The sequence below is a fragment of the Leifsonia sp. C5G2 genome (genome assembly GCF_013359685.1).
In the GTDB taxonomy this organism is placed as follows: domain Bacteria; phylum Actinomycetota; class Actinomycetes; order Actinomycetales; family Microbacteriaceae; genus Leifsonia.
Map to the genome: position 1 here is coordinate 57672 of NZ_JABFMV010000001.1, position 55772 is coordinate 113443.

Genomic DNA, 55772 nt, shown 5'->3' on the forward strand with positions numbered 1-55772 from the left:
GCAGCCGCTGGGTCGCGAGGACGTTGGCGTGCGTGTACGCACCGAACTGCTCTCCCCACGAGCCGCGGACGCCCGGCTGGCCCGCGAGGTGCAGCACCGCGCGGACATCGAGACCGACGAGCGTCTCCGCGTCCAGGTCGGCGAGATCCCCCTCGATGAACCGGTACCGCGGGGAGGCGAGACGCTCGACGTTGGCGCGCTTGATCGCGGGATCGTAGTAGTCGGTGAGCGCGTCGAGCCCGACGACCTCGTCGCCGCGCTGCAGCAGGCTCTCCACGAGGTTGCTTCCGATGAAACCGGCGGCGCCGGTGACGAGAACCCTAATCGGTCCGCCCTCCAGACTTGATGCGGCGCACGCCCGTGCCGACGACCCGGACGGGCCGGGACAGGCGCCAGGAGAAGCTGGACGCCATCGCGGCGACCTGCCGCTCGGCGTGGGCGGCACGCTCCTCGGCCCGCGCTGCGCGCTCCTCCGCCTGGGCGAGGACCTGCTCGGCCTCCGACGCGCGCCGGACCGCGTCGTCCGCCGTCCGTTCGCACTCATCCACCCGGCTCTGCTGAGCGGACAGCTCGCGCTCGAGGCGCGCGACCTCCGCCAGCAGTGGACCCGTACGCCGGCCCGTGGCCGTGCTCATCGTGGCGCGGCGCTTGACGTCGACCGGCCAGCGGTGCCAGGGGGAGACGTTGTTGTCCTGCGCGATCGGCTTCACCGTGGCCGGCCCGATGGAGAACGCCACGTTCGCGGACAGCTGGTCCCGGCGCGAGTACCGCAGGACGTGCTCGAACCAGATCCGCATGGTCTCCGCGACCTCGGGGGTCCGGCGCCGCGCGAGCATCCCGTTCCAGAACGGGTGCTCGTGCAGGACGTCCGGGTAGGCCTCCGCGTAGTGGAGCAGCTGCTCGTTCACCCGTCCCGCGTCGTCGTAGTTGAGGCGGATGATCTCGTCGAACTCATCGATGACGCGGTCGCGCCAGCTGTGCTGCGAGACGGCGAAATCGGCGCCTTCCAGCCACTCGTCGAGGATGGCGTCCGGTGTGGCCTCCAAGAGCACCGAGTTGTCGATGTACAGCGTCTCGTCGAACTCGTCCAGCATCGGGTGGCCCTGGATCTTGTAGTGGCGCTGGCTGCGCACCAGGTCGAACGGGAAGGGGATGTCGACCTTGACGATGGTCCACGTGTCGCTGACGAGATCGTCGCGGTCGGTGAAGCAGATGAACGGGATGTCGGTCTCTCGGGCGACCGGCTGCTCGCTGATGTCCTCGTAGCGGCCGAGGAGGGCGGTGTATACCGCTCGGCGCGGGGTCATGGGGCCTCTTTCTTCGGGTGGGTGCCGGGAGGACGTCCTTGTCGGCCGGCAGAGAAATTCCCACCAACTCTACCGGGCTAGACTCGACGCCATGTTCAGACGCGTGCGCCGGATCCACTTCGTGTACGCCGAGGAATTCAAGGCAGCGGGTTCGACCGTGATGCGCGGCGAGCAGCTCTCCCGGCTGGCGGCCGACGCCCTCGGCCGCAGCGCAGAGGTGTCCTATGGCCCGCTCGACGACGGGGTCCGCAACGCGACCCTGTTCCTGACCAAAGGCGCCCTCAAGGTCGCCACCGCGGAGCGCCTCGCGGGACTGAAGGCCGCAGGCAACCGGCTGCTCTTCGACGTGGTCGACGAAGCCCCTCCGCCGACGACGGGATACGCCGACGCCCTCGTCGCCGCGTCGATCACGGCGTTCCTCGACCTCCAGCGCGATCACCCCGCCACCGAGGTGCTGCTCGTGAACCATCACGTCGATCCACGGCTGGATGCGGCCGCCGCCGGCGACCGGCCGACCGACCGGCTGCGCGCGGGGTACTTCGGCGAACTCGTCAACGCCGTCCTCACGCCCGCCATCGAGAAGACGGTCACGCCGGTGCTGGTCGACACGTCTCGTCAGGACCCGGCCTGGCTCGCACGCGTGCCGGAGTTCAACCTCCACTACGCTGTCCGCCGCTTCCGCGGAGCCGACCTGCACAAGCCGTTCCTCAAGGGCTTCACGGCCGCGCACGCGGGGTGCAACATCCTGATCCAGCGCAGTCAGGCCGAGGCGGTGCACTGGCTGGGCGACGATTACCCGTACCTGATCGACGGCGAGCCCGACGAGGCCGCGATCACCGCCGAGCTGGAGCGGGTGCGCGCCGATTTCGGCTCGCCGGCGTGGTCGGCGGGCCTCGAGACGATGCGCGGGATCCGCGAGCGCACGAGCCGGCAGCGGATCGCCGCGGAGGTCGCGCGCGCCCTCGCCTGACCGGCTTACGCCGCGGTCTTGCGGGAGTGCTCGAGCGACCCGGCGCGGACGGCTTCCTCGTCGTTCACGTCGATCAGAGTCGAGTCGCGATAGCTCTGCCACTTGGCGATCTGATAGGACGGGTTCAGCACCAGCCAGTACAGCTTCCGGCGCCACGAGAAGTCGGGATCGCGGAGGATCCGCAGCGTGTCCCCCACGATCCCCCGCGCCGTGAGCCGCAGCTGGGCGGACCGGGTCATGGGCGGGATGGGGAAGCCGATCTGGCGGAGGCCCACGGTCTCGTCGAACACCCGGAGCCGGTACTCGGCCCGGGTCAGGTCGTTGGAGTGCTCGACCGCCGCTCGGCCCGCATACGCCTTGCGGTACCCGGCCTCGAGCAGGTCGCGGCCGAACAGCTGGTCCTCGGCGTAGCGCACGTCACGGTACGGGACGACGTCCCGCAGGAAGTCGCGGCGGGCCGCAGAGTTGACGTCGGAGTAGAAGCTGATCGCCCCCATGACCCCCTCGTCGCGCACGAAGTCGTCCTTGTAGAACACCGACGTGCCGAAGTCGGGACCGAATCCGGCGAAGACGCCTTTGATCTCGTACTTCAGGAGAGGGAAGCAGCCGGGACGCGGGATCTGCTTGCCCATCACGCCGACGATCTTCTCGTCGAGCTCGAACGGGGCGAGGAGCTCGCGCAGCCACGAGTCCGAGGCCGGGATCGCGTCGTGCGTCAGGTACGCGACGAAGCGGCCGTTCGCCAGCTGCGCGGCCAGATTGCGGGTGCGGCCGTGGCCGAACTCCGAGTTCGGGATCTCGTGGAGCCTCACCTCCGGGAACGAGCGGACGATGCCGAGCGTCCGGTCGGTCGACCCGGAGTCGATGACCAGCACCTCCACCGAACCGGTGTAGTCCTGTCGCCGGATCATCTCGAGGATGCGGGCGAGGTACTCCTCACCGTTGTAGGTGAGGATGGCGATGGTCACGTCCACGGGCTCGGCGTCAGACACGCTGGCTCCTGATCTCTTCGTAGGTTCGCTCGATCCCGGCATGCAGTCCCAGCGGGTGCTCCAGAGGACCGAACTCGTCGTTGTAGCGGGCGGTGTCGAGCACCACCCGCTGCACGAAGGTCGGCGGGGTGGGCCGCACCTCCACAGCGAAGTCGATGCCGGTCACCTCGCGGAGGGTCGACAGGATCTCGCCGACCGTCGAGCCGTGCCCGCTCCCGATGTTGTACAGGCGGTGGCGCGTCGGCCCGTCGACCAGCGGGAGGATCATCCGCACCAGGTCCTCGACGTAGATGTAGTCGCGGACCATGCTCCCGTCGCCGAACTGCACCACCGGTTCGCCGTTCGCGATGCGGCGCAGTGCGATCGGGATGATCCCCTGCTTGCGGTTCGGGTGCTGCCTGGTCCCATAGGGGTTCGAGATGCGCAGGATGGTGTAGTCGAGGCCGTGGGACAGGCGGAAGTACTCCAGGTAGTGCTCGATGGTGAGCTTGCCGATGCCGTAGGGCGAGACGGGGAGCGCCCGGTCGGCTTCGGAGTACTCCGGCTTGCCCTGGTCGCCGTAGATCGCGCCGCCGGTCGACGCGTAGAAGACGCGCTCGACTCCCGCGTTCACGCAGCTCTCGAGCAGTTCCACCGTCTGGGCGACGTTGGTGCGGATGTCGAGCGTGGGGTCGCCGGCGGCGGTGGCGGGAGTCGTCGTGGAGAGGAAGTGGAAGACATAGCGCTGCCCGGCCACCGCCTCCTCCAGATCCGAGCGGCTGAGGAAGTCGCCCGTCACCGTGCGGGCCTCCGCCTGGAACGATGGCCGGGCCGAGAAGCGGTCGAACGCGGTGACGTCGAAGCCCTCGCGCGCGAGCGCGTCGACGAGGTGGGAGCCGAGGAACCCGTTCGCCCCGATGACCGCTGCCCTATCCACGCATCGCCCTCTCGAACGCGGTCACGAACGTCTTCCCGGAGTCCGCCCACGTGGTGCCGGCAACCGACTCGGAGATGCGGCGGGCGTGCTCCGGCGCGTCCGGCCGGTCGATCACTTCGGCGAGCTTTCGGGCGATCGCGACGGGAGAGGCGGGGACGTACTCGATGAAGGGGTTGTCGGACACCATCCGGTTGTTGGGCCCGTCGTTGACGACCGGCACCACACCGCTCGCGAGCAGTTCGAGCGGGAGCAGCGACATGTTCGACAGCGACAGCACCAGACCGGCCGCGCACCGGTTGTACACCGCGTTGAGCTCGCTCAGCTGCAGGCTCGAGAGGTTGGTGTACTCGAACGGGATCTCCCAGTTGGAGACGTCCCAGCCGGCGAGGTTGATCGTCACGTCCGGACGCATCCGCGCGAAGTCCTCCAGGGCGACCAGACCGAACTCGAACGCACGACGCGGGGTCACCGGGCGCGCGTAGAAGAAGATCTCGTTGCGCCGCTCGGTGTTCTCGAACCGGTACAGGCTGCGGTCCACCGAGAAGTCGAAGGAATCGGCCTTCATGCCGAACTCGCTGCTGAGCTTGTGCGCCAGCCAGCCGCCCGCGGTGATCCCGTGGAAACCGAAGCGGTAGGTGTTCTCGGCGAGGAGCGCCTCGGAACCGAGCGGGTAGAACAGGGGCTCGTAGTCCTGCACGAAGTAGAACCGGCGGGCGTTGCCCGGGTCGAGGAAGGCCGGGTACGCCGTCTCCCAGCCGGTGGCGAAGATCGCGTCGGTACCGTCGGCCACACCGGTGGTCCGGTCCCAGACCCGGATCTCGCCCTCGAGATGCGGATACGCCTCGGAGGACTCCAGCATCCCGCGGACGACCTGCAGATCGACCGCGACCTCCCCCGCGTGGTACAGGTACACATCGCAGCGGTGACCCGCCTCCTCCGCGAACTTGATGAAGCGGAAGAGGTTCTGGTGTCCGCCGCTCTCCTTGCCGGGGGGAGACATGATCCAGGCGATGCGCGAGGGGCGATCGACGACAGTGACGGGATCGGTGATGCGGCCGGGCAGCTCGGTCCAGTCGACGGCGGCGGCGTCGCGGAGGTCGACGAGCAGGCGGGGCTTCTGGCTGCCGGTGACCGCATTGACCTTGCCGCGGAGGTAGCCGAGCGTCGCCCGGAGGCCGTGGTTCTTCAGCATCAGCGAGCCGGTCCGGGCCTTCCGCACGATGACACGGGGCCCCCGCTCGACCGCGCGCGTGAAGAGTTTGCCTACAGATGCCACGTCGTTCGTCTTCCTGAGTTTCGCTCTACATCACTGGTACTGGTCGCTGCCGTCCGTAATCTTCCCATACCCGTGTGGGAGCGTCCTTCAGGAGGCATGAAGTACGCTGTCATGGTGCTCCGATCTGTTGAAGCGACGGCCGTCGTGACCGTCAGCTACAACTCGAGCAGCCAGCTGGACTCGTTCCTCTCCTCGCTCGACGAGGAGCTGCGGGCCGGCGTTGCGGTCGTCATCGCGGACAACGCGTCGTCCGATGTCCGGTCGTCCGAGGCGATCGCCCAAGCGCACGGAGCCCGTGTCCTCCCGCTCGCCGACAACCTCGGCTACGGCGGCGCCGTCAACCGCGCGGTCGCATCGCTGCCCGAGACGGTGGATGCGGTGCTGATCTGCAACCCCGACGTCCTGGTCGGCGAGGACGCACTCGACGCGCTCCGCGCGCGGCTCGACGCGGAGCCCACGATCGGCGCGGTCGGGCCGCGGATCCTGAACGAGGACGGGACCCTGTACCCGTCCGCCCGCCGCATTCCGTCGCTGCGCACCGGCATCGGGCACGCCCTGTTCGTGCGGGTCTGGCCCGGCAACCCCTGGACGAAGGCCTACCGCTCGGAGAACCAGGTGAGCGCCCGCGACGTCGGCTGGCTGTCCGGGGCCTGCCTGCTCGTGCGCCGCTCGGTGTTCGAGGAGCTCGGCGGGTTCGACGAGGGCTACTTCATGTACTTCGAGGATGTCGACCTCGGCTACCGGATCGGGCGGGCCGGATTCCGCAACCGGTACGAGCCCGCCGCGTCCGTCGTCCACGTGGGCGGACTGTCGACCCAGGCGGAGTCGCGCCGCATGGTGCGCGTGCACCACGCGAGCGCGTACCGCTTCCTTGCCAACAAGTACCCCGGTCCGCTGCTCGCCCCGGTCCGCACCGTGCTGCGCGCCGCACTGGCGGCGCGCGCGTGGCTGCTGACCCGCCGGCCTTAGCGCCGCGCCCTCACCCCTCGACGAGGCGCATCAGGTAACGCCCGTAGCCGCTCTTGACGAGCGGCTTCGCCAGCTCGGTCATCGCGGCGTCGTCGATCCACCCGGCGCGCCAGGCGATCTCCTCGATGCAGCCGACCTTGAAGCCCTGACGGTCCTCGATCACGCGCACGTACTCCGAGGCCTGCATCATCGACTCGAACGTTCCGGTGTCGAGCCAGGCGGTACCGCGGTCGAGCACCTGCACCTGCAGCGTGCCCGCCTCCAGGTAGCGCTCGTTGACGGTGGAGATCTCCAGCTCGCCCCGGGCGCTCGGCTCGATCGTCTTCGCGATCTCCACGACCGAGTTGTCGTAGAAGTACAGGCCGGGGACGGCATAGGTGCTCTTCGGCTGCGCCGGCTTCTCCTCGATCGAGATCGCCTTGAAGTCGTCGTCGAACTCCACCACGCCGTACGCCTTCGGGTCGCTCACCTGGTACGCGAAGATCAGGGCGCCGTCGATGTCGGTGTGGTTGCGCAGCGCCGAGCCCAGGCCGGTGCCGTGGAAGATGTTGTCGCCGAGCACCAGCGCCACCGACTCGTCGCCGATGAACTCCTCACCGATGATGAACGCCTGCGCGAGGCCATCGGGCGAGGGCTGCACCGCGTACTCGATCCGGATGCCGAGGTGCGAGCCGTCGCCGAGGAGTGCCCGGAACTGCTCGTTGTACTCCGGCGTCGTGATGATGAGGATCTCGTTGATCCCCGCCATCATGAGCGTGGACAGCGGGTAGTAGACCATCGGCTTGTCGTAGATGGGCATCAGCTGCTTCGAGATGCCCTTGGTGATGGGCCACAGCCGGCTGCCGGATCCGCCGGCGAGGATGATTCCGCGCATGTGTGGAACGATTCCTTACTTCTTGTCGAGGGACGCGTAGAAGGCTCGCGCCGCATCCCAGGTGGGGAGAAGACCGCTCTCGGCCGCCTCGGCGAGGCCCGGCGCGTCGGTGTCCTTCGGGGACAGGAGCAGCTCGTCGGCCGGGATCGGGAACTCCAGCCCGATGTCGCCGTCGAGCGGGTCGATGCCGTGCTCGCGGGTGGGGTTGTAGACGTCGGTGACGAGGTAGCTGACGGTCGCGTCGTCGGTGAGCGCCACGAAGCAGTGGCCGACGCCCTCTGCGACGTAGACCGCCCGGCGGTCCTTGTCGTCGAGGAGCACGGAGTCCCACTGCCCGTACGTCGGCGAGCCGACCCGGATGTCGATCACGAAGTCGAGCACGGCGCCGTGCGGAGCCATGACGTACTTGGCCTGGCTCGGCGGGATGTCGGCGAAGTGGATGCCGCGCACGGACCCGCGCCGGGAGACCGAGGTGTTGCCCTGCTTCAGGTCGAGCGGATGGCCGACCGCCTCCTCGAGCCGGTCGAACCGGTAGAACTCGAAGAACAGCCCGCGGTCGTCCGGATGCTGTCGAGGGGTGATCTCGTAGGTGTCGGGGATCGAGAGCTCGCGGATCTGCACCACGGGAGTCTACCAATCGGCGACCTGTAGACTCTCAGGCGGTTTCCCGACAGAAAAGAGCCTGGACTCCTTATGAAGATTCTCGTCACTGGCGGGGCCGGATTCATCGGCTCCAACTTCGTCCGCCGCACCCTGCAGGACGCCTACCCCGGACTCGAGGGCGCAGAGGTCGTCGTGCTCGACGCGCTGACCTACTCCGGCAACCTGGCGAACCTCGCCCCGGTCGCCGACTCGCCGCGGTACACGTTCGTCAAGGGCGACATCCGCGACGGCGGCCTGCTCGACGAGCTCTTCCCGACGGTGGACGCGGTGGTCCACTTCGCCGCGGAGTCGCACGTCGACCGCTCGGTGCGCGACGCGTCGATCTTCGTCGAGACGAACGTGCTCGGCACGCAGCAGCTGCTCGACGCGGCGCTGCGCAACAACCTGAAGCGCTTCGTCCACGTGTCGACCGACGAGGTCTACGGCTCCATCGCCGAGGGCTCCTGGGCGGAGGACCGCCCGCTCGAGCCGAACTCCCCGTACTCTGCGTCGAAGGCCGGGAGCGACCTGCTCGCCCGCAGCTACTTCCGCACGCACGGCCTGAACCTCTCGATCACGCGCTGCTCGAACAACTACGGCCCGTACCACTTCCCCGAGAAGGTCATCCCGCTGTTCGTCACCAACCTGATCGACGACAAGCACGTGCCGCTGTACGGCGAGGGAAACAACATCCGCGACTGGCTGCACGTGGACGACCACACCCGCGGCATCGCCATGGTGCTGGTCAACGGCCGCGCCGGCGAGATCTACAACATCGGCGGCGGCACAGAGCTGACCAACAAGGAGCTCACCCAGCTGCTGCTCGACGCCACCGGCAAGGACTGGTCGTACGTCGACCGCGTCGCCGACCGGCTCGGCCACGACCTGCGCTACTCGGTCGACATCTCCAAGATCCGGTCGGAGCTCGGCTACGAGCCGCTCGTCCCGTTCCAGCAGGGCCTGGCCGACGTGGTGCAGTGGTACCGCGACAACCGCGCCTGGTGGGAGCCGCTGAAGGCCCGCGCGGCGCTCGACAACTGATGACGCGTTACCTGATCGCCGGTGCGGCGGGACAACTCGGCACGGATCTGCGGAAGGCCCTGGCCGGACGCGACGTGACCGCGCTGACCCGCGCCGACCTCGACGTGACCGACCGGGACGCGGTGCTCGCCGCCGTCGCCGGTCACGACGCCGTGATCAACGCCTCCGCCTACACGAAGGTGGACGATGCGGAGACGCACGAGGACGAGGCGTACGCGATCAACGCGCTCGGCACCGAGAACCTCGCCGTGGCGGCCGCCCGCAACGAAGCCCGGTTCGTGACGTTGTCGACGGACTACGTCTTCGACGGCCACGCGACGACCCCGTACGCCGAGGACACCCCGCGCGACCCGATCAACGCCTACGGGCGCACGAAGGCCGCGGGCGAGGAGCTCGCGCTCGCGGCGCACCCGGACGGCACCTACGTCGTGCGCACCGCCTGGCTGTACGGCGCGGGCGGCGCGAACTTCGCCAAGACCATGGTGAAGCTCGCCGCGAGCCACGAGACCGTGAGCGTCGTCGACGACCAGCTCGGCCAGCCGACGTGGACGGGCGACCTCGCCGCCCAGATCGTCGCACTGCTCGACGCCGACGCCCCCGCGGGCGTCTATCACGGCACGAACGCCGGCGAGACATCGTGGTACGGCTTCGCGCGCGCGGTGTTCGCGCAGGCGGGGCTCGATCCCGAGCGGGTGAAGCCGACCGACAGCGCGACCTTCGTGCGGCCCGCACCGCGTCCCTCCTACTCGGTGCTCGGGCACGACGGCTGGTCGCGTGCCGGCCTCTCCCCCATGCGACCGTGGGAGGACGCCCTGGCGGCGGCGGCCGCGGAGGGGCTCTTCGCGGAATGATCACCCTGCGCGTTGTCGTCGACGAACTCGTCTCCGACGAGCCGGGCGGCGCGCGCCGGTACACCGAGGAGCTGACCCGGCAGCTGATCGCGACGGCCCCGCGCGGCTGCGAGGTCGAGGGGATCCTCTCGAACGTGTCCGACGAGCAGCTGGAGGAGGTGCGCAGGCGTCTCCCCGGCATCGCGACCCTCACCCGCCTGCCGCTCGCCCGCCGGGAGCTCTCGCTGGCGTGGCAGTCGGGCCTCGCCGTCGGCGGCGCCTCCGGGATGCTGCACGCACCCACCCTGCTCGCCCCGCTGCGCAAGCACGACCGGCTCGAGCACCAGCAGGTCGCGGTCACCATCCACGACACCCTGGCCTGGACGCACCCGGAGTCTCTCGGCACGGGCGCCACCCTCTGGACCAAGACGATGGCGAAGCGTGCGCGCAGACACGCGGACGCGGTCGTCGTCCCGACGCACGCGGTGGCCGACCGGCTCGCGGAGTTCATCGACTTCGGCGACCGCATCCGGGTCATCGGCGGTGCTCCGGCCACGACGTTGCGCCTTCCCGCGGACGCCGACGAGCGGGCGGAGCGCCTCGGCCTCCCCGAGCGCTACGCCTTCACCCTCGGCACCGTCGAACCGCGCAAGGGGCTCGCTCCCCTGATCCGCGCGATGGCGCGGCCCGAGGTGCAGGAGCTCCCGCTGCTCATCGCCGGGCCCGACCGCGTCGGCGAGCGCTCGGCCACCGGGGTCGCGGCGGCTGCGGGCCTCCCGGAGGACCGCGTCCGCCCGCTCGGCCGGCTGGAGGACGCCGACCTCGCGGTCGCGCTCGACCGTGCGACCCTCTTCGTGTACCCGAGCCTCGCGGAAGGCTTCGGCCTGCCGATCGTGGAAGCTTTCAAGTTCGGGCTGCCCGTCGTCCACTCCGACGACCCAGCGCTGGTCGAGGTGGCCGCCGGGGCGGGCGTCGTCGTGCAGCGTCCGGAGACGGCCGGCGACGACGCCGCCTACACGGAGCGTCTGGCGACGGCCATTGGCCGGGTGCTCTCCGACGGCGAGCTGCGCTCGCATCTGAGCGTGCTGGCGTCAGACCGGGCGAGGGCGTTCAGCTGGCGCGACTCCGCCGAGCGGGTCTGGCAGCTTCACGCCGACCTCTGAGCGGTCTCCCGGGTCCGGGTCTCGCGCTCGGCCTCCGCGGTCTGCTCCTCCTCGCGGCCGAACCAGGTGCGGTAGCGCTCCGACGCCCAGGCGCCCACCGACTTCGACCACAGGTGGCTGCGCTTCTCGATGAGCCAGGTGAAGCCCACGGCGACCAGCACGGCGACCGGGATTCCGAAGAGGAACGGGCCGACGAACCAGGGCTGGTCAGCGAAGAGGTACGTGCTGAAGATCAGGATCGGCACGTGCACCAGGTAGAGGCTGAACGAGATCGTCCCGGAGAACTGCACCGGGCGGCTCTCGAACAGGGCGCGCAGCGGCTTCCAGCCGAGGACGACCACCACCAGGCCCGCGGCCGCGAGCGGCACCATGCCCTTGAGGATCGGCTCCACCTCGGTGAGGTCGCCGACGCCGGGGCCGACCAGCCACGGGGCGATCAGGAGCAGGAGGCTTCCGACGGTGAGGCCGGCCCACAGTGGGTGCCGGTACCAGTGCGAGTTGATGCGGTCGGCGACGTTGCGCACGGCGTCGAGCCGGACCGCGAGCACCGCGCCGACGAAGAACGCGGGCAGGTACTGCAGCTCGCCGGAGCCGGCGTGCACGCCGAGGTAGGTGAGGGCGCAGGCGGCGAGCAGTCCGCCGATCCACCACTTGCGGACCGCGAGGGCGAGCACGGCGAAGATCGGCAGCGCGAGCGAGAAGACGAGCTCCCAGCGCAGCGACCACAGCGGGTTGTTGATCTGCCCGTCGCCGCCGAGCAGATCCCACGCCTTCACGATGTACTCCCAGCCGAAGTTCGGCGTCGAGGAGTTGCTCAGCCACGTCCCCTTCGGCTGGGTGGAGACCTGCGGGATCGCCATGACCCAGACCGCGGCGAGCAGCACCGAGGCCATCACCGGAACGAGCAGCCGGACCGCGCGGCGCGGGAAGTACGCGACCCAGTCGAAGCCGCGCTTGCGGATGACCGGGAGCGTGACGACGAGCCCGGAGAGCACGAAGAACACGATCACCGACTCCACGCCTGCCGTGAACAGCTTCAGCGGCGTGTAGCTGATCCACCACATCGCCGAACCCGTCGGTGCGCTCCCGCCCCCGGGCGCGCCGGGGAAGTCCGGGTTCGTGTACATGGCATGGTGCAGCAGGACGACCACCGCGGCGACGCCGCGGAGACCGTCGAGCGCGGCCAGCCGGCCGCCCGTGGCGTGTCTCGTCTTCTCTCCCACGCTTCCACCTGTACCCGTCATAGGCGGGCGACGCTACGGGCTTGCGCTGGGCAGTTCCTGTGACCTATTCAGGGGACAGCTGGGTGACCTCCGCGTGGCGGCGCGGTCCCAGGGCAGCCTCCACCTAGCATGTTCGCTATGCCCGAGAACACGTCACCGCTGGTCTCCGTCGTCATGGGGTCCGACTCCGACTGGTCGGTCATGCAGGAGGCGTCGCGCGTTCTCACCGAGTTCGGGATCGCGCACGAGGTCGAGGTCGTCTCGGCGCACCGGACGCCCGAGAAGATGATCGGCTTCGGCAAGGAGGCCGCCGGGCGCGGCATCCGGGTGATCATCGCCGGAGCCGGCGGAGCCGCGCACCTGCCCGGGATGCTCGCCGCCGTGACGACGCTTCCCGTGGTCGGCGTGCCCGTGCCGCTCGCACGCCTCGACGGCCTGGACTCCCTGCTGTCCATCGTCCAGATGCCGGCCGGCGTCCCGGTCGCGACCGTCTCGATCGGCGGTGCGCGCAATGCGGGCCTGCTGGCCGTCAAGATCCTCGCCACCTCCGACCCCTCCCTCAGCGAGGCGCTCGCCCGGTTCTCCGCCGACCTCGAGGCGAGTGTCGAGCAGAAGAACCAGGCACTCAAATCCCAGCTGTGAGCCGCACCCCATGACCATCGCAACCCCGCTGCGCCACCCCGACACCACCTCGTCGCACACCATGACGAAGCGCGGATGGTGGCTGGTCACGATGAACGTCCTGCTGCCCGGGTCCGCGCAGCTGCTCGCGGGCAACCGCGTCCTGGGCCGCGTCGGCGTTCTCTCGACACTGCTGCTGTGGCTGCTGGGGATCGTGACGCTCCTGGTCTACCTGGTCTCCCCGTCGTCCATCTATACGCTGTTCACGCAGGCCGGGAGCCTGACCCTCGTGCAGACCGTGCTGATTGTGTACGCGGTGCTCTGGGTGGTGCTCACGCTCGACACGCTGCGCCTGGTCCGTCTCGTGCGCACCAGCCGGAACTCCCGGGGCTGGATCGCGGCGTTCTCCGTGCTCGTGCTCGTCGGCCTCACCGGGACGGCCGGGTACGCCTCCGTCGTCGCCGGCTCCGCGCGCGGCGCCCTCGGCGACATCTTCTCGGCCGGGCCGTCGCAGCCTCCCGTGAACGGCCGCTACAACATCATGCTGCTCGGCGGCGACGCCGGCCCCGACCGCGAGGGGCTCCGCCCCGACAGCATGTCGATCGTCAGCATCGACGCGAACACCGGCCAGGCCGTCACCGTCGGACTCCCCCGCGACCTCGACCCCGTCCCCTTCCCGGCGAAGTCGCCGCTCCACGCCCTGTACCCGGACGGCTACGGCTACGACGGCCGCTGCGACGTCGACGTCTGCCAGCTGAACTCGATCTACACCGAGGTGGAGCTCTACAAGCCCGACCTGTACCCGAATGCGAAGAAGAACGGCAGCGAGCCCGGCATCGAGGCGATGCGGGACGCACTGGAGGGCGCGACCGGCCTCACCATCCAGTACTACGTGCTGATCGACATGCAGGGCTTCGCCGACCTGGTGGACGCGCTGGGCGGCGTCGACATCACGGTGAAGGACCGCATCCCGATCGGCGGCGACGAGAACCTCAACGGCGTCGTGGAGTGGATCGAGCCGGGCAAGCGCCACCTCGACGGCTACCACGCCCAGTGGTACGCCCGCGCCCGGCACGGCTCCAGCGACTACGACCGCATGGCGCGCCAGCGCGAGCTGCAGGACGCCATCCTCAAGCAGGTGAACCCGGTCAATGTGGTGTCGAAGTTCCAGGACATCGCCCACGCGGGCGCGCAGGTGATGAAGACGGACATCCCGCAGTCGATGCTCGGCTACTTCGTCGACCTGGGGATGAAGACCCGGAAGCTCCCCGTGCAGCAGCTGGAGCTCGTGCCTCCGACGATCGACCCGGAGAACCCGGACTACACGCAGATCCGCCAGCTCGTGCGGCAGGCGCTGACCCCGGCGACCGCGAAGCCGTCCGGCTCCTAGGCTCAGCCCTCGAAGTATGCCGCGGCCGCGCGGGCGCGGTACACGACATCGTCGAGGTCCTCGCCGCCGACGACCGTGACGTGTCCGACCTTGCGGCCGGGGCGCGGCGCCTTGCCGTAGCCGTGGAACTTCGCCTCGGGATGCGCGGCGAGCGCGGCCGGGTAGCGGTCCTGCAGCGTGCCCTCGCTCGGGCCGCCGAGGATGTTCACCATGACCGACCAGTCGGCCCGCGGCTCGGTCGAGCCGAGCGGCAGGTCGAGCACAGCGCGCAGGTGCTGCTCGAACTGGCTCGTCACCGCGCCCTCGATCGACCAGTGGCCGCTGTTGTGCGGGCGCATGGCGAGCTCGTTGACGAGCACGCGTCCGTCGGTGGTCTCGAACAGCTCGACCGCGAGCACGCCGGTGACGCCGAGCCCCTCGGCGACGCGGTGCGCGATGTCGGCGGCCGCCTCCGCCACGCGTCCGGCCGATCCGGGCGCCGGCGCGAGCACCTCGGCGCAGACGCCGTCCCGCTGCACCGTCTCCACCACCGGCCAGGACGCGATCTCGCCGGACGGACGGCGGGCGACCAGCTGCGCCAGCTCGCGCCGGAACGGCACCAGTTCCTCGACCAGGAGGGCGCCGCCACGGCCGTCCTCGGCGAGCGCCAGGAACCAGTCGTCCGCGCCGCTCGCATCGGAGACCACGCGAACGCCCTTGCCGTCGTAGCCGCCCCGGGCGGTCTTCACCACGGCCCGGCCGCCATGGTCCGCGAGGAAGGCGCCCAGCTCGTCGGCCGACTCCACCCGCGCCCAGTCGGGCACCGGGAGACCCAGCTCGGTCAGCTTGGCGCGCATCTGCAGCTTGTCCTGCGCGTAGAGGAGCGCGTCCGGCCCCGGGTGCACCGGGACGCCGCGCGAGACCAGCTCGCGCAGGATCGCCTGCGGCACGTGCTCGTGGTCGAACGTGATCACATCGACCGTCTCGGCGAATGCCAGCACGGTGTCCAGGTCGCGATAGTCGCCCACTCCCGTCGCCGCGATGTCGGCGCTCATCCCCTCGGCCTCCTCGAGCACGCGGATCTCGACGCCGAGCTCGATCGCCGGAGAGATCATCATCCTGGCCAGCTGACCTCCGCCGATGACGCCGATCTTGTGACTAGCCATGGACCACTCGCTCCTCTGATACTTTTCATGCTGGCAGGGGGTGATTCACAGGTACGCGAAACCTGCTCCGCGTACTGTGACGAACGCACTGACCATCTTTCCTTATCTTCAGGCGGGGGCATGACGAGAGAAGCACCGACGCCGGCGCGCAAGGCGCGGCTCCTCCCGCAGCTGATCAAGTTCGGCGCGGTCGGGGCGGTCGGCTTCGTCGTGAACCTGGTCGTCTTCAACGTGATGCTCCTGATCGTCCTGCGGGGCGTCCCGCACGCGACGATCTACTCGACCGTCATCGCGACGGTCATCGCCATCCTCACGAACTGGATCGGCAACCGGTACTGGGCGTTCTCGGGTCAGCGCCAGCACAGCGCCGCACGCGAAGGCGTCGAGTTCTTCGTGGTCAGCCTCGCGACCGGGACGGGCATCCCGCTGGTCTGCGTGTGGGTGTCGCACTACCTCCTCGGGATGCAGAACCCCGTCGCCGACAACATCTCGGCCAACATCGTGGGGCTCGCCATCGGCATGCTGGCCCGGTTCGCGCTGTACCGCTGGTGGGTGTTCTCGCCGGACCGGGCGGCCCGAAAGACTCCGGCGACGGCCGCTGCGCCGCGCCCGGCCCGCGCCGAGGTGCCCGTCGTGACCGGGTCGACGCTAGCGCGCACCCCAGACGGTCGTCTCGTCGGAGACTGACTCCGACTGCTGGCGGCGGATCGCCACGACGGTCTGCGAGTGGTCCATCAGCTCGCTCAAGGCGCGCTGCACCTGGTCGGCCTTGGGGACGTCCTTCAGCACCACCGGGTGCTCGAGCCCCGAGTTGATGAGCACGTCTCCGGAGCGGAACGCGCTCTGCAGCCAGGTGCGGCGGACCTGGACGTCGTAGCCGCGGCTGTGCAGCAGCTCCTGCCGCACCCGGACGAAGAAGCCGTGCCGGATGATCAGCCTGCGCGTCGTGATCGTGTACCGGCGGCTGAGCCACGCGGCCAGCGGGAGCAGGAACAGCAGCAGCACCACGGCGGCGGCCGCCGACCACAGCAGCACGACCTCCCAGACCTGCTCGACCTGGCCCGCGAAATAGCCGACGGCACCGGCGGCGGCGACCAGGGCGAGGCTCGGCCAGAACAGCCGGCGGGCGTTCGAGCGCAGCCGGGCGATCACGCGCTCGGGCGGCTGGGCGGGCTGCGCGGCGGTCCCGTCCATGCTGCTGGTCATGCTCAATTAATACCGCAGGTGCGTCACGTCGCCCGCTGCGACCGCGGTGCGGCCCGCATCCGACTCCACGATCAGCCGGCCGTCGTCGTCGATGCCGACCGCCGTGCCGAGCAGGTCCTCCCCCGACGGCAGCTGGACGCGCACCCGACGGCCGATGGTGTGGCACGCCTCCACCACCTCGTCGCGCAGCGCGCTGCGGTTCGGGTCGCCGCTCGCGGCTAGGAAGTCGCGGTACAGCGTCGACAGCTGGATGAGGTAGGCAGAGAGCACCGCGTCGGGGTCGACCGCGTCGGCGCCCGCGAGCGCGAGGGAGGTCGAGGTCGCCGTCGGCAGCTGCTCCCGCGTCTGCACGAGGTTCACCCCGGCGCCGATCACGAGACCCGACATGCCGGGCAGCAGCTCGGCGAGGATGCCGCAGACCTTGTCCCCGTCGATCAGGACGTCATTGGGCCACTTCACCTGGACCCCGCCCGGGACGAGCGGCCCGAGCGCGCGGCTCATCGCCAGCCCGGCCAGCAACGGGAACCAGCCGAACGACGCCGGAGGAAGCCCCACGGGCTTCAGCAGGACCGAGATGGCGAGCGCCGTCCCCGGCGGGGTCACCCAGTCCCGCCCCAGCCGGCCGCGGCCCCCGGTCTGATTGCCGGTGACGAGCACGGCGAGGTCGGGAAGGTCTCCCGCGCGGGCGCTCAGGACGTCGTTGGTCGAGCCCGCCTCGGGCAGGACCTCGAGCACGGGGACGATGGCACGGCTGCGTCGGAACTCCACACGCACAGTCTCCCGCACTGGGCCTCTCCGCCAGTGCAGGCACGTGGATTTGTAGGAATTCCTCAAAGGCATGCCCATTCGACTGGCCGGTAGAGTGAACGGCGTGACCGACACCGAACCCCGTCAGACCGAACAGCTCCCCGACCTGACCACCACCGCCGGCAAGCTCGCCGACCTGAAGGAACGGTTCCACGAGGCCGTGACCGCGAGCGGGCAGGCGGCCATCGAGAAGCAGCACGCCAAGGGCAAGCTGACCGCGCGCGAGCGCATCGACCTCCTCCTCGACCAGGGCTCCTTCGTCGAGTTCGACGAGTTCGTGCGCCACCGGACCCACGCCTTCGGCATGGAGGCCAAGCGCCCGTACGGCGACGCCGTCGTCACCGGGGTCGGCACCATCCACGGCCGCAACGTCGCCGTGTTCAGCCAGGACTTCACGATCTTCGGCGGCTCGCTCGGCGAGGTCGCGGGCGAGAAGATCATCAAGGTGATGGACCACGCGCTCAAGACCGGGGTGCCGATGATCGGCATCCTCGACTCCGGCGGCGCGCGCATCCAGGAGGGCGTCGTCGCGCTGGGCAAGTACGGCGAGATCTTCCGCCGCAACACCGCCGCATCCGGTGTCATCCCGCAGATCTCCATCGTCATGGGCCCGGCAGCCGGCGGCGCGGTGTACTCCCCCGCCCTCACCGACTTCGTGATCATGGTCGACAAGTCGAGCCACATGTTCGTCACCGGTCCCGACGTGATCAAGACCGTCACCGGCGAGGACGTCGGCTTCGAGGAGCTCGGCGGCGCGCTCACCCACAACAAGGTGTCCGGCGTCTCCCACTACCTGGCGAGCGACGAGGAGGACGCGCTCGACTACGCGCGCACCCTGCTCAGCTACCTGCCGCAGAACAACCTGGCGGAGCTCCCCACCTTCCAGGCGGAGCCGGAGCTCGAGATCACGGACGCCGACCGCCGCCTCAACACGGTCATCCCGGACTCCCCGAACCAGCCCTACGACGTGAAGACGGTCATCGAGGGGATCGTCGACGACGGCGAGTTCCTGGAGGTGCAGCCGCTGTTCGCGCCGAACATCGTCATCGGGTTCGCGCGCGTAGAGGGCCGCTCGGTCGGCATCGTCGCCAACCAGCCCAGCTCCATGGCCGGGACGCTGAACATCGATGCGGGCGAGAAGGCCTCCCGGTTCGTCCGCTTCTGCGACGCGTTCAGCATCCCGATCCTCACCCTCGTCGACGTGCCGGGCTACCTGCCGGGCACCGACCAGGAGTGGACGGGCGTCATCCGGCGCGGCGCCAAGCTGCTGTACGCGTACGCGGAGGCCACCGTCCCACTGGTGACGATCATCACGCGCAAGGCGTACGGCGGCGCGTACATCGTCATGGGCTCGAAGCAGCTGGGCGCCGACATCAACCTGGCCTGGCCGACGGCGGAGATCGCGGTGATGGGCGGACAGGGCGCGGTCAACATCCTGTACCGCGGCGAGATCAAGCGCGCGGAGGAGGCAGGCGAGGATGTCGCGGCCGTCCGCACCAAGCTCGCCAACGAGTACACGTACAACGTCGCGAGCCCGTTCCTCGCGGCGGAGCGGGGCGAGCTGGACGGTGTGATCGAGCCGGCCGCGACGCGCGTCTCTGTGATCAAGGCGCTGCGGGCGCTGCGCACCAAGCGCGCGTCCCTCCCTCCGAAGAAGCACGGGAACATCCCGCTGTGAGCGCGCACTCCGCAGAGGGCGCGAGCGCACTCGACCCGTCGGAGCTCCGGTTCCTCACGCCGGGCGTGACGCCGGAGGAGGTCGCCGCGGTGACGGCCGTGCTCGCCGCCGCCGCGGCCGAGCAGGCGGAGGCCGCCACGGAGGCACGGGCCGAGCACGGTCCCGACGGCTGGGCTCGGACGCAGCGCGCGCTGCGCTCCGAGCTGCGTCCCGGCCCCGGCGCCTGGCGCGGATTCTCCGGCTGATGTACCCCGATCACGGGGTCCCCCGCGTGCAGGACGCGCGGAAACGTCCGGATGCGCCTCGAACGGGGGTCGTGCTGTGTCCCCCGCTGTCCTCCAAAATGACGACTATGTAATTGCTGGGAGTGCCGTCAATATAGTTATTGCTAGGTGTCTCTCCTCGTGAGTCACACCGCCAATCACTCGCCGACTAGGGTAAGCGGGCGAGTGCTTTGGGGGCGAGTCAGGGCGATATTCGGGTTGTCGCCCTGACTCGGGGTTTGAAAAGGGGCCGACAATTCGGGTGTCGGCCCCTTTCTCCTCGTTAAGGGGCCGCATACCTGGCGCCGTTCGTGACGAATCGCTGCGACTCGTGACGAACGCCCGCGATTCGTGAGGAACGCCCGCGACTCGTGACGAACGCCCGCGATTCGTGACGAACCCGCTCAGGCCTCAGGCGACCGGGCGGGGGATCTCCAGCCAGAGGTCGACCTCGTCGTCCTCCGTGTCCGCTCCGAGGGCGTTCGCCGCGCCGTCATCCGACATGCGCAGGCCGACGACCGTGACGGCCGTCTTCGAGGAGCGGGGGACGGTGCGGACGATCAGCTTGTCCGTCGTCGTGCCGCGGATGGCGTCCGCCAGCCGCCTGAGCACGGTCTCGAGCCCGCGCTGGTCCAGGTCGTCGATGCCGCCCTCGTCGAGAAGGCTCACGACGACCCCGCGCCGGCGCGCATCCATCACCTCGCGGCGCACGTCGTCGTTGAGTAGACGCCTGCCGCGGATCTCGTCGCGGATCGCGCCCTCCAGGTAGCGGCACTCGCGCCGCTCCGCCTCGGTGAGGTCTCCCCCGCGGCGGACGATCTCCGCAAGCATCGGCGCCGCGACCCGGTACGTCTGCCGCAGCCGCAGCTGACGCTCCATCACGTGAGCCTCCTGCGCGGCCTGCCATTCGGTCGCCTCGCGCTCCGCCCGCGCGAACTGCAGCGCATCCCGCCCCGCCTTCGCCAGCGAACCGGAGATCACGACCGCCACGCCGACCCAGACCACGGAGCCGATCACTCCCAGACCGGCGAGCGCGCCGAGTCCGGCCCAGACGACCGTCTGGACGGCGAGGAACCCGACGCCGGCCCACGCCACGAGCTGCTGCCGCCGCACCGCGCAGATGGTCATCAGCGTGCCGACGGCGGCGACGTACCAGGTGGCGTAGCCGTTGTCCTTCGCCGGGTCGAGCTGGCTGGTGACGAGGATCGGGATGACGACGCACACGGCCAGGTCGAACGCCGCGAGCCAGAGCGGCATCTTCGTCGGACTGGTCGGCCACAGGCTCAGGATGGTCGCCACGGCGTAGAGGACCATCGCGACCACAGCCGGCCCCGGCGATCGCGGCGTCGAGAGCGACGACAGGGCGAGGAACAGGTGATAGGTCGAGAACAGCGCGCCGAGGCTCAGGAAGAGGACGCGATTGAGCGTGATCACCCGCCGACCTCCCGCTGGCCGGAGGAGACCGGCTCGTGGAGGGCTGCGGCGCCCGGCTGCGGCTGGGCCGCGGGCCACAGGATGGTCACCGTCGTCCCCTCGCCCGGCACGGAGGCGATCTCGGCGGTCCCGCCGACCTTCGCGATCCGGTCCCGGATGCTGATCCGCAGCCCCAGCCGCTCCGCCGGCACCTCCGACTCGCTGAAGCCGCGGCCGTCGTCCCGCACGACGACCTCCACGGTCGCCGCCGGGCTCCCGCCGCGGATCGAGACGCTGCGCGCGACCTCCGGCCCGCCCGCATGCTGGATGCTGTTCACCATCGCCTGCACGGCGGCCGAGTAGAGGGCGTCGGCGACGTTCACGGGCAGGGTGTGCACCTCGACGTCGCGCACCTCCACCTCGAACGGCGAGGAGAACGCGTTCGCCGCCGTGACGAGCCGGTCGGAGAGACTGTCGAGCCCGACGAGCGACTGGTCCTCCGGCGGCGCCGCCTCGGCCGCGTGGAGGTGCCCGATGGCGTCGGCGGCCATCGCGGCGGCCAGCTCCTTCTGCTCGGGCGACCGCGCCGACGCGGCCGACAGGAGCGTCGTGAGCACGCTGTCGTGCACGATCGCATCGACCTGCACGCGCTCGACCTCGGTGGCGTGCTGCCGGACCGCCGTCGCGTAACGCGCGAGCGCCTGGCTCTGGGCCGCGTCCACCGCGCTCGATGCCTGGCGCATCATCGCGATGATGGCGAGGATGACGCCGCCGAGGATGATGGCGTAGATCGTGTCGAGGGCGGCCAGCTCGAAGCCGACCCCGCCGCCGGCCGGAAGAGCACGGACGACGCCGTAGGCGATCGGCGCGATGAAGGTGTACGCGATCGCGAGCCAGAGCGGGTAGGCCACGGCGGCGAACGCCGTGAACACCGAGCAGAGGAACCAGACCCACGGCTTGTCGGAGCCGAACGCGCTCGGGTGGGCCACCAGCAGCGGCCAGGTGACGATCGCGGCGAGGTAGACGACGGCGAGGACGCCCATGGCGATCTTCACGCCCCGCTGCACGATCGCGAGCAGGACGGTGAAGGCGAGGCCGCCGAACACGATGACCAGCCACACGAGACCCCACGGCTCGCGCAGGTCCTTCAGCTGGCCGAGCGCCGTCGGGAGGGTCTGCAGGCCGAAGACGAGGCCGAAGGCCGAGACCGTGCGATCGGCGATGCGCTCGATGCGCGCCCGGCTGAGGGGGTTGCGGGGCTTCGCCGACTCCAGCGGGAGCCCCGGGCGGACCCCGCTAGGAGCGCTCATTGCCCGTCTCGGGATCGAGCCCGGGGAGGATGCCGTCCTCCACCGCCCGCCGGAGGAGGTCCACCTTGGTCGGGGCGGGACGGCCGACCTCCACGTACTTGACGCGGATGCGGTCGAGGTACTCGCGTGCGGTCGAGTTCGCGATGCCCAGCTGGGCGGCGACCGCCTTCAGCGGGAGGCCGGAGGCGTAGAGGTGGAGCACATCGCGCTCCCGGCGGCCGAGCTGCGCCTTCGCGAAGTCGCTGTCTGCATCGATCGCGGTCGCCCACTCCAGGTTGTTGAGCACGTCGCCCCGGGCGACGGTCGCGATCGCGCTGATGACCGTCGTGGTCGGCGAGGACTTCGGGATGACACCGGCGGCGCCCGCGGCGAGCGCCTCGCGCACGCTGGCGACGCGGTCGGCGATGCTGTGCACCAGCACGGCCGCGCCCGTGGCCTGGGCGCGCTTGACGTTGTCGGTCACCTTGGAGCCGTCGCCGAGGGAGAGGTCGAGCACGACGACGTCGCACTCCTGCGAGCCCAGCTGGGCGACGAAGTCGTCGACGGTGGGTGCGGTGACGACCACCTCGTACCCCGCGTCCTGACAGGCCGCCTTCAGCCCCAGACGCACGGACTCGTGATCGTCGACGATTGCCACCCGCACCATGCTGACCATCGTAGGGGGTGAACGCTCTCAGGAGGGCGGACCGCTCAGCGCGTCAGCGTGGCGACCGCTTCGACGTGGTGCGTGTTCGGGAAGAGGTCGAACGCGCGCATCCCGCGCAGAGCGTAGCCGTGACCGGCGAAGAACGCGAGGTCGCGGGCGAGAGCCACGGGGTCGCAGGCGACGTAGACGACCTGCGCGGGGTCGAGCGACGAGATCGCGTCGACCACCTCGCGTCCGGCGCCGGAGCGCGGCGGGTCGAGCACGACCGTGGCCGCGCGCAGGCGGGCGCGCTCGGTCGCAGAGGCGTCGGATGCGAGCCGGGCGACGAAGCGCTCCACCCGGTCCGTGACCGCGGCGGCGCCCACCCAGTCGGCGAGGTTCTCCGCGGCGTCGTCGGTGGCGGCCTCGCTGCTCTCGACCGACGTGATGCGCAGCGTGGAGCCGAAGCGGTCGCCCAGCGCCGCGGCCAGGAGCCCGACGCCGCCGTAGAGGTCGAGGTTGGCGGCGCGCGGGTCGAACAGCGCCTCGTCGACGGCGGACGCGACCGCGGTCGTCAGGGTCTGCGCCGCTCCGCGGTGCACCTGCCAGAATCCGCGGGCGTCGAGGCGGAACTCGCGGTCGCCGACGCGCTCCCGGATGGGAACGGGCGCGCGGCGCGGACGCACGGTGCGTCTTCCCGAGCGGACCGGCGGTTCGTTGACGAGCACGTGCGACGCGCCGAGGCCCGTGGCCACCACATCCACCGACTCGGCACCGGGGAAGAGCCGGCCGAACGGCGTGGCCTCCTGCACGAGAGGGGTCGCCAGCGGGTGGTCCTCGACCGGGATGACCGTGTGCGACCGCGGGGCGAACGGGCCGATCCGGCCTTCCGCGTCGACCTGCAGGCGCACCCGCGTGCGCCACCCGGTGCCGTCCGGGGTCTCGTCGTCGACGGGCTCGACCTCCACCCGGCCGCCGCCGAGGCCCGCCGCGGCGATGGCCTCGGGCGCGAGCTTCGCAGTGCGCTGCAGGGCGTCCTCGATCACCCGGCGCTTCAGCTCGCGCTGGTGCTCCAGCCGGATGTGGCCGAACTCTGCGCCGCCCGCGCGCTGCCCCGGCGCGCGGTCGACGGAGGCCGCCGACCACACGTGCGGCTGCCGCTCAGCCGACGCCTCCACGACCTCCACCACCTCGCCGCGCCAGAACCGGTCGTGGCTGGTGTCCGCGATGCGGGCGCGCACCCGCTCCCCCGGCATCGTGTCCGGCACGAAGACGACCCGTCCCTCGTGGCGGGCGACGAACACGCCTCCGTGGGCGACGTTGGTAATGTCGAGCTCGACCTCGTCCTTCTGGGGCATCCTTCGAGCATCCCACAGGTGACCATGCGCCTCTACCTCGCCTCCACCTCGCCCGCCCGGCTCGCCCTGCTGCGGGCGGCGGGCATCGAGCCGATCGTCGTGCCGTCGCACGTCGACGAGCCGGCCGCGGTCGCGGCGGCGGAGGCCGAGCACGGGCCGCTCGACGCCGGCAGGATGGTGCAGCTGCTCGCCCGTCTCAAAGCGGAGGCCGTGCGCGGCACCCTGGACGGGGAGCCCATCGACGGGCTCATCCTGGGCGGCGACTCCGCCTTCGCGATCGACGGCGCCATCCACGGCAAGCCGCACCTCCCCGAGGTCGCACGGGACCGCTGGCTGCAGCAGCGCGGCCGCACGGGCGTGCTGCACTCCGGCCATTGGCTGATCGACCACCGGGAGGGGCGCGAGAACGCCGCCGCCGGCCGTACCGCGGTCGCGTCGGTGACCTTCGCCGACGTGACCGACGCCGAGATCGACGCGTACGTCGCGAGCGGAGAGCCGCTGGAGGTGGCCGGGGCGTTCACGATCGACAGCCTCGGCGGCCCGTTCATCACCGCGGTGGACGGCGACCCGAGCACCGTGGTCGGACTCTCGCTCTCGACGCTGCGCGAGATGGTGCGCGAGCTCGGCGTGGAGTGGACCTCGCTCTGGAATCGCGGCCGCTGACCCGCGGACGATGTCCCGGCGTTGTAGGCTGCATGAGTTTCGCGGGCACCATTTTTGTCGGGTTCGCCCAAATCCACTCTGATATCGAGCAATAGGCTAGGGAACTGTGCCACGTATCACCAAGGTTTTGATCGCCAACCGCGGCGAGATCGCCGTCCGCGTCATCCGTGCGGCGAAGGACAGCGGCATCGCGTCCGTCGCCGTGTACGCGGACCAGGATCGCGACGCCCTCCATGTCCGGCTCGCGGACGAGGCCTATGCGCTGGACGGGACCACGAGCGCCGAGACGTACCTCGTCATCGACAAGCTGCTCTCGGTGGCGCGCCGCTCCGGCGCGGACGCCGTGCACCCGGGCTACGGCTTCCTGGCCGAGAACGCGGACTTCGCGCGCGCCGTCATCGGTGCGGGGCTGACCTGGATCGGGCCGTCTCCCGAGGCCATCGAGCGCCTGGGCGACAAGGTCTCGGCCCGGCACGTCGCCGAGAAGGTCGGCGCACCGCTGGCACCGGGCACGCTGAACCCGGTCGCCGACGCAGCCGAGGTGCTCGACTTCGTCGACGTGTACGGCCTGCCGGTCGCCATCAAGGCGGCGTTCGGCGGCGGCGGACGCGGCCTCAAGGTCGCCCGCGCCCGCGAGGAGGTCGCCGAGCTCTTCGAGTCGGCCACCCGTGAGGCGATCGCGGCGTTCGGCCGCGGCGAGTGCTTCGTCGAGAAGTACCTCGACCAGCCGCGCCACGTCGAGACCCAGTGCCTCGCCGACGCGTACGGCAACGTGGTCGTCGTCTCCACCCGCGACTGCTCGCTGCAGCGCCGCCACCAGAAGCTCGTCGAGGAGGCGCCGGCGCCGTTCCTGACGCCGGAGCAGACCGAGAAGCTGTACACATCGTCGAAGGCGATCCTCAAAGAGGTCGGCTACCAGGGGGCGGGCACCTGCGAGTTCCTCATCGGCAAGGACGGCACCGTCTCCTTCCTCGAGGTGAACACCCGCCTCCAGGTCGAGCATTGCGTCTCCGAGGAGGTCACCGGCATCGACCTGGTGCGCGAGCAGTTCCGCCTCGCCGAGGGCGGCGAGCTCGACTACGACGACCCGGCTCCGCTCGGCCACTCGTTCGAGTTCCGCATCAACGGCGAGGACGCCGGCCGCAACTTCATCCCCTCCCCCGGTCCCGTGCACGTCTTCAAGGCGCCGGGCGGGCCCGGTGTCCGCATCGACAGCGGCATCCAGGCCGGCGACGTGATCAGCGGGTCCTTCGACTCCATGCTCGCCAAGCTGATCGTCACCGGCGCCAGCCGCGAGGAGGCGCTCGAGCGCTCCCGCCGCGCGCTCGACGAGTTCGAGGTCGCCGGGCTTCCGACCGTGCTCCCGTTCCACCGCGCCATCGTCCGCGACCCCGCGTTCGCCCCGCAGGACGGCGAGCCGTTCTCCGTCTACACCCGCTGGATCGAGACCGAGTGGGTCAACGAGATCGAGCCGTGGTCGGGCGAGCTGGGCAACCAGCCGGCCGCGGAGCGCCGCAGCAACGTGGTGGTCGAGGTCGGCGGAAAGCGGATCGAGGTGTCGCTGCCCGCCAAGCTGCTGAGCGGTGGCGCCGGCGAGCCCGCCGCTGCTCCCGCGCCACGCCGTCGCGGCGCGTCGAGCGCGGTCGACACGGCCACCGGCGACTCGGTCACCGCGCCCATGCAGGCGACCGTCGTGAAGGTCGCCGTCGCCGACGGCGACCCGGTCGTCAAGGGAGACCTGGTGCTCGTGCTCGAAGCCATGAAGATGGAGCAGCCGCTCACCGCCCACAAGGACGGCACGATCTCCGGCATCAACGCCGCGGTCGGCGAGACGGTCTCGTCGGGCCACCTGCTGCTCAACATCGTCTGACGGCTCACACCGCCGCGCGCCATTCGTGCCGAATGAGCGCTATTCGTGACGAATAGCGCTCATTCGGCACGAATCGTGGAGCCGGTCATTCGCCCTTGAGGTCGATGCTGATCTCGTCGGCGTCGAGGTTGCTCAGGGCCCCGGCGAGCACGTCGGCGCTGAAGGTGCCGTCGTCGCGGGCGTCGAGGAGCGCGTCGCGCTGAGCCCGGATACGGGCGAGTCGTGCGGCCTTGTGCGCGGCGAACGCCTCCGGAGTCCGCTCCGTCGTCGACGGCAGCGGGACGGTCTCGCCCGCCTCGGAGAGCAGCTGGAGCAGCCGGCGACGCTCGTCGCGCTCCGCCTGCGGGTCGGCGGAGGCCGGCTTCACCAGTCGCAGCACCAGGCCGAGCGTCCCGCCCTGCAGCAGCAGCGAGCCCGCGGCGACCAGGAACGCGATCAGCACCAGCACCGAGCGGCCCGGCGTCTCGTTCTGCGGCAGCGACTGCGCAGCGGCGACGGTGACCGCGCCGCGCATCCCGGCCCACACGACGATCGTGCCTTCGCGCCAGCCGAGCGGCGCGTCCGTGAAGTAGTCGATGTCTGCCATGAGCCGCCGCAGGCGTGTGCCGAAGCGGGTGAGGTTCTCCACCGTCGGAACGCCGCGGCGGGCAAGCCGCCTGCGTCGCCGCTCCGCCTCCTTCGGAGAGACCGGCCGGGCACGGTCGGAGCGCGGGTCGGGGAAGAGGCCGCTGACCACCCCGTCCGCGACCTCGTTGCGGTCGTCGGCGCCGTCCAGCGCCGCACCTCCCTCGGCCGCGAGCTCGACACCCGCGGTGAGCGCACGCCCCTCCGGCGGTGCGATCCGCTGCGCGATCCCCCGCTGCACCGCCTCGGGGTCGGAGAGGTGCACCTGCAACTGCTCCAGCCGGGGTCGGATCCGCTGCCCGCGCCGATGCCTCCGCGCGAGCAGCGCGAGCAGCGGCGCCACGAACGCCGCCCGCACGAGGATGGTCAGCACCAGTGCGCCCGCCGCGATGCCGACGGCGGGGAGAACGCCCGAGTGATCCTCCTGCACCTTCTGCAGGATCCCGAACAGCTCGAGCCCCATGGTCAGGAAGATGAGGCCCTCGAGGATCAGCTCGACGGTCCGCCAGTTCTGCGCGTCCGACAGCCGGTGCTCCGGCGACAGCAGCCGCGGCGCCCTGCTGCCGGTCACGAGGCCCGCGACGACAGCGGCGACGAGGCCGGAGGCCCCGAGCGCCTCCGCGGGGATGGAGGCGAGGAACGGCACGGTGAACGAGATCACGGTGTTGACGGTCGCATCCTTGACCCGCGAGCGGACACGCAGGTTGAGCCAGCCGACCACACCGCCGAACACGACGGCGACCAGCACCGAGTAGACGAACGACAGCGTCACCTCGCCGATCGTGAACGTCGCGACGGCCGCCGCAGCGATGGCCGCCCGCAGCAGCACCAAGGCCGTCGCGTCGTTGAGGAGGCTCTCCCCCTCCAGGATCGCGACCACGCGCGGCGAGATCCCCGCCCGTTTGACGATGCCCGTCGCGACGGCGTCCGTCGGGCTGACGATGGCGCCGAGGGCGATGCCCCAGCCGATGCCGAGACCCGGGATGAGCCACGCGAAGAACAACCCGAGCAGGACCGAGCTGACCACGACCAGCAGCACCGAGAGCCCGCCGATCGCCCCGAACTCGCGCCGGAAGTTCATGGCGGGCATCGAGACCGACGCCGAGTACAGCAGCGGCGGCAGCACGCCGGCGATGATCCACTCCGGCTCGATCGTCACCGCGGGAACGAAGGGCAGCAGACTGACCAGGATGCCCACCACCACGAGGATCAGTGGCGACGCCACCCCGAACTTCGGCCCGATGGTGGTCGCCGCCGCGATCGTGAGCACCGCCAGCACCCCGATGACGAGTGCGACCTCCATCCCCCGGATCCCCTCGTCAGAGCACGATGTGCATGGCCCGGGCCGCGTCGGTGATCGACCCCGAGAGCGACGGGTAGACGGTGAACGCCCGGGCTACCTGGTCGACCGTGAGCCGCTGCTCGACGGCGAGCGCGAGCGGGAAGATGAGCTCGGAGGCCCGCGGGGCGACGATCACGCCGCCGATGACCGTGCCGGAGCCGGTGCGTGCGAACAGCTTGACGAAACCGTCGCGGATGCCGAGCATCTTGGCGCGCGGGTTGGATTTGAGCGGCAGCTTGTAGATGTCGCCCTGGGCGATGCCCTCCTCGATCTGCTTCTGGCTCCAGCCGACCGTCGCGATCTCGGGCTGGGTGAAGATGTTGGAGCTCACGTTGCGCAGCTCGATCGGGCTGACCGCGTCGCCCATGGCGTGGAACACGGCGGTGCGGCCCTGCATCGAGGCGACGGACGCCAGCGGGAGCGAGTCGGAGCAGTCGCCGGCGGCGTAGATGTTCGGGATGGACGTGCGCGCGACACGGTTGACGCGGATGTGCCCGCTCTTGGTCAGCTGGACGCCGGCCTCCTCCAGCCCGATCCCGGCCGTATTCGGCACAGAGCCGACCGCCATCAGGCAGTGCGAGCCCTCGATCGTGCGGCCGTCGGTGAGGGTGGCGACCACGCCGTCCTCCGTGCGCACCACCGACTCGGCGCGCGACTTGGAGAGCACCTGCATGCCGTTGCGCCGGAAGACGTTCTCGATAACGCCGGCCGCATCCGCGTCCTCCCCCGGGAGCACCTGGTCGCGGGAGGAGATGAGCGTCACCTTCGACCCGAGCGCCGTGTAGGCGGAGGCGAACTCGGCGCCGGTGACGCCCGAGCCGACGACGATGAGGTGCGTCGGCACCGACTGCAGGTCGTAGAGCTGGGTCCAGGTGAGGATGCGCTCGCCGTCCGGGATGGCGGATGGCAGCATGCGCGGGCTCGCGCCGACGGCGACGACGATCGTGTCGGCCTCCACCCGGTCGAAGTCCGTGCCGCTGTCGCCCTTCGAGGTGGAGACGATGACGGCGCTCGACCCGTCGAGCCTGCCCTCGCCGGTCACGATCCGGACGCCGGAGCGCACCAGCTCTGCGCGCATGTCCTCCGACTGCTGCCGTGCGAGCCCGACCAGCCGCTTGTTCACGGCGGCGAGGTTGACCGCGATCTCGGGGCGGACCGGCTTGCCGGTCTCTCCGCGGGAGAAGAACTGGACGCCGAGATCGGTCGCCTCGCCGAGCGAGTTGGTCGCCTCCGCGGTCGCGATGAGGCTCTTCGAGGGCACGACGTCGGTGATGACGGCCGAACCGCCGACACCGGAGCGCTCGACGATCGTCACATCCGCTCCGAGCTGGGCGCCCGCGAGGGCCGCCTCGTAGCCGCCCGGGCCGCCGCCGAGGACGGCGATGCGCTGCTTCCGCTCGAATTCATAGGCCATGCCCCCCATTCTTCCGTATGGGCTGCACCGATGCGCACCCCGTCGCCCGCCCTGTGGACAGCGGCCCGTCAGTAGAGTTGGCTCATGCTGGAATCCATCACCAACCCGCTCGACGACCCTGCCGCCGACCCGTTCGAGGTGGCTCGGGAGGCTGCCGCTCAGCTCGCGGAGAAGACCGGGGTCGAGCGCCACGACATCGCCCTCACCCTCGGAAGCGGCTGGGGCAAGGCGGCCGACCTCATCGGAGACACCGTCGCGACCGTCCCCGCCACCGAGATCGTCGGCTTCAGCAAGCCGGCGCTCGAGGGTCACGTGGGGACGCTCCGCTCGGTCCGGCTGGCGAACGGCAAGCACGCGCTGGTGATCGGTGCGCGCACGCACTACTACGAGGGCCACGGCGTCCGTCGCGTCGTCCACAGCGTGCGCACGGCGGCCGCCGCCGGAGCGACCACGATGGTGCTCACCAACGGCGCCGGCGGCATCAAGGAGCACTGGAAGCCGGGCACGCCCGTCCTGATCAGCGACCACATCAACCTGACCGCCGACTCCCCGCTCGAGGGCGCCACCTTCATCGACCTCACCGACCTGTACTCCCGGCGCCTGCGCGACCTCGCCCGCACGATCGACCCGTCGCTCGACGAGGGCGTCTACACGCAGTTCCGCGGCCCGCACTACGAGACCCCGGCCGAGGTGCAGATGGCGAAAGCCGTCGGCGGCCACATCGTCGGGATGTCGACCGCCCTCGAGGCGATCGCCGCGCGCCAGGCCGGCATGGAGATCCTGGGGATGTCGCTCATCACCAACCTGGCCGCCGGCATCCAGAAGACCCCGCTCAGCCACCAGGAGGTCATCGAGGCCGGACGCGCCGCCGAGCCGGTGATCAGCGCACTGCTCGCCCAGATCGTGGAGTCGCTGTGAGCGCAAAGGACACACCGCAGCTGCTCGCCGAGGCCCGCGCCTGGCTGGCCCAGGACCCCGACCCGGAGACCCGGGACGAACTGCAGACGCTGATCGTCGCCGCCGAGGCGGGCTCCGCCGAGGCCGTGGCCGACCTGCACTCGCGCTTCGATGAGCGCCTGGCCTTCGGCACCGCCGGGCTGCGCGGCGCGATCGCGGCCGGCCCGAACCGGATGAACCGCGTGCTCGTCGCGCAGGCGGCCGCAGGGTTCGCGCACTGGCTGCTGGAGCACGCCGAGGGCTCGACGCCGTCCGTGGTGATCGGCTACGACGGCCGCAAGAACTCCGACGTCTTCGCCCGCGACACCGCCGAGCTCATGGCCGGCGCGGGCATCCGGGCCGTGCTGCTCCCGCGTCTGCTCCCGACCCCGGTGCTCGCGTTCGCCGTGCGCGCCCTGGACGCGAGCGCGGGCGTCATGGTCACCGCCAGCCACAATCCGCCCAACGACAACGGGTACAAGGTGTACCTCGGCGGCGAGAACCACGGATCGCAGATCGTCTCGCCCGTCGACGCCGAGATCGCCGCGCACATCCTGGAGGTGGCGAAGGGCAGCGTCGCCGACCTGCCGCGATCCGACCGCTACGAGGTCGCCTCCGACGACCTCGAGCAGGCCTACATCGACGCGACTGTCGCCGTCGCCTCCACCGGCGCCCGTCGTGACGCCGTGTCCTTCGTCTACACGGCCATGCACGGCGTCGGCTGGCGCACCGCCCGCGAGGTCTTCGCCCGTGCCGGGTTCGCCGAGCCGGTGCCGGTCGCCGCGCAGATCGACCCCGACCCGGCGTTCCCCACGGTCGCGTTCCCGAATCCGGAGGAGCCGGGCGCGATGGACCTCGCCTTCGAGACCGCCCGGGCCGCCGGAGCCGAGCTGATCGTCGCCAACGACCCGGACGCCGACCGCCTGGCCGTCGCCATCCCGGATCCGTCCACCGGCGACGGCTACCGCCGCCTGTCGGGCAACGAGGTCGGTGCCCTGCTCGGCTGGCGCGCCGCCGAGCTGGCGTCCGCCGAGGCGGACGAGCGGGGACCGGTCGGGACGCTGGCCTGCTCCATCGTCTCCTCGCCCGCGCTCTCCGCGGTCGCCCGCGCGTACAAGCTCGACTTCGCCGACACCCTCACCGGCTTCAAGTGGGTCTCTCGCGCACCCGGCCTGATCTACGGGTACGAGGAAGCGCTCGGCTACCTGGTGAACCCGGACACGGTCCGGGACAAGGACGGTATCTCCGCCGCGGTCGCGTTCCTCGACCTGGCCAACGACCTCGCCGCGGACGGCGTGACCGTCGCCCGGCAGCTCGACCGGTTCGCCGAGCGCTTCGGCTACTTCGCCAGCGACCAGATCTCCCTCCGAGTGACCGACCTCTCCCGCATCGGCGAGATCATGGCGGCCCTGCGCGCGACCCCGCCGAGCCACCTGGGCGAGGTCCGCGTCACGCAGATCGACGACCTTCGCGACGGCTTCGGCAGCCTCCCGCCGAGCGACGTGCTGCGGATCCTGCTGGAGGACGGCTCTCGCGTGATGGTCCGCCCGAGCGGCACAGAGCCGAAGCTCAAGATCTACATCGACGCGTCGAGCGACGAGGGCAGCGTGGAGGACCGCCGCGCGACCGCGACGGCCCGCGTCGCCGCACTCGCCGAGGCGATGCGGCTGCTGACCGCCTAGCTCAGGCCGTCACGGGGCGCGGCGCCCGCGCGAGGTATCCGACCAGGAACATCCCGAGCGCCGCCACCGTGACGCCTGCACCGGCCAGCGGCACCGCGACCGGGCCTCCGGCCGCGAGTGCCAGCGTCCCGATGGGCGGTGCGATGGCGATTCCGACGTACATCGCGGTCGAGTACCAGGACAGAGCCAGTGCAGAGCTCTCCGGCTCGACGTGCACGAGGCGGTGCTGCACCGGGATGGCGATCGCGAACGCGGCGACGCCCCAGAGCGCGAACACCACGACGGATGCGACGAACGACGCCTCGGTGAAGGCCAGCACGATCAAGGTGAGCGCCTGCCCGGCCAGCGCCAGGACCGCCACGGGCCGGCTGCCGAAGCGGTCGGTCAGGGGGCCCGCGACGGTGTTGCCGGCGACGCCCGCCACTCCGTAGGCGAGGAGAAGCACGGCGAGCAGCGCGCCCGAGCCGCCGGTGGACGCGTGGGTCACGGCCGCCGAGAAGATATAGACGATGTTGAAGCCGGCCACCATCAGGAGGGTGGTGCCGAGCGGCGCGACGATGCGCAGGTCGCCGAGAGGAGCCAGGCGCCGGCGCAGGGTAACCGCCGGCGGGACCGGGACGCCGCGGACCACGAGCGGGATCGCGACCACCAGCACCGCCGCGATGCCGACGATGCACCACAGCGCGAACCGCCAGCCGGCCATCCCACCGAGCGCGGTGCCGAGCGGAGAGCCGACCGCCGTGGCGAGCGTGAACCCGGCGCCCACGATCGCGAGCGCCTGCCCGCGCTTCTCGGGCCGGGCGAGGCTGGCGGCCGCCGCCGTCGCGGTCGGCACGAGGGCGGCTCCGCCCAGTCCGGAGAAGGTGCGGCCGGCGATGAACCAGCCGAGGTCGGGGGCGAGCGCGGACGCCGCCGTGCCGAGGGCGAAGACCGCGAGACCCGCGGCCATCAGCGTGGCGCGGGGCACGCGTGGGAGGAGGATGGACACCGCCGGCGCCGCCACCGCGACCACGAGCGAGTAGCTCGTGATCGACCAGCTGACCTGCGTCGCCGTGGCGCCGAGGCCGCTCGCGACCTGCGGGAGCAGCCCGGCGATGACGAACGCGTTGGTGCCGACCACGAAGAGGGAGAGGGCGAGGACCAGGAGAGCGGGAAGCGTCCTGCGGTAGGATTGTTCGACGAACGTCATACCGTTAAGGTACGGCGATTGTTCGATGTTTGTCAAACAATTGGTGACGATGACCGACTACCCCTCCCCCGACATCGCCGACGTGCAGCTCGTCGACGTGCTCCGCGCCGTCGCCGACCCCATCCGCCTGCAGATCGTGCGCGTGCTCGCCGATGGCCGGCCGCACCCGAAGACGATGACCGAGTGGGGCGTCGACGTGCAGAAGTCGACCATGGCGCACCACTTCAAGACGCTGCGCGAAGCCGGAGTGACCCGCACGATCGTCAGCGGCCGCACTCACGAGATCCAGCTGAGACGCGACGAGCTGGACGCCCGCTTCCCCGGCCTCGTGGACGCACTTCTCCGCGACTGAAGCATTCATAACCCTCTTTCTTATGAAAGGTTATGGCGCTAACCTTTCATAAGAGAAAGGGGTGTGAAAGCATGTCGACGGCGCTGACCTACGAGACGCGGCGGCTTCCGCAGCGCCCGGAGGTCGAGTACGCGTCGCGGCGCATGCAGCTGCGACGGCGCGAGCCGTACCAGGCGGCGATCCCGGCCCCGCTCGCGAACGCCGATTTCGCGTTCTCCGGCGAACTGCTCGCCGACAGCGACGACGCCACCCGCGAACTGGTCCGCTTCGACGGCGAACGCGCCGAGTTCATCGCACCGTTCTCCGCCATCCTGCTGCGCACCGAGTCCGCCTCGAGCTCGCAGATCGAGCAGCTCACCGCAGGTCCCCGGGCCATCGCCGAGGCCGTCATCGGCGAGCGGTCGGAGGGCAACGCTCGCCTCATCGTCAGCAATGTCCACGCAATGGAGGCGGCGCTCGCCCTGGCCGACGACATCTCGAACGCGTCGATCATCGCGATGCACACGGCGCTGCTCGACGAGTCGAGCCCGGAGCTCACCGGCGGGTACCGGCAGGAACAGGTCTGGATCGGCGGAGCGCTCCCCCAGACCGCCGCCTTCGTCCCCCCGCACCACGAGCGGGTGGCCGCCGCCATGGACGACCTCATCCTGTTCATGCGGCGCGTCGACCTGCCCGTGCTCCCGCAGGTGGCCATCGCACACGCCCAGTTCGAGACGATCCATCCCTTCCCCGACGGCAACGGCCGAACGGGTCGCGCGGTCGCGCATTCGATGCTGCGGCACGGCGACATCCTGCGGCACCTCGCGGTGCCGGTGTCCGCGGGCCTGCTGACCGACATCGGTCGCTACTTCGACGCGCTGGACGCCTACCGCTCCGGTGACGCCGAACCCATCGTCCGCGTCTTCGCCGATGCCTCGCTGGCGGCCGTCGCCAACGCCGACCAGCTCGCCGACGACCTGATCGGCCTCCGCCGGGCCTGGCAGGAGTCGCTGGCCCCGATCCGGGCGGGCGCCGTCGGCCGGAGGCTGGCCGCACTGTCGCTGGAGTACCCGGTCCTCAACGCCGTCACGGCGGAGCGTCTCACCGGCGCCAGCCGGCCCGCCGTCGTGAACGGCCTGGAGACCCTGGTCGAGTACGGCATCCTGCAGCGCGGGAACTCCGCGAAGCGCAACCGCACGTGGATCAATCCCGAGGTGCTCGACGCGCTGACCGCGTTCTCCGACCGCACCGGCCGCCGCGTGCGCGACTGACTAGCCGAGCGCCTCGTCGAGCTTCTGCTCGAGCTCCTCGAGGTCGAAGTAGTTGTTCACCACGATCACGTCGGCGTTCGTCTTGCCGATGCGGTCGACGAGCTCCGGCGAGGTGAGCACGATCTGGGCGTTCGAGGCCGCCTGGTCGATGCTGCCGATGTCGGACGCGGTGACCTCCGCGTCGATGCCGAGCCGGTCGAGCACGCGCTCGGCGTTGACCTTCAGGATGCCGGAGGTGCCCATCCCGACGCCGCAGATGGCGACGATCTTCACCGCTGCGCCTCCTCCTCCGTCAGCGTCAGGATGCGCTGCACGTCGGCGACATCGGTCGCGGCCGCGAGGGCCGGGATCGACTCGGGATCGTTGAACACGTTCGCCAGCTCGGCGACGCTCGTGACATGCGCCTCCGGGGTCGACACGGCCAGGCCGATCACGACCGACACCGGGTCGTTGTGCGGGTGGCCGAAGACCACGGGCGCGTCGAGCGTGACCACCGCCAGTCCGTCGGAGTTCACGTCGGGGCCGGGGCGCGCGTGGGCCAGCGCCAGCCCGGGGGCGATCACGATGTAGGCGCCGAACTCCTCGATCACCTGGATCATCCGCTGCCCGTAGCCCTGCTCGGTCGCACCGGAGCGCGCGAGTGCCTCGCCCGCCAACTCCACCGCCTGTCGCCAGTCGGCGGCGTGCGCGCCGACGGTGACGGCCGAATCAGGCAGCGGTGGCAGTGGCATGACTTCAGACTAACGCCCGGGCGGTCAGGAACCCTCGAAACCTGCTGTGATGATCTCGGCCAGCTCCTCACGCTCCTCGAGCGGGAGGAAGGCGCCGGCCGCGGCGTTCAGCTGGAAGATCTCCAGGTCTGTCCGGTCGTACGCGAAGGCGTCTGCGAGCACGCTCAGCTCGCGCGTCAGGGTCGTGCCGCTCATCAGCCGGTTGTCCGTGTTGACCGTCACCCGGAAGCCCAGCTGGTACAGCAGGTCGAACGGGTGGTCGAGGATGTCGTCGCCCCAGGCCGCGATCGCACCGGTCTGCAGGTTGGACGTCGGGCTCGTCTCGAGTGCGATCTCGCGGTCCTTCACCCACTGCGAGAGGGAGCCGAGCGTGACGTACGTGTTCTCGTCGTCCTGCCGCTCGATCGTGATGTCCTCGGCCAGGCGCACGCCGTGGCCCAGGCGCAGGGCCCGGCCGTCGAGCAGGGCGCTCCGGATGCTCTCCAGACCGTCGGCCTCGCCCGCGTGGACGGTGGCCGGGAAGAACTCCGACGCGAGGTAGTCGAACGCCGCGCGGTGGTTCGACGGCGGGAAGCCCGCCTCCGGGCCGGCGATGTCGAAGCCGACCACGCCGCGCTCGCGGTGACGCACCGCGAGCTCGGCGATCTCGAGACCGCGGTCGTTGTGGCGCATCGCCGTGACGAGCTGGCCCACGCGGATGCGGCCGCCGGCGGACCGCACATCGGCGATGCCCTCCTCGACGCCCTCCTGCACGGCCTCGACCGTCTCGTCGAGCGACAGGCCGCCGCCGAGGTGCTGCTCGGGGGCCCAGCGGATCTCGCCGTAGACGACGCCGTCGTCTCCGAGGTCCTGCACGAACTCACGCGCCACGCGGCGCAGGCCCTCGCGGGTCTGCATCACGGCGGTCGTCAGGTCGAAGGTCTTCAGGTACTCGACGAGCGAGCCGGAGTTCGACTTCTCGGCGAACCAGCGGCCCAGCTCCGCGGCATCCTGGGCCGGGAGCTCCAGCCCGATCTCCTCGCCCAGCTCCAGCACGGTCGCGGGGCGGAGACCGCCGTCGAGGTGGTCATGCAGGGAGACCTTCGGAAGCGGCCGGATCTCCGTGCCGTCGGCCAGCGTGTACTCGTTCCAGGCGTCGCTCATGGCCTCAACCCTAGGCGATGCGGTCGGCGATCAGCGGGCCGCGCTCGAACGGGGTGCCCAGCGGCGCCAGCCGGTAGGCGCCCTCCAGCGCCTCCAGCGCGCGCTCGAAGCGGGCGGGTTCGTCGGCCGAGAGGGTGAACAGGGGCTGTCCCTTCTTCACCTCGTCGCCCGGCTTCGCGTGCAGGTCGATGCCCGCGGCGTGCTGCACCGGGTCCTGTTTGCGGGCGCGGCCGGCGCCGAGACGCCAGGCGGCGATTCCGAACGGCAGCGCCTGCTGCTCGACCAGGACGCCGTCCTCCTCTGCCACGACCGTGTGGGTCTCCTTCGCCACCGGGAGCGCGGCATCCGGGTCGCCGCCCTGCGCGCGGATGACCTCGCGCCACTTGTCCATCGCGCGGCCGTCCTTCAGCGCCGCCTCGACGTCCTCGTCCGGCCGGCCGGCCAGTGCGAGCATCTCGCGGGCCAGGGCGACCGTCAGCTCGACGATGTCGGCGGGCCCACCTCCCGCGAGCACCTCGACCGACTCGCGCACCTCGTTCGCGTTGCCGATGGTGAGCCCGAGCGGGACGTTCATGTCGGTCAGCAGCGCAGAGGTGGCGACGCCGGCGTCGCGGCCGAGCTCCACCATGGTGCGCGCCAACTCGCGCGAGCGCTCGATGTCCTTGAGGAAGGCGCCGGAGCCGAACTTCACGTCCAGCACGAGCGCGCCGGTGCCCTCGGCGATCTTCTTCGACATGATGGAGGACGCGATCAGCGGGATCGCCTCGACCGTGCCGGTGATGTCGCGGAGCGCGTACAGCTTGCCGTCGGCCGGCGCGAGGCCGGAGCCGGCCGCGCAGATGACGCCGCCCTCGTTCTGCAGCTGGGCGAACATCTCCTCGTTGCTGAGGTGCGCGCGCCAGCCCGGGATGCTCTCGAGCTTGTCCAGCGTCCCGCCGGTGTGGCCGAGACCGCGGCCGGAGAGCTGCGGCACGGCGACGCCGAACGTCGCGACCAGAGGCATGAGCGGCAGCGTGATCTTGTCGCCGACGCCGCCGGTGGAGTGCTTGTCGGCGGTCGGCTTCCCGAGTCCCGAGAAGTCCATCCGCTCGCCGGACGCGATCATCGCCAGCGTCAGGTCCTTGATCTCGCGGCGGGTCATCCCGTTGAGGAAGATCGCCATCGTCATCGCGGACATCTGCTCGTCGCCCACGTAGCCACGGGTGTACGCGTCCACCAGCCAGTCGATCTCGGCGGTGCTGAGCTCGCCTCTGTCGCGCTTGGTCCTGATCAGGTCGACGGCGTCGAACGCCTCGACCGCTCCTGCAAGGTCGGTCACGGATGTGTTCCTGTTCAGTCGTTCTCGTGCTCGGCCGCGTAGGCGGCGAGCTGGCGCGGCCCGAACGCGTCGGGCAGCACCTCGTCGATCGTGCGGATGCCGGAGACGGTCTCCAGCAGCATCCCCTCGGCCGAGTGCTCGTAGAGCAGCTGTCGGCAGCGACCGCACGGCATCAGGATGTCGCCGTCGCCGTTCACGCAGGTGAACGCCACCAGGCGTCCTCCCCCGGTCATGGCGAGCGACGACACGAGGCCGCACTCGGCGCACAGCGTCACGCCGTAGCTGGCGTTCTCGACGTTGCAGCCGCTGACGATCCGGCCGTCGTCGACGAGCGCCGCGGCACCCACGGGGAACTTGGAGTAGGGGACGTAGGCGTGCGTCCGCGCCTCGTCGGCGGCGGAGCGCAGCGCCTCCCAGTCGATCGTGCTCATGGCTTTATGTACGGCTTCCCGTCGGCGGCGGGTGCGCGCGAGAGGCCCACCAGGCCGGCGACCGCGAGGATCGTGACGACGTACGGCAGCATCAGCATGAACTCGCTCGGTACCGGCGATCCGATGGTGCTGAGCACGTTCTGCAGGTTGGTCGCGAAACCGAACAGCAGCGCGGCGAGGGTCGCGCGGATCGGGTCCCAGCGGCCGAAGATGACGGCCGCGAGGGCGATGAAGCCCTGCCCTGCGGTCATCTCCTTGGAGAAGGCGCCGACGGAGCCGAGCGTGTAGTACGCGCCGCCGAGGCCGGCGATCGCGCCCGCGAGGGCCACGTTCCAGAACCGGGTGCTGTTGACGTTGATGCCGACGGTGTCCGCGGCCTCCGGGTGCTCGCCGACCGAGCGCAGGCGCAGGCCCCAGCGGGTCTTGAACAGCCCGAACCAGACCAGGAACACCGCGAGGTACATCAGGTACTCGATGATCGACTGGTCGAACAGCACCTTGCCGATGATCGGGATGTCGCTGAGCACCGGGATGGGCCAGCTCGGCAGACGCGGCGGATGGTTGAGCAGCTGCGGGTTGCCGGCCAGCAGCTTCGAGTAGAGGAAGCTGGTGAGGCCGATGACGAGCACATTCAGCACGACGCCGACGATCACCTGGTCGACGAGGTACTTGATCCCGAACGCACCGAGCAGGAACGACACGAGGACACCGGCGACCATGGCGGCGATGAGGCCGACCACCCAGCTGCCGGTCAGCGAGGCCGTCATCGCGGAGACGAACGCTCCGGCGAGCAGCTGGCCCTCGATGGCGACGTTGACCACACCGCCGCGCTCGGACACCACGCCGCCGAGGGCGCCGAAAACCAGCGGGACGGCGAGGCTGATCGTGCCGAGCAGCAGGCCGGTGACCGGCACCGGGTACGGGCTGCCGGAGTCGGCCCAGGTCAGGAACGCGAACATGAACAGGAGCGAGAACACGATGACGACCCAGAGCGGGGTCCGGCGCGCACGATAAGAGAGGTACGCGCTCCATGCCGTGAGGGCGATCAGCAGGATCGTCACGATCGTGGTGGTCACGAAGCTGTCCACCGTGACGGTCGGCAGCGGGATCGCGTCGGACTTCTCCGTGAGGCGGAAGGTGCTCTCGCCGTGCCGGGCGAAGCCGAAGAACAGGATGATGCTGATCAGCACGAAGACACCGAAGGCGATGGGCGCCTTCCAGGAGCGGATCTCGGCCTTCTGGAGGACGATCGGCGAGGAGTCGGGGACGACGGGGGCGGTGGTGCTCACTTCGCCTCCACCTCCTTCGTGACGATGGGACGCGGTCTCCGGGGCGTGCTCCCCGGGGTGGGCAGGCGGAAGATGGCCCGCACCAGCGGAGGCGCCGCGACGAACAGCACGATCAGGGACTGCAGGATGAGGACGATGTCGATCGGGATGTCGTTCGCCGCCTGGATCGTGTAGCCGCCGGCCTTCAGGGCGCCGAACAGCAGTCCGGCGATGAACACGCCCCACGGCCGGGAGCGGCCGAGCAGGGCGACGGTGATCGCGTCGAAGCCGATGCCCGCATCCACGCCGGAGCTGATGCCCTGCGGGAAGACGCCGAGCGCCTGGCTGGCGCCGGCGATGCCGACGAGGCCACCGGCGATGAGCATGGCGTAGACGTACACGTTCTTGACGTCGATGCCCGCGACGCGCGCGGCGTTGGGGTTCTCGCCGACGGCGCGGAACCGGAAGCCGAGGCTGGAGCGGTTGATCAGCCACCACACGAAGACGGTCGCACCGATCACGACGACGAAGGCCCAGGTGAGGTTGTACTGCGCACCGAACAGCGGCGGGAAGACGGCGTTGGCGTGGACCGCCGGAGCCTTGGGGTTGTTCGACCCCGGCGCCTGCAGGAGGCCCTGCGTGCGCAGCATGTAGGAGATCAGGTAGAACGCGATGTAGTTGAGCATGATCGTCACGATCACCTCGTGCGCGCCGGTGCGCGCCTTGAGAAGACCCACGATGCCCGCCCAGATGGCGCCGCCGACGATACCGGCGACGACCGCCAGCACCAGGTGCACCACCGGGGGCAGGTTGAACGAGAAGCCCACCCACGCCGACGCGGCGGCCGCGATGAGCAACTGCCCCTGGCCGCCGATGTTGAACAGGCCGACGCGGAACGCCAGCGCGACGCCGAGACCGCTGACGATCAGCGGCGTGGCGAAGGTCAGCGTCTCGGTGAGGGGGCGGATGCCCGCGGCGAAGGAGGGCCGGCGGAAGTTGTAGATCGCGCCCTGGAACATCGAGACGTACGCGTTCGACACCGAGTTCCAGATGGCCGCGAACGTGTCGCCGGGCCGCGCGAAGAAGTAGCCGGCCGCCCGCTGCACGTCGGGGTCGGTGACCGCGATCAGGATGGCGCCGACGATGAGCGCGAGCAGCACGGCGAGGATCGAGATGACCACAGGGCCGCCCATGATCTCGCGGACCGCCTGGTTCCAGCGCGACTGGTCGTCGCCTCCGGACGCGGGGGCCGGGGTCCCCGGCTGGGCCGGCTGCGCCGGCGCCATGGGCTGGCCGGACGTGGGGGTCCCGGTCATGCTGCTGCTCCTGCCTGCTCCGGCGACTCGCCGGCCATCATGAGGCCGAGCACGTCGCGAGACGTGTCACCCGGCACGATTCCTACGATCCCCCCGCGGTACATCACGGCGATCCGGTCGGCCAGCGCGGCGACCTCGTCGAGCTCGGTCGACACCACGATCACCGGCACCCCGGCGTCACGGGTGGCGACGATCCGCTTGTGCACGAACTCGATGGATCCGACGTCCAGGCCGCGCGTGGGCTGCGCGGCGACGAAGAGCCGCAGCTCGCGGCTGAGCTCGCGGGCGAGCACGACCTTCTGCGCGTTGCCGCCGGAGAGGCGGCCGACCTTGGTGTCGATGGACTGGGTGCGCACGTCGAACTCGCGCACCTTCTCCTCCGCGAAGTCCTTGAGGTAGGAGAACTGGATGTTGCCGCCCTTGACGAACGGGTCGCTCGTCGAGCGGTCGAGCATCAGATTCTCCTGGATGGTGAACTCGCCGACCAGGCCGTCCTCGTTGCGGTCCTCCGGCACGAAACCGACGCCGGCGTCGAGCACCTTGCGGACGCTGTGGCCCTGGATGGGCGAGCCGTCGAGAAGGATCTCGCCCTGGATGCGCGGCTGCAGGCCGATGATGGCCTCCGTCAGCTCGGTCTGGCCGTTGCCCTGAACGCCGGCGATGGCCAGGATCTCGCCCGCGCGCACCTCGAAGCTCACGTCGTTGACCACCAGCTGCCCGATGGGGTCGATGACCGAGAGGTTCTTGACGACGAGCGCGGCGGCTCCCGGCTCGGCGGGCTTCTTCTCCACGGCCAGCGTCACCGCGCGGCCGACCATCATCGACGCGAGCTCGACGTTGGTGGCGGTGGGCTCGGCCTCGCCGATCACCTTGCCGAGGCGGATCACGGTGATGCGGTCGGCGACCTCGCGCACCTCGCGCAGCTTGTGCGTGATGAAGATGATGGCCGTGCCCTGCTCCTTGAGCTGGCGCATGATCGCCATGAGCTCGTCGGTCTCCTGCGGGGTCAGCACGGCGGTGGGCTCGTCGAAGACGAGCACCTTGGCGTTCTGGGACAGCGCCTTGATGATCTCGACGCGCTGCTGGACGCCGACCGGAAGATCTTCGACCAGCGCGTCCGGGTCGACGTCGAAGCCGAACCGGGCCGAGATCTCGCGCACCTTCGCGCGGGCGGCGTTGAGGTCGAGGCGTCCGCCGAACTTGGTCTGCTCGTGACCGAGCATCACGTTCTCGGCGACGGTGAAGACGGGGATGAGCATGAAGTGCTGGTGCACCATCCCGATGCCGGCCTTCATGGCGTCGCCGGGGCCGGAGAAGTGCTGGACGACGTCGTCGAGCAGGATCTCGCCCTCGTCGGCCTGGTAGAAGCCGTAGAGCACATTCATCAGGGTGGACTTGCCAGCACCGTTCTCGCCGAGCAGGCAGTGGATCTCGCCGGGTTCGACGGTGAGGTCGATGTGGTCGTTCGCGACCAGGGCACCGAACCGTTTGGTGATGCCGCGGAGTTCGAGCTTCATTCGGGTGGGTTTCCTTCAGGAGAGGGCACGCGGAATCGGCTGGTGGCCTCGACGCGCGTGTTCACATTACCTGGCTGCGCAGATGTCGTGGTGTGCGCAGATGAGCAAAAGGTGAGGGTGTGAACGCAACGGGGAGGCCAGCCATGGCTGACCTCCCCGTCGAGCGTTCTCGTCGCTGGTTACTGCTTCGGCGACGAGGGCGAGGTGACCTTGATCGAGCCGTCGATGATGCCGGCCTTGATCTTGTCGAGCTCACCCTGCAGACCCGAGTCCACCTTCGACTCGAAGTCGTGGAACGGCGCGATGCCCACGCCGTCGTTCTTCAGCGTGCCCACGTACGGGGTCGCGTCGAACTTGCCCTTCGCGGCCTGGGTGACGACGTCGTTGGTCGCCGGCTTCATGCCCTTCATGACCGAGGTGAGGAGCAGGTCCTTCACGCTGGGGTCGGACTGGTAGACGTCGGCGTCGACACCGATCATCGCGATCGGCTTGCCGGAGTCCTTGATCGCCTGCGCGGCCGACTGGTAGATCGGGCCGCCGACCGGCATGATCACGTCGGCGTTCTGGTCGATGATGCCCTGAGCGGTGTTCTTCGCGGTCTCGTTGGCGTCGAAGCCACCGGTGAAGAGGCCGTTCTGCTTGTCGACGTCCCAGCCGACGACCTTGACCGACTTGCCCTTCTGGTCGTTGAAGTACTTCACGCCGTCGGCGAAGCCGTCCATGAAGATGGTGACCGTCGGGATCTGCATGCCGCCGAAGGTGCCGACGATGCCGGTCTTCGAGTAGCTGGCGGCCGCGTAGCCGGCCAGGAACGCCGCCTGGGCGGTGTCGAAGATGATCGGCTTGACGTTCTTCGCCTGGATCTCGTTGTCGTCGATGATCGCGAAGTTCACGTCGGGGTTCGCCTTCGCCGCCTTCTCGGTCGCGTCCTTCAGGAGGAAGCCGACGGTGACGACGAGGTTGCAGTTGGCGTCGACCATGCTCTGGATGTTCGGAGCGAAGTCGTTCTCGCTCTTCGACTCCGCCTGCTTGTACTTCACGTTCAGCGACTTGGCGGCCTGCTGCAGGCCCTCGTAGCCGAGCTGGTTGAACGAGTGGTCGTCGAATCCACCGGAGTCGGAGACCATGCAGGGAAGGAAGTCGCTCTTCGCGGCGCCACCGGACGAGCTGTCCGACGGGGCAGCCGAGCAAGCGGCGAGCAGCGACATGACGCCGACCGCCGCCAGGCCGAGGAGACCGGCCTTACGGGCTGTGATTGACAAGGTTGTTCCTCCAAGATGCGTAAGCCTGTGCGGGTGCTCGCAGGCTTGTGCGGTTCACGTTACCGAATGTGACGAACGACGCCGTTCGAAAATCGGCCTTCTTCATGCAAGCGTTACAAACGCTCACGCGATTGGCACGCGCTCATTTGAGCAGGGCTATCCCCTGTTCTGGGAGGGGTCGGCGCCGGAGCTTCTACAGGACGTCGGTCGAGCCCGTGAGCTTCAGCGCATCCACGACCGCCTTCACCCGCTGCGCGTTCTCGCTGGTGGTGACCAGCAGGGCATCGGGGGTGTCGACGACGACGATGTCGCGCACGCCGATCAGGCTGATGACGCGCTTGCTCTGGCTGACGACGATGCCGCTGGAGGCGTCGGAGAGCACGCGGGCGTTCTCACCGAGGATCGCGAGGTCGGACTTCCGGCCGCCGGAGTTGAGCTTGGCGAGCGAGGCGAAGTCGCCGACGTCGTCCCAGTCGAAGTAGCCGGGGATGACGGCGAGCCGGCCCGCGGCGGCTGCGGGCTCTGCGACGGTGTAGTCGATGGCGATCTTCTCGAGCCCCGGCCAGATCCGGTCCACCGCGGGGCCGCGGGTCGCCGGGTCGTCCCACGCCTCCGCGAGCTCGAGCAGCCCCTCCAGGAGGCGCGGGCGGTTGCGGCCGATCTCCTCCAGCAGCAGGTCGGCCCGGGTGATGAACATGCTGGCGTTCCAGAGGTAGGAGCCGCTCTCCAGGTAGCGCTCGGCGGTCTCCAGGTCCGGCTTCTCCTTGAAGGAGTCTACGGTGAGGGCGCTCGGCGCGCCCGGCAGCTCCAGCCGGTCCCCGTAGTGGATGTAGCCGAAGCCCACCGCGGGCTCGGTCGGGCGGATGCCGACGGTGGTGATGTAGCCCGCCTCCGCCGCGGCGACCGCCTCGCGGACCGCCGCCTGGAACGCGGGCATGTTGTGGATGACGTGGTCGGCCGCGAAGGAGCCGATGATCACACCGGGCTCGCGGCGCTCCAGGATGGCCGCGGCCAGACCGATCGCCGCGGTCGAATCGCGCGGCTCCGACTCCAGGACGACGTTCGGGTCGGCGAGCGCCGGCAGCTGGGCCTCGACGGCGGCGCGGTGGGCACGGCCGGTGACCACCATGATCCGCTGCTCCCCCGACAGCGGCACCAGGCGGTCCCAGGTGTCGCGCAGCAGCGTCTGACCCGACCCGGTGAGGTCGTGCAGGAACTTCGGAGCGTCGGCGCGCGACAGCGGCCAGAGGCGCGAACCGATGCCGCCGGCCGGGATGACGCTGTAGAAGCGGTCGATCGGCTTGCCGGTGGTGATCCTGCGCTGCTGAGTCATGCCGAAAGGATACCGAGCGGTGCAGGACACCCGCCGTTCACGGCGACGACACCCCGCGCTCCTAGCGTGAGGTCATGCGGGTAGCGGTCGTCAGCGAGAGCTTCCTCCCCACGGTCAACGGGGTCACGACGAGCGTCCTCCGGGTGCTCGACCATCTGGCCGCCCACGGCCACGAGGCCATCGTGATCTGCCCGGACGCGGGTGCGCCGGTGGAGTATGCCGGGTTCCGCATCCACCAGGTCCCGTCGATCGCGTACCGGCAGTTCCCGGTCGGGCTGCCGAGCCCCCAGGTGCAGCGCATCCTGAGCGCCTTCGCGCCGGATGTGCTCCACGCCGCCTCCCCTTTCTTCCTGGGTGCGCAGGCCATCGCCGCCGCGAACCGCCTCGGCGTCCCCTCCGTCGCGATCTACCAGACCGACGTCGCCGGCTTCGCCCGGCGGAACGGCCTCGGCGTCACCTCGGCGATCGCCTGGAAGTACGTGCGCTGGGTGCACGAGGGAGCGGACCTCACGCTCGCGCCCTCCGCGGCGAGCGCCTACGACCTCCGCACCGCCGGGGTGTCCCGGCTCGATCGCTGGGGGCGCGGCGTCGACCTCGAGCGCTACCACCCCAACAAGAGGAGGACGGCGGCCGCGGCGGCCCTCCGCGAGCAGCTCTCCCCCGACGGCGAGACGGTCATCGGCTACGTGGGGCGCATCGCGCCGGAGAAGCAGGTGGAGCGGCTGCGGTCGCTCCGCGGCCTCACCGGCGTCTCGCTCGCGATCGTCGGCGACGGACCCTCGCGGGATGCGGTGGCCCGGGAGCTGCGCGGGATGCCCGTCACCTGGCTGGGCCGTCGCGGGGGCGAGGAGCTCGCCGCCGCCTACGCCGCCTTCGACGTCTTCGTGCACACCGGGTCGGAGGAGACCTTCGGCCAGACCGTGCAGGAGGCCCATGCCTCGGGCCTTCCCGTCGTCGCCCCGCGCGCGGGCGGCCCGATCGACCTGGTGGAGCACGGCGTCGACGGCCTGCTCTTCCCGCCGTCCGACGACCGCGCCTTCCGCGCCGCCGTCTCGCTGCTCGTCCGCGACGGCGCGGAGCGCAGGCGGATGGGCGAGGCCGGGCGTCGCGCGGTCCTCGGCCGGAGCTGGGAGGTGCTCTGCGGGCAGCTGATCGGGCACTACGAGCGCGTCATCCTGAACGCCGTCGCAGACGTGGCCGCCCGCGACGTCCAGCCCGTCTCGGGTTCGCGCGCGTACAGTTAGGTGGCCCCAGCGGGCCGGTCCCTGTATCCGCTCTATCCCGTCCTCGTGACGACGGAGGTGACCCATGGCCAACCTGAACCGACGCGGCATCCCGATGCCCTTCGTCAGCCGCACACGCCGGACCGACCCTCCCTCTCCCGTCGCCCCGCAGACGGCCGTGGAGGAGCAGTCCGGCCGGCGCACCAGCATGGTCGACAGCGCGATCTACGCGAACGGCGTCCGCGTCGCCTCGCCGACCACACTCGCCGAGACGTACGGCGCGCTTGACCGCACCCCCGGCGGGGTCGCCTGGATCGGCCTGTACCGGCCGACCGAGCAGGAGCTCATGTCGCTCGCGGAGGAGTTCAACCTCCACCCGCTCGCCATCGAGGACGCGATCGTCGCCCACCAGCGGCCGAAGCTGGAGCGGTACGACACCGTCCTCTTCGTCGTGCTGAAGGCGGCCAACTACCTCGATGTGCCGGAGGAGGTCGACTTCGGCGAGCTGCACCTCTTCGTCGGGCCGAACTTCGTCATCACCGTCCGGCACAGCGAGTCGCCCGACCTCTCCCACGTCCGCCAGCGGATGGAGGGCGAGCCGGAGCTGCTCGCGCTCGGCGCGCAGGCCATCCTGTACGCGATCATCGACGCGGTCGTGGATGCGTACAGCCCGGTCGTCGCCGGCCTCGCCAACGACATCGACGAGATCGAGACGCAGGTGTTCGGCGGCGACGCGCTGGTCTCCCGGCGCATCTACGAGCTGTCGCGCGAGGTGATCGACTTCCAGCGGGCGACGCACCCGCTCTCGGCGGTGATGCTCGCGCTGGAGCGCGGCACCGCCAAGTACGGGGTGACGCAGGAGCTCGAGCGCCGCCTCCGTGACGTCGCCGACCACCTGACGCAGGTCAACGAGCGCGTCGACGGGTTCCGCTATCTGCTGCGCGACATCCTGACGGTGAACTCCACGCTGGTGTCCGAACGCCAGAACGAGGAGATGACGCGACTGGCGCACTCCAGCCACCGTCAGGGCGAGGAGGTGAAGAAGATCTCGTCCTGGGCGGCGATCCTCTTCGCGCCGACCCTGATCGCGGGCATCTACGGCATGAACTTTACGAACATGCCGGAGCTGCAGTGGCCGCTGGGGTACCCGCTCGCCGTGCTGGCCATGGTCGGCCTCAGCGGGCTGCTCTACTCCATCTTCAAGCGGCGGGGCTGGCTCTGACCCCTCACGAGGCGGCGGACGGGCCGTTCCGGATGTCGTCCACGTGGCGGGCGAACTCCTCGTCGGACACCTGGAGCCCGGTCTCGTCGAGGCGCTGACGCAGCAGCTGCGCGACCTCCTCGGAGTCGCGCAGCTGCGCGTCGGCACGCACCTGCTCGACCACGCCCGCGACCTTCTCGTCATGCCCGGCGTCCAAGCTGCCGTCCATGATCGGCTCGTCCTGTGTCATGGCGTGGACGGTACGCCGCGCACCCCCTCCCGTCGAGGGTCGGTTATCTCGACATCGAGATAACCAAGGCCACCCTAAGGGGCGTGATCGGCACCCGCGGCATAGACTGGCGCTGCGCTCACCGCGCCCTATCAGCGATCAGCAACCAGGGAGGGTTGTCCGTGTCAGACCAAGCGGCAGGGACGCTGCAGCCGGCCAAGACCCGGCCAGGCGGCACACTGTACCGTGGCCGCGAAGGGATGTGGTCGTGGGTCCTCCACCGCATCACCGGCGTCGCCATCTTCTTCTTCCTTCTCGTCCACATCCTGGACACCTCACTCATCCGCGTGAGCCCCGAGGCGTACAACGCCGTGATCGGCACCTACAAGAACCCGATCATGGGCCTCGGCGAGATCGCCCTGGTCGCGGCCATCGTGTTCCACGCCTTCAACGGCCTGCGCATCATCCTGATCGACTTCTGGAGCAAGGGCGTCAAGTACCAGAAGGTCATGTTCTGGATCGTCATCGCGCTCTGGGTGATCCTCATGGCCGGCTTCGTGCCCGTGCAGCTGGTGCACATCTTCTCGGAGGTGAACTGACGTGACGACCATCGAGGCGCCGCGCACCCCCGCCGCCCGCTCCAACCGCGGCAAGAACTGGGAGAAGTGGGGCTGGATCTACATGAGGCTCTCGGGCATCCTGCTCGTCGTCCTCATCTTCGGCCACCTGCTCGTCAACCTCGTACTCGGCGAGGGTGTCAAGCAGATCGACTTCGCCTTCGTCGCCGGCAAGTACGCCACCCCGTGGTGGCAGGTCTGGGACCTGCTGATGCTGTGGCTGGCGCTCATCCACGGCGGCAACGGCATGCGGACGCTCATCAACGACTACGCCTACAACCGGACGGTCAACCGCATCCTGAAGTGGGCCGTGCTCGCCGCGGTCGTGGTGCTGATCGTGCTCGGCACGCTCGTGATCTTCACGTTCGACCCCTGCCCTGCGGGCGCCGCGGCCTCCGACCTGCCGTCCTTCTGCCCGGCACGCTGATCCTTCGACAACGGAAGACCTGTGACAACAGAAGCTACTGAATCCACCGTCATCGACGGCGTCCACTACCACGAGTTCGACATCGTCATCGTGGGCGCCGGCGGCGCCGGCATGCGCGCGGCCATCGAGGCCGGGCCCCATGCCCGCACCGCCGTCATCTCGAAGCTCTACCCCACCCGCTCCCACACGGGCGCGGCGCAGGGCGGCATGGCCGCCGCGCTCGCCAACGTGGAGGAGGACAGCTGGGAGTGGCACACCTTCGACACGGTCAAGGGCGGCGACTACCTGGTCGACCAGGACGCGGCGGAGATCCTCGCGAAGGAGGCCATCGACGCGGTCATCGACCTCGAGAACATGGGCCTGCCGTTCAACCGCACGCCCGAGGGCAAGATCGACCAGCGCCGGTTCGGCGGCCACACCCGCGACCACGGCAAAGCGCCCGTCCGCCGGGCCTGCTACGCCGCCGACCGCACGGGCCACATGATCCTGCAGACGCTGTTCCAGAACTGCGTGAAGCTCGGCATCAACTTCTTCAACGAGTTCTACGTTCTCGACGTGATCATGAACGAGGTCGACGGCGTCCCGCAGCCGGCCGGCGTGGTCGCGTACGAGCTGGCCACCGGCGAGCTGCACGTCTTCCACTCGAAGGCGATCATCTTCGCCACCGGCGGCTTCGGCAAGATCTTCAAGACCACCTCCAACGCACACACCCTCACCGGCGACGGCGTCGGCATCATCTGGCGCAAGGGCCTTCCGCTGGAGGACATGGAGTTCTTCCAGTTCCACCCGACCGGCCTCGCCGGGCTGGGCATCCTGCTCACCGAGGGCGCCCGCGGCGAGGGGGCGATCCTGCGCAACGCCTCCGGCGAGCGGTTCATGGAGCGGTACGCGCCCACGATCAAAGACCTGGCACCGCGCGACATCGTCGCCCGCTGCATGGTCCAGGAGGTCGCAGAGGGACGCGGTGCCGGCCCGCACAAGGACTACGTGCTGCTCGACTGCACGCACCTCGGCGCCGAAGTGCTCGAGACGAAGCTCCCGGACATCACCGAGTTCGCCCGCACCTACCTCGGCGTCGACCCGGTCGTCGAGCCGGTGCCCGTGATGCCGACCGCGCACTACGCGATGGGCGGCATCCCGACCAACACCGCCGCCGAGGTGCTGCGCGACAACACCACCGTCGTCCCCGGCCTGTACGCCGCGGGCGAGTGCGCCTGCGTCTCGGTGCACGGCTCCAACCGCCTCGGCACCAACTCGCTGCTCGACATCAACGTGTTCGGCAAGCGCGCGGGCAACAACGCGGTCGAGTACGTCAAGACCGCCGAGTACGTCCCGCTGCCGGAGGATCCGGCCGCCGCCGTCCGCGGCATGATCGAGAGCCTGCGCACCTCCACCGGCACCGAGCGCATCGCGGCGATCCGCAAGGAGCTGCAGGACGAGATGGACCGGAACGCCCAGGTGTTCCGCACCGACGAGTCCCTCGCCAAGGTCACCGAGACCATCCACGAGCTGCGCGAGCGCTACCGCAACGTGCAGGTGCAGGACAAGGGCAAGCGCTTCAACACCGACCTGCTGGAGGCCGTCGAGCTCGGTTTCCTGCTCGACCTCGCCGAGGTCGTCGTCTACTCCGCCCGCAACCGCAAGGAGTCCCGCGGCGGCCACATGCGCGACGACTTCCCGAAGCGCGACGACGAGAACTACATGAAGCACACCATGGCCTACCTCTCCGGCGACCCGCACTCGTCGGACGCGGCAGACCACATCACGCTCGACTGGAAGCCCGTCGTCGTGACCCGCTACCAGCCGATGGAGAGGAAGTACTGATGTCGAACGCCGTGCTCGAGACTCCCCCGGCCCCCGAGGCGCCGGTCGAGTCGTTCACCGTGACCCTGATCATCCGCCGCTTCGACCCGGATGTGGACTCGGAGCCGCGCTGGCAGGACTTCGACGTCGAGCTGTTCCCGACCGACCGCATCCTCGACGCGCTGCACAAGATCAAGTGGGAGCAGGACGGCTCGCTGACCTTCCGCCGCTCGTGCGCCCACGGCATCTGCGGCTCGGACGCGATGCGCATCAACGGCCGCAACCGGCTCGCCTGCAAGACGCTGATCAAGGACCTCGACATCTCGAAGCCGATCTACGTCGAGGCGATCAAGGGTCTGCCGCTGGAGAAGGACCTCATCGTCGACATGGAGCCGTTCTTCGAGTCGTACCGCGAGGTGCAGCCGTTCCTGGTCGCCAACTCCAAGCCGGAGAAGGGCAAGGAGCGCGTGCAGTCGGTCGCCGACCGCGCCCGCTTCGACGACACCACCAAGTGCATCCTGTGCGCCGCGTGCACGTCGTCCTGCCCGGTGTTCTGGACCGACGGCCAGTACTTCGGCCCGGCCGCGATCGTGAACGCGCACCGCTTCATCTTCGACTCGCGCGACGACAACTCCCAGGTCCGCCTCGACATCCTCAACGACAAGGAGGGCGTCTGGCGCTGCCGCACGACCTTCAACTGCACCGACGCGTGCCCCCGCGGCATCCAGGTCACGCAGGCGATCGCCGAGGTCAAGCAGGCGATCATGCGCGGCCGCCCCTGACCGCACCGCTTCGCTGACGGCCCGTCCTGCTCCGGCAGGGCGGGCCGTCTGCGTCTCCCCCTCGCGTCATGCCTCCGCTTCCGGGCGCGTCTCTGAAGAATGAACCCCCTCCTTCAGAAAGGCGATCCATGGCATCTGCACACGAGTTCCTCCTCCTCGGCGACCACGGCGCGGCCAAGCGACTGGTCGAAGCAGCCTTGGTCTCCGAGGGCTTCGTCCTCACCCCGACCCCGAACGGCGGGCTGCTCGCCAAACGCGGGAGCATGCCGCTCACGCTTCTCATCGGGGCGCTGGCCGGCAAGAAGAACTTCCACGTGACGTTCATCGTCGAGTACCTGGTGAGCGCCGACGGCCAGCTGGTGGTCCGTCTCAACCGCAACATGGGCTCCGGTGCGATCAAGGGCGGCGCGCTCGGCGCGGTGCGCGTCGACAACGCCTTCCGCGACACGGTGAATGCGATCCACGCGGCGATGCCGGCCGGGGTGCTGGCGGGCACGGCGGCGCGTTAGCGGGCAATGCCGTCATAGTCGGGTCTGACGACCGTCTTATCGGATGGGGAATTCCCCAATAACCGCATTCCCAGAATGGAGACGCCGTCATGGCCCCCACCTCGTCGACCACCGACATCCGAAGCCCGCAGACCGCCCCGCCGGCCGGCACCAATCCGCTCGCGATCGTCACCCTCGTCGCGGCCTTCCTCTTCCCGCTCGCCGCGATCATCTGCGGCCACATCTCGCTCGGGCAGATCCGGCGGTCGGGCCAGAACGGGCGCGGGCTCGCGAAGACCGGCCTGGTGCTCGGCTACGTCTTCCTCGCGGTGTGGGTGCTCCTCCTGGTCCTCATCGTCATCGGCGTGATGGCCGCGGCCTCCGACCCCACGAGTGGGCTCTCGGGATACTGACCCGTCACGAGCACGGGGGTTTCGCGCGATCCTCGGCGCGAGACCCTGCGCTCGAACGCTGTCTTTAGGAGGGCGATACGGCCGCCCTACCATCTCTCCCGAGAAGGAGGCACCATCATGACCGCACCCGATTCCGCCCCACAACCGCAACCCGCCTATCAGGCGTACCCGGCGGGTGCTCCCGCGGGCGCTCCGACGGGCACCAATCCGCTGGCGATCGTCACGCTCATCGCGGCCTTCCTCGTTCCCATCGCCGCGATCATCTGCGGTCACATCGCTCTCGGTCAGATCAGGCGCACCGGGCAGAACGGTCACGGCCTCGCGTTGACCGGCCTGATCCTCGGCTACGTCTTCACGGCGTTCTGGCTCCTGTTCATCGTGCTCGGCCTCATCGGGCTGGCCATCGGAGCGTCGATGCCGGACTCGAGTTACTCCTAGGCCACCGAAGGCCCGGGGCGGCGAGCGCTCGCTATCCTGACGGCGTGGCCAAGAAGACCAGGCACGCTCCGATGGAGCCGGACCCCGCGGTGCAGCGCGCCGAGGGGACGGTCGAACCGGAGGAGTCGCTGAAAGAGCGCCTGCTGGAGCATGCCGATCCACTGCGCCGCCGGCTGGAGAAGCCCGTGGCGCGCGTCTCCCACCTGGCCAAGTGGGTGGAGGGGCTGCGCCCCTACCGCGTGTACATCAACTACTCGCACTCCGACGGCAACCTGCGGGCGGCCGGGATGGGCTACCAGTCGCTCTTCGCGATCTTCGCGGCCATCTGGGTCGGCTTCTCGATCTCCAGCGTGTGGCTGTCGGGCAACGAGGAGGTGTTCGACGCGATCGTGAGGCTGCTGAACCGTGCCGTCCCCGGCCTCATTTCGACTCCGACCACCCCGGGCATCATCCCGGCCGAGCAGCTGCAGACCGCGACCTCGTTCGGCTGGACGGGCATCGTCGCCGCCGTGGGCCTGATCTGGACCGCGATCGGCTGGCTCTACTACACACGCCAGGCGGTCCGGGCGGTGTTCGGGCTCAGCCGGGACACCACCAACTACGTGCTGCAGAAGATCCGCGACCTCGGGCTGGCGCTGATCTTCGGCGTGCTGTTCATCGTCTCGGCGCTGGTCAGCATCGTGAGCACCCAGACGCTGACGTTCCTCCTCGACCTGATCGGGCTGAGCTCCGACTCCTTCTGGACCAACGCCGTCGCGCGCTTCTCCGGCCTCGTCGTCTCGGTGCTGCTCAACATCGTCACCCTCGGCGCGATGTTCCGCGTGATGTCGCGGGTCGCCATCCCGTGGCGCAACCTGTTCTTCGGGGTGCTGCTCGGATCCCTCGTGCTCGCCGGGTTGAGCGTGCTGAGCGGTCTCCTGTTCGCCAACCAGAAGAACCCGCTGCTGGCGACCTTCGCCGTCTTCATCGGTCTGCTGCTGTGGTTCAACCTGATCTCGCGGGTCATCCTGCTCTCGGCGTCGTGGATCGCGGTCGGGATGTTCGACCACGGCATCTCGCCGCGCGCGGTCACCCCGGAGCAGGCCGCGGCGGAGCGGGCGGCGGCCGAGCACCAGGCCCGCGTGCTCGTCGCCCAGGCCGAGCTGAAGCATGCGCAGGAGGACCTGGCGGCGGCCCGCTGGTTCGCCCGGCTGCCTGCGCAGCGACGCGTGGAGCGCGCCGCCCACCGGCTCGACGACCTGCTCGACGGCGTTCCCGGGCCCGGGACCGCTGTCGGCAGCCCCCGCTAGGCTTGAGGCATGCCCTCGAGTCGCCTGCGCATCGCCACGATCAACGCCAACGGCATCCGCGCCGCCTTCCGCAAGGGCATGGGCGCGTGGCTCGAGGGGCGCGACGTCGACATCCTGGCGATCCAGGAGGTGCGCGCCTCCAACGAAGACCTGCAGGGGCTGCTCGGCGACGAGTGGGACATCGTGCACGACCCCGCCACCGCGAAGGGGCGGGCCGGCGTCGCGATCGCCAGCCGCCACCGCGCGGCCATCCATCGCGTCGAGCTGGGCCCGACGGAGTTCGACAGCGCCGGCCGGTGGCTGGAGGCCGACTACGAGGTGGGCGACACCGTCGTCACGGTGGTGAGCGCCTACGTGCACTCGGGCGAGGCCGGCACCGACAAGCAGGTCGAGAAGTACAGATTCCTCGATGCGATGGAGGCGCGGCTCCCGGAGCTGCAGAAGCACAATGAGCTCGCCGTCGTGATGGGCGACCTCAACGTCGGCCACCGCACCCTCGACATCCGCAACTGGAAGGGCAACGTCAAGCGCGCGGGCTTCCTGCCGGAGGAGCGCGCCTACTTCGACCGCATCCTCGGCGCGGAGGGCGACCCCTCGTACAACGACGGCGCCGGCCTCGGCTGGGTGGATGTCGTCCGCCGCCACGCGGGCGAGGTCGACGGCCCGTACACGTGGTGGTCGTGGCGCGGCAAGGCGTTCGACAACGACACCGGCTGGCGCATCGACTACCAGCTGGCCACCCCCGCGCTCGCGGCGCGGGTGCAGGACGTCGCGGTGGACCGCGCGGCCGCGTACGACGAGCGATGGTCGGACCACACGCCCGTGGTCGTCGACTACGCCGTCTGACCGCACAGCCCGCACCCCATCCGAAGACTTCGAAAGCAGAACCATGACTGAACTCCCTCGCCTCTACTCCGGCATGCAGCCCTCCGCCGACTCCCTGCACCTCGGCAACTACATCGGCGCGCTGCTGCAGTGGAAGGAGCTGCAGAGCACGCACGACGCCTTCTTCTCGGTGGTCGACCTGCACGCCATCACCGTGCAGCAGGATCCGGCCGAGTTGCGCGAGAAGACCCGTCGCACGGCGGCGCAGTACATCGCGGCCGGCATCGACCCGTCCGCGTCCACCCTCTACGTGCAGTCGCACGTGCCGGCCCACGCCCAGCTCGCCTGGGTGCTCAACACCATCACCGGCTTCGGCG

The 55772-nt window shown here is 70.0% G+C and carries 57 protein-coding genes (2 of these 57 cut by a window edge); 28 read left to right on the top strand and 29 right to left on the bottom strand.

The window, feature by feature from the left end:
- Positions 1–340: the beginning of an NAD-dependent epimerase/dehydratase family protein gene (locus HNO83_RS00245; protein ID WP_217498585.1), read on the bottom strand. 617 nt of this gene lie to the left of the window's left edge; only the first 340 of its 957 coding nucleotides appear in the window; its start codon is at positions 338–340; the stop codon falls past the left edge of the window.
- On the bottom strand, positions 321–1307 hold the full coding sequence (locus HNO83_RS00250; RefSeq protein WP_175335510.1) for a glycosyltransferase domain-containing protein: 987 nt from the start codon (positions 1305–1307) through the stop codon (positions 321–323). The genes HNO83_RS00245 and HNO83_RS00250 overlap by 20 nt, the downstream gene beginning before the upstream one ends.
- Before the next feature lie 91 nt (positions 1308–1398).
- Between HNO83_RS00250 and HNO83_RS00255 the strand changes: the two genes are divergently transcribed.
- Positions 1399–2277 carry a hypothetical protein gene (locus HNO83_RS00255; protein ID WP_175335511.1) on the top strand — a complete coding sequence of 293 codons (879 nt, stop codon included), beginning with the start codon at positions 1399–1401 and terminating at the stop codon, positions 2275–2277.
- Between the two features lie 5 nt (positions 2278–2282).
- On the opposite strand, the gene HNO83_RS00260 is transcribed toward HNO83_RS00255, so the two are convergent.
- Genes HNO83_RS00260 through HNO83_RS00270 form a run of 3 tightly spaced genes read right to left on the bottom strand, consistent with a single transcriptional unit; the run spans position 2283 to position 5461 of the window.
- On the bottom strand, positions 2283–3269 hold the full coding sequence (locus HNO83_RS00260) for a glycosyltransferase family 2 protein (RefSeq protein WP_349627034.1): 987 nt from the start codon (positions 3267–3269) through the stop codon (positions 2283–2285).
- Entirely contained in the window at positions 3262–4185 is a 924-nt protein-coding gene (locus HNO83_RS00265) for an NAD-dependent epimerase/dehydratase family protein (protein ID WP_175335513.1), read from the bottom strand. The genes HNO83_RS00260 and HNO83_RS00265 overlap by 8 nt, the downstream gene beginning before the upstream one ends.
- The gene (locus HNO83_RS00270) at positions 4178–5461 is read right to left on the bottom strand and encodes a rhamnosyltransferase WsaF family glycosyltransferase (protein ID WP_349627035.1); all 1284 of its coding nucleotides are present in this window, start codon (positions 5459–5461) and stop codon (positions 4178–4180) included. The genes HNO83_RS00265 and HNO83_RS00270 overlap by 8 nt, the downstream gene beginning before the upstream one ends.
- A 96-nt stretch (positions 5462–5557) precedes the next feature.
- On the opposite strand from HNO83_RS00270, the gene HNO83_RS00275 reads away from it, so the two are divergent.
- Positions 5558–6430, top strand: coding sequence for a glycosyltransferase family 2 protein (locus tag HNO83_RS00275; RefSeq protein ID WP_249776392.1), 873 nt, complete (start codon positions 5558–5560; stop codon positions 6428–6430).
- Positions 6431–6440: 10 nt separating this feature from the next.
- Here the strand turns inward: HNO83_RS00275 and rfbA are convergent, their stop codons facing one another.
- On the bottom strand, positions 6441–7304 hold the full coding sequence (rfbA, locus tag HNO83_RS00280) for a glucose-1-phosphate thymidylyltransferase RfbA (protein ID WP_175335514.1): 864 nt from the start codon (positions 7302–7304) through the stop codon (positions 6441–6443).
- 15 nt (positions 7305–7319) lie between these two features.
- Positions 7320–7925, bottom strand: a complete 606-nt coding sequence (locus tag HNO83_RS00285) for a dTDP-4-dehydrorhamnose 3,5-epimerase family protein (RefSeq protein ID WP_175335515.1) — start codon at positions 7923–7925, stop codon at positions 7320–7322.
- A 72-nt stretch (positions 7926–7997) separates the two neighbouring features.
- On the opposite strand from HNO83_RS00285, the gene rfbB reads away from it, so the two are divergent.
- The 3 genes from rfbB to HNO83_RS00300 are packed head-to-tail and all read left to right on the top strand — an operon-like array spanning position 7998 to position 10980.
- Positions 7998–8987, top strand: a complete 990-nt coding sequence (rfbB, locus tag HNO83_RS00290) for a dTDP-glucose 4,6-dehydratase (protein WP_089913306.1) — start codon at positions 7998–8000, stop codon at positions 8985–8987.
- The gene (gene rfbD, locus HNO83_RS00295; protein ID WP_175335516.1) at positions 8987–9838 is read left to right on the top strand and encodes a dTDP-4-dehydrorhamnose reductase; all 852 of its coding nucleotides are present in this window, start codon (positions 8987–8989) and stop codon (positions 9836–9838) included. The genes rfbB and rfbD overlap by 1 nt, the downstream gene beginning before the upstream one ends.
- Positions 9835–10980, top strand: coding sequence for a glycosyltransferase family 4 protein (locus HNO83_RS00300; RefSeq protein WP_175335517.1), 1146 nt, complete (start codon positions 9835–9837; stop codon positions 10978–10980). Before rfbD ends, HNO83_RS00300 begins: the two co-directional genes overlap by 4 nt.
- Here HNO83_RS00300 and HNO83_RS00305 read toward each other — a convergent pair.
- Positions 10965–12203, bottom strand: a complete 1239-nt coding sequence (locus tag HNO83_RS00305) for an acyltransferase family protein (RefSeq protein WP_349627036.1) — start codon at positions 12201–12203, stop codon at positions 10965–10967. The two genes, HNO83_RS00300 and HNO83_RS00305, sit on opposite strands and share 16 nt — an antisense overlap.
- 138 nt (positions 12204–12341) lie before the next feature.
- On the opposite strand from HNO83_RS00305, the gene purE reads away from it, so the two are divergent.
- Positions 12342–12845: a 5-(carboxyamino)imidazole ribonucleotide mutase gene (purE, locus tag HNO83_RS00310; protein WP_175335518.1), complete on the top strand. Its 504-nt coding sequence runs from the start codon at positions 12342–12344 to the stop codon at positions 12843–12845.
- Between the two features lie 10 nt (positions 12846–12855).
- The gene (locus HNO83_RS00315; RefSeq protein ID WP_175335519.1) at positions 12856–14214 is read left to right on the top strand and encodes an LCP family protein; all 1359 of its coding nucleotides are present in this window, start codon (positions 12856–12858) and stop codon (positions 14212–14214) included.
- A 2-nt stretch (positions 14215–14216) separates the two neighbouring features.
- Here HNO83_RS00315 and HNO83_RS00320 read toward each other — a convergent pair whose 3' ends face one another.
- Positions 14217–15359 carry a 5-(carboxyamino)imidazole ribonucleotide synthase gene (locus HNO83_RS00320; protein ID WP_175335520.1) on the bottom strand — a complete coding sequence of 381 codons (1143 nt, stop codon included), beginning with the start codon at positions 15357–15359 and terminating at the stop codon, positions 14217–14219.
- A 120-nt stretch (positions 15360–15479) separates the two neighbouring features.
- Here HNO83_RS00320 and HNO83_RS00325 point away from each other — a divergent pair, with 120 nt between their 5' ends.
- Positions 15480–16046, top strand: a complete 567-nt coding sequence (locus HNO83_RS00325) for a GtrA family protein (protein ID WP_175335521.1) — start codon at positions 15480–15482, stop codon at positions 16044–16046.
- On the opposite strand, the gene HNO83_RS00330 is transcribed toward HNO83_RS00325, so the two are convergent.
- Together HNO83_RS00330 and HNO83_RS00335 are read right to left on the bottom strand one after the other, a co-directional pair.
- Positions 16008–16565, bottom strand: coding sequence for a PH domain-containing protein (locus tag HNO83_RS00330; protein ID WP_249776393.1), 558 nt, complete (start codon positions 16563–16565; stop codon positions 16008–16010). The genes HNO83_RS00325 and HNO83_RS00330 overlap by 39 nt on opposite strands.
- Positions 16566–16571: 6 nt before the next feature.
- On the bottom strand, positions 16572–17333 hold the full coding sequence (locus HNO83_RS00335) for a biotin--[acetyl-CoA-carboxylase] ligase (protein WP_175335522.1): 762 nt from the start codon (positions 17331–17333) through the stop codon (positions 16572–16574).
- Between the two features lie 94 nt (positions 17334–17427).
- Here HNO83_RS00335 and HNO83_RS00340 point away from each other — a divergent pair, with 94 nt between their 5' ends.
- Complete coding sequence (locus tag HNO83_RS00340) at positions 17428–19050, top strand: acyl-CoA carboxylase subunit beta (RefSeq protein ID WP_175335965.1); 1623 nt, start codon at positions 17428–17430, stop codon at positions 19048–19050.
- Entirely contained in the window at positions 19047–19295 is a 249-nt protein-coding gene (locus HNO83_RS20185; RefSeq protein WP_175335523.1) for an acyl-CoA carboxylase epsilon subunit, read from the top strand. The genes HNO83_RS00340 and HNO83_RS20185 overlap by 4 nt, the downstream gene beginning before the upstream one ends.
- 429 nt (positions 19296–19724) lie before the next feature.
- Here HNO83_RS20185 and HNO83_RS00350 read toward each other — a convergent pair whose 3' ends face one another.
- From HNO83_RS00350 to HNO83_RS00365, 4 genes are read right to left on the bottom strand one after another with little or no spacing between them, the layout of a single operon-like run.
- The gene (locus HNO83_RS00350) at positions 19725–20747 is read right to left on the bottom strand and encodes a DUF8320 family protein (RefSeq protein ID WP_175335524.1); all 1023 of its coding nucleotides are present in this window, start codon (positions 20745–20747) and stop codon (positions 19725–19727) included.
- Positions 20744–22036: a sensor histidine kinase gene (locus tag HNO83_RS00355; RefSeq protein ID WP_175335525.1), complete on the bottom strand. Its 1293-nt coding sequence runs from the start codon at positions 22034–22036 to the stop codon at positions 20744–20746. Before HNO83_RS00355 ends, HNO83_RS00350 begins: the two co-directional genes overlap by 4 nt.
- On the bottom strand, positions 22023–22682 hold the full coding sequence (locus HNO83_RS00360) for a response regulator transcription factor (protein ID WP_175335526.1): 660 nt from the start codon (positions 22680–22682) through the stop codon (positions 22023–22025). Before HNO83_RS00360 ends, HNO83_RS00355 begins: the two co-directional genes overlap by 14 nt.
- 44 nt (positions 22683–22726) lie before the next feature.
- A complete protein-coding gene (locus HNO83_RS00365; protein ID WP_175335527.1) occupies positions 22727–24019 on the bottom strand; it encodes a class I SAM-dependent RNA methyltransferase in 1293 nt (430 codons plus the stop codon).
- 24 nt (positions 24020–24043) lie between these two features.
- Between HNO83_RS00365 and HNO83_RS00370 the strand changes: the two genes are divergently transcribed.
- The gene (locus HNO83_RS00370; RefSeq protein ID WP_175335966.1) at positions 24044–24682 is read left to right on the top strand and encodes a Maf family protein; all 639 of its coding nucleotides are present in this window, start codon (positions 24044–24046) and stop codon (positions 24680–24682) included.
- Between the two features lie 106 nt (positions 24683–24788).
- Complete coding sequence (locus tag HNO83_RS00375) at positions 24789–26552, top strand: acetyl/propionyl/methylcrotonyl-CoA carboxylase subunit alpha (protein WP_175335528.1); 1764 nt, start codon at positions 24789–24791, stop codon at positions 26550–26552.
- An 85-nt stretch (positions 26553–26637) separates the two neighbouring features.
- Here the strand turns inward: HNO83_RS00375 and HNO83_RS00380 are convergent, their stop codons facing one another.
- Together HNO83_RS00380 and HNO83_RS00385 are read right to left on the bottom strand one after the other, a co-directional pair.
- A complete protein-coding gene (locus HNO83_RS00380) occupies positions 26638–28479 on the bottom strand; it encodes a cation:proton antiporter domain-containing protein (protein WP_175335529.1) in 1842 nt (613 codons plus the stop codon).
- A gap of 16 nt (positions 28480–28495) precedes the next feature.
- Complete coding sequence (locus tag HNO83_RS00385) at positions 28496–29932, bottom strand: NAD(P)H-quinone dehydrogenase (protein WP_175335530.1); 1437 nt, start codon at positions 29930–29932, stop codon at positions 28496–28498.
- 84 nt (positions 29933–30016) lie between these two features.
- Here HNO83_RS00385 and HNO83_RS00390 point away from each other — a divergent pair, with 84 nt between their 5' ends.
- Both HNO83_RS00390 and HNO83_RS00395 read left to right on the top strand, forming a co-directional pair.
- Positions 30017–30850 carry a purine-nucleoside phosphorylase gene (locus tag HNO83_RS00390; RefSeq protein ID WP_175335531.1) on the top strand — a complete coding sequence of 278 codons (834 nt, stop codon included), beginning with the start codon at positions 30017–30019 and terminating at the stop codon, positions 30848–30850.
- Positions 30847–32550, top strand: a complete 1704-nt coding sequence (locus HNO83_RS00395) for a phospho-sugar mutase (RefSeq protein ID WP_175335532.1) — start codon at positions 30847–30849, stop codon at positions 32548–32550. Before HNO83_RS00390 ends, HNO83_RS00395 begins: the two co-directional genes overlap by 4 nt.
- Before the next feature lies 1 nt (position 32551).
- Here the strand turns inward: HNO83_RS00395 and HNO83_RS00400 are convergent, their stop codons facing one another.
- Positions 32552–33739: an MFS transporter gene (locus tag HNO83_RS00400; protein WP_175335533.1), complete on the bottom strand. Its 1188-nt coding sequence runs from the start codon at positions 33737–33739 to the stop codon at positions 32552–32554.
- A 49-nt stretch (positions 33740–33788) separates the two neighbouring features.
- Between HNO83_RS00400 and HNO83_RS00405 the strand changes: the two genes are divergently transcribed.
- Together HNO83_RS00405 and HNO83_RS00410 are read left to right on the top strand one after the other, a co-directional pair.
- Positions 33789–34091, top strand: coding sequence for an ArsR/SmtB family transcription factor (locus tag HNO83_RS00405; RefSeq protein ID WP_175335534.1), 303 nt, complete (start codon positions 33789–33791; stop codon positions 34089–34091).
- A gap of 71 nt (positions 34092–34162) precedes the next feature.
- Positions 34163–35341 (top strand): Fic family protein, encoded by a 1179-nt coding sequence (locus HNO83_RS00410; protein WP_175335535.1) that lies wholly within the window; start codon positions 34163–34165, stop codon positions 35339–35341.
- Here HNO83_RS00410 and HNO83_RS00415 read toward each other — a convergent pair whose 3' ends face one another.
- The 10 genes from HNO83_RS00415 to HNO83_RS00460 form a co-directional block, all read right to left on the bottom strand.
- Entirely contained in the window at positions 35342–35614 is a 273-nt protein-coding gene (locus HNO83_RS00415; protein WP_175335536.1) for a PTS sugar transporter subunit IIB, read from the bottom strand.
- Positions 35611–36072, bottom strand: a complete 462-nt coding sequence (locus HNO83_RS00420; protein ID WP_175335537.1) for a PTS sugar transporter subunit IIA — start codon at positions 36070–36072, stop codon at positions 35611–35613. Before HNO83_RS00420 ends, HNO83_RS00415 begins: the two co-directional genes overlap by 4 nt.
- A 24-nt stretch (positions 36073–36096) precedes the next feature.
- Positions 36097–37215 carry an adenosine deaminase gene (locus HNO83_RS00425; RefSeq protein ID WP_175335538.1) on the bottom strand — a complete coding sequence of 373 codons (1119 nt, stop codon included), beginning with the start codon at positions 37213–37215 and terminating at the stop codon, positions 36097–36099.
- A 10-nt stretch (positions 37216–37225) separates the two neighbouring features.
- Positions 37226–38533, bottom strand: coding sequence for a thymidine phosphorylase (locus HNO83_RS00430; protein ID WP_175335539.1), 1308 nt, complete (start codon positions 38531–38533; stop codon positions 37226–37228).
- Between the two features lie 14 nt (positions 38534–38547).
- Positions 38548–38964, bottom strand: a complete 417-nt coding sequence (locus HNO83_RS00435; protein ID WP_175335540.1) for a cytidine deaminase — start codon at positions 38962–38964, stop codon at positions 38548–38550.
- Complete coding sequence (locus tag HNO83_RS00440; RefSeq protein WP_175335541.1) at positions 38961–40253, bottom strand: ABC transporter permease; 1293 nt, start codon at positions 40251–40253, stop codon at positions 38961–38963. Before HNO83_RS00440 ends, HNO83_RS00435 begins: the two co-directional genes overlap by 4 nt.
- Complete coding sequence (locus HNO83_RS00445; RefSeq protein ID WP_175335542.1) at positions 40250–41548, bottom strand: ABC transporter permease; 1299 nt, start codon at positions 41546–41548, stop codon at positions 40250–40252. The genes HNO83_RS00440 and HNO83_RS00445 overlap by 4 nt, the downstream gene beginning before the upstream one ends.
- Positions 41545–43065, bottom strand: a complete 1521-nt coding sequence (locus HNO83_RS00450) for an ABC transporter ATP-binding protein (RefSeq protein ID WP_175335543.1) — start codon at positions 43063–43065, stop codon at positions 41545–41547. Before HNO83_RS00450 ends, HNO83_RS00445 begins: the two co-directional genes overlap by 4 nt.
- Positions 43066–43244: 179 nt before the next feature.
- Complete coding sequence (locus tag HNO83_RS00455) at positions 43245–44327, bottom strand: BMP family lipoprotein (RefSeq protein WP_175335544.1); 1083 nt, start codon at positions 44325–44327, stop codon at positions 43245–43247.
- Positions 44328–44520: 193 nt separating this feature from the next.
- Positions 44521–45660, bottom strand: coding sequence for a mannose-1-phosphate guanylyltransferase (locus tag HNO83_RS00460; protein ID WP_175335545.1), 1140 nt, complete (start codon positions 45658–45660; stop codon positions 44521–44523).
- Between the two features lie 74 nt (positions 45661–45734).
- On the opposite strand from HNO83_RS00460, the gene HNO83_RS00465 reads away from it, so the two are divergent.
- Both HNO83_RS00465 and HNO83_RS00470 read left to right on the top strand, forming a co-directional pair.
- Complete coding sequence (locus tag HNO83_RS00465) at positions 45735–46904, top strand: glycosyltransferase family 4 protein (protein ID WP_175335546.1); 1170 nt, start codon at positions 45735–45737, stop codon at positions 46902–46904.
- 64 nt (positions 46905–46968) lie between these two features.
- Positions 46969–48105 (top strand): magnesium and cobalt transport protein CorA, encoded by a 1137-nt coding sequence (locus HNO83_RS00470; protein ID WP_175335547.1) that lies wholly within the window; start codon positions 46969–46971, stop codon positions 48103–48105.
- A 4-nt stretch (positions 48106–48109) separates the two neighbouring features.
- On the opposite strand, the gene HNO83_RS00475 is transcribed toward HNO83_RS00470, so the two are convergent.
- Positions 48110–48334 (bottom strand): hypothetical protein, encoded by a 225-nt coding sequence (locus tag HNO83_RS00475; protein ID WP_175335548.1) that lies wholly within the window; start codon positions 48332–48334, stop codon positions 48110–48112.
- A 161-nt stretch (positions 48335–48495) separates the two neighbouring features.
- On the opposite strand from HNO83_RS00475, the gene sdhC reads away from it, so the two are divergent.
- From sdhC to trpS, 10 genes are all read left to right on the top strand, one after another.
- Positions 48496–48912, top strand: coding sequence for a succinate dehydrogenase, cytochrome b556 subunit (gene sdhC, locus HNO83_RS00480; RefSeq protein WP_115695998.1), 417 nt, complete (start codon positions 48496–48498; stop codon positions 48910–48912).
- 1 nt (position 48913) lies between these two features.
- A complete protein-coding gene (locus HNO83_RS00485) occupies positions 48914–49357 on the top strand; it encodes a succinate dehydrogenase hydrophobic membrane anchor subunit (protein WP_175335549.1) in 444 nt (147 codons plus the stop codon).
- 21 nt (positions 49358–49378) lie between these two features.
- Positions 49379–51181, top strand: coding sequence for a succinate dehydrogenase flavoprotein subunit (gene sdhA, locus HNO83_RS00490; RefSeq protein ID WP_175335550.1), 1803 nt, complete (start codon positions 49379–49381; stop codon positions 51179–51181).
- Complete coding sequence (locus HNO83_RS00495) at positions 51181–51942, top strand: succinate dehydrogenase iron-sulfur subunit (protein ID WP_175335551.1); 762 nt, start codon at positions 51181–51183, stop codon at positions 51940–51942. The genes sdhA and HNO83_RS00495 overlap by 1 nt, the downstream gene beginning before the upstream one ends.
- Before the next feature lie 128 nt (positions 51943–52070).
- Positions 52071–52451, top strand: coding sequence for a hypothetical protein (locus tag HNO83_RS00500; RefSeq protein ID WP_175335552.1), 381 nt, complete (start codon positions 52071–52073; stop codon positions 52449–52451).
- An 89-nt stretch (positions 52452–52540) separates the two neighbouring features.
- Positions 52541–52843, top strand: coding sequence for a DUF4190 domain-containing protein (locus tag HNO83_RS00505; RefSeq protein WP_175335553.1), 303 nt, complete (start codon positions 52541–52543; stop codon positions 52841–52843).
- 117 nt (positions 52844–52960) lie between these two features.
- Positions 52961–53281, top strand: a complete 321-nt coding sequence (locus HNO83_RS00510; protein WP_175335554.1) for a DUF4190 domain-containing protein — start codon at positions 52961–52963, stop codon at positions 53279–53281.
- A 44-nt stretch (positions 53282–53325) separates the two neighbouring features.
- Complete coding sequence (locus HNO83_RS00515; RefSeq protein ID WP_175335555.1) at positions 53326–54570, top strand: YihY/virulence factor BrkB family protein; 1245 nt, start codon at positions 53326–53328, stop codon at positions 54568–54570.
- 9 nt (positions 54571–54579) lie between these two features.
- The gene (locus HNO83_RS00520; RefSeq protein WP_175335556.1) at positions 54580–55416 is read left to right on the top strand and encodes an exodeoxyribonuclease III; all 837 of its coding nucleotides are present in this window, start codon (positions 54580–54582) and stop codon (positions 55414–55416) included.
- Positions 55417–55459: 43 nt separating this feature from the next.
- Positions 55460–55772 carry the beginning of a tryptophan--tRNA ligase gene (gene trpS / locus HNO83_RS00525; protein ID WP_175335557.1) on the top strand. It continues 698 nt past the right edge of the window, so 313 of the gene's 1011 nt are visible here — the first part of the coding sequence; the start codon lies at positions 55460–55462; its stop codon lies beyond the right edge, outside the window.

Bases quoted from the DNA above. Each gene is read 5' to 3' on its own strand.
- HNO83_RS00300 (WP_175335517.1), top strand. From the start codon at position 9,835: ATGATCACCCTGCGCGTTGTCGTCGACGAACTCGTCTCCGACGAGCCG.
- HNO83_RS00275 (WP_249776392.1), top strand. From the start codon at position 5,558: ATGAAGTACGCTGTCATGGTGCTCCGATCTGTTGAAGCGACGGCCGTC.
- HNO83_RS00255 (WP_175335511.1), top strand. From the start codon at position 1,399: ATGTTCAGACGCGTGCGCCGGATCCACTTCGTGTACGCCGAGGAATTC.
- HNO83_RS00425 (WP_175335538.1), bottom strand. From the start codon at position 37,215: ATGAGCGACGCCTGGAACGAGTACACGCTGGCCGACGGCACGGAGATC.
- HNO83_RS00400 (WP_175335533.1), bottom strand. From the start codon at position 33,739: ATGACGTTCGTCGAACAATCCTACCGCAGGACGCTTCCCGCTCTCCTG.
- HNO83_RS00435 (WP_175335540.1), bottom strand. From the start codon at position 38,964: ATGAGCACGATCGACTGGGAGGCGCTGCGCTCCGCCGCCGACGAGGCG.
- HNO83_RS00460 (WP_175335545.1), bottom strand. From the start codon at position 45,660: ATGACTCAGCAGCGCAGGATCACCACCGGCAAGCCGATCGACCGCTTC.
- rfbD (WP_175335516.1), top strand. From the start codon at position 8,987: ATGACGCGTTACCTGATCGCCGGTGCGGCGGGACAACTCGGCACGGAT.
- HNO83_RS00450 (WP_175335543.1), bottom strand. From the start codon at position 43,065: ATGAAGCTCGAACTCCGCGGCATCACCAAACGGTTCGGTGCCCTGGTC.
- HNO83_RS00470 (WP_175335547.1), top strand. From the start codon at position 46,969: ATGGCCAACCTGAACCGACGCGGCATCCCGATGCCCTTCGTCAGCCGC.
- HNO83_RS00355 (WP_175335525.1), bottom strand. From the start codon at position 22,036: ATGAGCGCTCCTAGCGGGGTCCGCCCGGGGCTCCCGCTGGAGTCGGCG.
- HNO83_RS00315 (WP_175335519.1), top strand. From the start codon at position 12,856: ATGACCATCGCAACCCCGCTGCGCCACCCCGACACCACCTCGTCGCAC.
- HNO83_RS00505 (WP_175335553.1), top strand. From the start codon at position 52,541: ATGGCCCCCACCTCGTCGACCACCGACATCCGAAGCCCGCAGACCGCC.
- HNO83_RS00475 (WP_175335548.1), bottom strand. From the start codon at position 48,334: ATGACACAGGACGAGCCGATCATGGACGGCAGCTTGGACGCCGGGCAT.
- HNO83_RS00510 (WP_175335554.1), top strand. From the start codon at position 52,961: ATGACCGCACCCGATTCCGCCCCACAACCGCAACCCGCCTATCAGGCG.
- HNO83_RS00385 (WP_175335530.1), bottom strand. From the start codon at position 29,932: ATGGCCTATGAATTCGAGCGGAAGCAGCGCATCGCCGTCCTCGGCGGC.
- HNO83_RS00365 (WP_175335527.1), bottom strand. From the start codon at position 24,019: ATGCCCCAGAAGGACGAGGTCGAGCTCGACATTACCAACGTCGCCCAC.
- rfbB (WP_089913306.1), top strand. From the start codon at position 7,998: ATGAAGATTCTCGTCACTGGCGGGGCCGGATTCATCGGCTCCAACTTC.
- HNO83_RS00370 (WP_175335966.1), top strand. From the start codon at position 24,044: ATGCGCCTCTACCTCGCCTCCACCTCGCCCGCCCGGCTCGCCCTGCTG.
- HNO83_RS00410 (WP_175335535.1), top strand. From the start codon at position 34,163: ATGTCGACGGCGCTGACCTACGAGACGCGGCGGCTTCCGCAGCGCCCG.
- HNO83_RS00520 (WP_175335556.1), top strand. From the start codon at position 54,580: ATGCCCTCGAGTCGCCTGCGCATCGCCACGATCAACGCCAACGGCATC.
- HNO83_RS00420 (WP_175335537.1), bottom strand. From the start codon at position 36,072: ATGCCACTGCCACCGCTGCCTGATTCGGCCGTCACCGTCGGCGCGCAC.
- HNO83_RS00330 (WP_249776393.1), bottom strand. From the start codon at position 16,565: ATGACCAGCAGCATGGACGGGACCGCCGCGCAGCCCGCCCAGCCGCCC.
- HNO83_RS00250 (WP_175335510.1), bottom strand. From the start codon at position 1,307: ATGACCCCGCGCCGAGCGGTATACACCGCCCTCCTCGGCCGCTACGAG.
- rfbA (WP_175335514.1), bottom strand. From the start codon at position 7,304: ATGCGCGGAATCATCCTCGCCGGCGGATCCGGCAGCCGGCTGTGGCCC.
- HNO83_RS00465 (WP_175335546.1), top strand. From the start codon at position 45,735: ATGCGGGTAGCGGTCGTCAGCGAGAGCTTCCTCCCCACGGTCAACGGG.
- HNO83_RS00405 (WP_175335534.1), top strand. From the start codon at position 33,789: ATGACCGACTACCCCTCCCCCGACATCGCCGACGTGCAGCTCGTCGAC.
- HNO83_RS00320 (WP_175335520.1), bottom strand. From the start codon at position 15,359: ATGGCTAGTCACAAGATCGGCGTCATCGGCGGAGGTCAGCTGGCCAGG.
- HNO83_RS00360 (WP_175335526.1), bottom strand. From the start codon at position 22,682: ATGGTGCGGGTGGCAATCGTCGACGATCACGAGTCCGTGCGTCTGGGG.
- HNO83_RS00495 (WP_175335551.1), top strand. From the start codon at position 51,181: ATGTCGAACGCCGTGCTCGAGACTCCCCCGGCCCCCGAGGCGCCGGTC.
- purE (WP_175335518.1), top strand. From the start codon at position 12,342: ATGCCCGAGAACACGTCACCGCTGGTCTCCGTCGTCATGGGGTCCGAC.
- HNO83_RS00390 (WP_175335531.1), top strand. From the start codon at position 30,017: ATGCTGGAATCCATCACCAACCCGCTCGACGACCCTGCCGCCGACCCG.
- HNO83_RS00325 (WP_175335521.1), top strand. From the start codon at position 15,480: ATGACGAGAGAAGCACCGACGCCGGCGCGCAAGGCGCGGCTCCTCCCG.
- HNO83_RS00445 (WP_175335542.1), bottom strand. From the start codon at position 41,548: ATGACCGGGACCCCCACGTCCGGCCAGCCCATGGCGCCGGCGCAGCCG.
- HNO83_RS00500 (WP_175335552.1), top strand. From the start codon at position 52,071: ATGGCATCTGCACACGAGTTCCTCCTCCTCGGCGACCACGGCGCGGCC.
- HNO83_RS00380 (WP_175335529.1), bottom strand. From the start codon at position 28,479: ATGGAGGTCGCACTCGTCATCGGGGTGCTGGCGGTGCTCACGATCGCG.